The following is a 56581-nucleotide window of genomic DNA, read 5'->3' on the forward strand; positions in this document are numbered from 1 at the left end:
TGAAGCGCCCCGATCGGCTTCGGTATCGATCCACGTCACCCCGTCGACGTCGGTCTGTACCCAGTGGTGCTCGATCCGACCGTTGACGTCCAGAGACAGGTTCTCGGCGCTCGTACGGTCGGGCAGCGCGGCGACATGCTGGCTCGAGATGGTGTGCAGCCACGTCAGGCGCTCGTCGCCGGAGATCGCGATGACGAATCGGTGGGAGCGGTCGACGACCGCAACCGACCCGGTCGCGGTGCGCTGCTCGGCGAACGGGTCGCCGTAGTGCCAGGCCACGCCGGCGTCGGGCGAACCTTCGGGAGGCGGCACGGCGCCGGGTACGGACAGCAGGGGACTGGGTGCAACGCGCGGGGTGTCAGCCACGGTCCCATTCTATGAGCGGGGTTCGGGCATGCCTGACGATGCATCGTCCAAATACGGGTTATGCCAGTTCTGGCTAAGGTGGGGCGCATGGCTGATCAGGTGCTGGTTACGTTGGACGGCCAGGTGCGCGACGCCGACGCGCCGTTCCTGTACGCAGACGACCTCGCCGTGGTTCGCGGTGATGGCGTGTTCGAAACGTTGCTGGTGCGCAACGGTAGACCGTGCAAGGCCGAGTTGCACCTGGCTCGGCTGGAGTCGTCGGCGCGCGCCCTAGAACTGCCGTGGACCGGGCGCGGACCGTGGACGCACGCTGCCCGGGTGGCGGTTCGGGAGTGGGGAGGCGACCGTGACGGATGGATGCGCCTGGTCCTGAGCCGCGGACGCGAGATGGGCGGACCACCGACAGCGTTCGTGACGGTGGGCCCTGTGGCTGAACGGGTACTGCGCGCCCGGAGAGACGGGATCTCGGCAATGACGTTGCCGCGGGGCATCTCGGTGGATCTGTCTGCCGCCGCGCCGTGGGAGCTGGCGGGTGCGAAGACGTTGTCGTACGCCACGAACATGGCAGCGCTGCGGTACGCGCAGGCAAGGGGCGTGGACGACGTCGTCTTCACGAGCAGCGAGGGCAGGATTCTCGAGGGTCCGCGGTCGACGGTCGTGATCGCTCGGGGTAAGAGATTGATCACTCCACCGCCCGAGCAGGGCATCCTCGCCGGCACCACGCAGAAGGCGCTTTTCGAGGTGGCACCGGACAAAGGGTACGTATGCGAGTACGCACCCCTGTACCCCGATGATCTCCTTGCAGCGGAAGGGGTTTGGATGATGTCCAGCGTCACTCTCGCCGCTCGGGTGCATACCCTCGACGGCACCGCGCTGGCGCCCTCGGCGGCGGCCGAGGATGTGGCCTCGATGGTCGAGTTGGCGGTCGAGGCGGTCGGGGCGGGCTGACTCCAGTTGGGCTTGAACCGGACGGTCTACTACATTTCGTAGTAGCAAGGAACTGCGGGTACCTCCGTCCCGCAGTAGCTTTGTGAACAGGGATCGAGCGGCCACCCACGTCTCGATCCCGAAGCCTGTCGTACGGGTCGAGTTTTCGGAGTAGCCATGGACGTCCTGGATGTCTCCCGGTGGCAGTTCGGCATCACCACCGTCTATCACTTCATCTTCGTTCCACTCACGATCGGACTGGCCCCGTTGGTCGCGATCATGCAGACCATGTGGGTGGTGACGAAGAAGGACCACTGGTACCGCCTCACCAAGTTCTTCGGCAAGTTCTTCCTCATCAACTTCGCGATCGGCGTCGCGACAGGCATCGTGCAGGAGTTCCAGTTCGGCATGAACTGGAGCGAGTACTCCCGATTCGTCGGTGACGTCTTCGGAGCACCCCTCGCGCTCGAAGGTCTCATCGCATTCTTCCTGGAATCGACGTTCCTCGGCCTGTGGATCTTCGGCTGGACGCGTCTGCCCAAGGGTGTTCACCTCGCGACGATCTGGCTGGCCGCGATCGGTGTGAACGCGTCTGCATACTTCATCATCGTCGCGAACTCGTTCATGCAGCATCCAGTCGGTGCGCGCTTCAATCCGGAGACCGGGCGCGCAGAGCTCGAGAGCATCTGGGCGCTGCTGAGCAACAACACCGCAGTCGCGGCGTACCTCCACGCGGTCGCCGGCGGCTTCCTGACCGCGGCGACGTTCGTGGTCGGCATCGCCGGGTGGTGGATGGTGCGCAACATGCGCAGGTCCAAGACTGCACCACCTGCGGAATCCGAAGTCCTGGTGCGGGATGCGCGTGAGATGTTCCGTCCGGCAGCACGACTCGGCATGCTCGTGATGATCATCGCCGGTGTCTCGATCATCTACACCGGTGACATGCAGGGCAAGCTCATGTTCGAGCAGCAGCCGATGAAGATGGCGTCGGCGGAGTCGTTGTGCAACACCGAGACCGATCCGGACTTCTCGATCCTGACTGTCGGTACGCACAACAACTGCGACAGCGTCACGCACGTTCTCCAAGTGCCCGGTGTACTGCCATGGCTGGCAGAGGGCAAGTTCAGCGGCGTCACGCTGCAAGGCGTCGAGGACCTCCAGGTGCAGTACGAACAGCAGTTCGGTCCCGGAAACTACCGTCCGAACCTGTTCGTCACCTACTGGTCGTTCCGCGCGATGATCGGCCTCGGTGTCGGCGCGCTCACACTCGCGCTGGCCGGTCTGTGGGTCACCCGCAGGGGCCGCGTCCCGGACCAGAATTGGTTCAAGTGGTTGTGCCTCATCGCGATTCCGACACCGTTCCTCGCCAACAGTGCCGGCTGGATCTTCACGGAGATGGGTCGCCAGCCGTGGGTGGTGCATCCGAACCCAACCGGAGTCGACCTGATCCGGCTCACCGTGGACCAAGGCGTCTCCGACCATCCGGCCGGACTCGTCCTGACGTCACTGATCGTGTTCACTCTGCTGTACGGCGCGCTCGGGGTCGTGTGGTTCTACCTGATCCGGCGGTACGCGATCGAAGGCCCGTCGCCGCACGACGAGCATCCGCCGGGCGAGGGACCGAAGGGCGGCGGACCGGGGGAACCGGAGTCCGAAGAAGAGCAACTGTCGTTCGCGTACTAGGAGAGCGTCATGGGACTGCAAGAATTCTGGTTCATTCTCATCGCGGTGCTCTTCACGGGCTACTTCGTGTTGGAGGGCTTCGACTTCGGCGTCGGCATGCTGATGTCGGTCCTGGGCAAGACGGACAACCGTCGCCGCGTGCTCATCAACACGATCGGGCCGGTATGGGACGGCAACGAGGTGTGGCTGATCGTCGGTGGCGGCGCGCTGTTCGCGGCCTTCCCGGACTGGTACGCAACGCTGTTCTCCGGTTTCTATCTACCGTTGCTGATCATCCTGGTCGCACTCATCTTGCGGATCTGTGCGATCGAGTGGAGAGGCAAGATCGACGACGACAGATGGCGTCGGCGAGCGGATCTCGGGATCATGATCGGCTCTTGGGTGCCGGCGGTGCTGTGGGGCGTCGCGTTCGCGAACATCGTGCGCGGCGTTGCGATCGACGCCGACAAGAAGGTCACGTCGAGTTTCTTCGACCTGCTCAACCCGTACGCGTTGCTCGGTGGGATCACCACCGCGCTGGTGTTCGCGTTGCACGGCGCGGTGTTCATCGCTCTCAAGACAGCCGACGACGTCCGAATCGACGCCGCGGACCTGGCGAAGAAGCTCGCGATCCCTACCGTGCCGATCGCAGGTGGGTTCGTGCTTTGGACCCAGTTGGCCTACGGCAAGGGTTGGACTTGGATCCTCGTGGCCATCGCCGCCGTCGCCGTCATCGCCATCGCGCTCTTGACCCGGTCCGAGCGCGAAGGGTGGGCCTTCGCATTCACGACGCTCGCGGTGATCGCGACGAGCGTGCTGCTGTTCGCATCGCTGTACCCGAACGTGATGCCGTCGACGACCGACCCGGCGTTCAGTCTCACCATCGAGAACGCGTCGTCGAGCCATTACACCCTTATGGTGATGAGTTGGGCCGCAGTGGTTCTCACCCCGATCGTGCTCATCTACCAGGGTTGGACGTACTGGGTGTTCCGCAAGCGGATCTCCACCAAGCACATCCCGCCGTCGATCGGACTGCCACCCAAGGCCGGATCCACGAAGGCCGGATGAGAACCGTGGTCCGATGAGTACCTGGACCGATCGCCCCGCCCCGTCGCGACGACGGGCGGGGAACGAGGAGGCGGGACGACGGAGGGGTCCCGTCGATCCCCGCCTGTGGAAGTACTCCGCGTCGGCGCGCGGCTACCTGGTTCTCACCGTGGTGCTGTCCGTCGTGAACGTCGCGATGGTGATCGTCTCGGCGGTGCTGATCGGCACGATCCTCGCCGGGGTCATCACATCGGACCGGCGAACCGTCGCGGACTGGCGCACCGATCTGATTTTGCTGGCCGCCGCCGTAGCTGTGAGGGTGCTGGTGGCATGGCTGCACGCGCGCTACACCCACCGGGCCGCCAACCGGGTGGTCTCGGAACTCGAGGTCGAGGTGCTACGGGCGGCGGTGCGGATGCCGCCGCGGGACCTCGACCCGCGCCGCGACGAGATCGCGACGGTCCTGACGCGGGGAGTGCGGGCACTCGCGCCGTATTTGACCGGCTACGTTCCCGCGCTGATCCTGGCGGCGACGCTGACGCCGGCGACGTTCGTGGTGATCCTCTTCCAGGATGTGACCTCGGCGATGATCGTCGTCGTCACACTGCCGCTGATCCCGGTGTTCATGATCCTCATCGGGCTTCTCACCAGGGGGAAGTCCGAGCAAACGCTGGCCGCGCTGACTCGGCTGTCGGCCCAGTTGTTGGATCTGATCGCAGGGCTGCCAACGTTGCGGGCGCTCGGACGGGAGCACGGGCCGGCGGCCCGCATTCGGGAGCTCGGCGACGCGCATCGCAAGACCACGATGTCGTCGCTGCGGGTAGCGTTCCTGTCGTCGATGGTGCTCGAGCTGCTCGCGACGCTGTCGGTGGCGCTGATTGCGGTCAGCATCGGCCTGCGCCTGGTCTTCGGCGACATGGACCTGGAACCGGGCATCGTCGCGCTGATTCTCGCTCCCGAGGTGTATTTGCCGCTCCGCGTGGTCGGTGCGCAGTTCCATGCTGCCGAGGACGGTCTCGCGGCCGCCACCAGGGCATTCGGTGTGCTCGACCGATCGCCGCGGCACGTGGAGTCCGGCACCGTCATGGTCGACGCGAGCGGTGCCGTCGTCGAACTCGCTGGGCTGACCGTACGGTCGCGATCGGGCACCGCCCCCAACCGGTTGAATGCACGATGCGCTCCTGGCGAGGTGACGGTGCTCACCGGCGCCAACGGGTCCGGCAAGTCGACCGCATTGCAGACGGTTCTCGGGCTCACCTCCCCCGACGACGGTTCGGTCCGGGTTGGCGGTGTCGACGTAGCCGAACTCGACCCAGCGCAGTGGTGGGCGCAGATCGCCTGGCTGCCACAGCATCCGGTGATCGTTCCGGGGACGCTCGCGGAGAACCTCGCACTGGTCGGTGACGTCGACCTCAAGTCGGATGTTCTCCAACAGGCGTGTCGCGCAACGGGGTTCGATTCGGTGCTGCTCGAACTGCCGCGCCGATGGGACACGGTGGTCGGGGCCGGTGGGCTGGGACTGTCCCTCGGTCAGCGTCAGAGGTTGGCCCTGACGCGACTGCTGGTGTCGCCGCGGTCGGTGCTACTGCTGGACGAGCCCACCGCACACCTCGACGACGACACCGAACGGACGGTGCTGACGTCGTTGCGTGAACTCGCCCGAGCCGGACGCACAGTCGTCGTGGTCGGCCACCGGCCCAGCGTGTTGGCCATCGGGGACCGGGTGATCGAAGTCGAAGCCAGGAAGGAGAGCGGCGCGACTCATGAATCGTGATCTGCTGCGGGCGATCCGCCTGCTCGACCTGTCACCGCGTAGGATTCTGGCTGCCGTCGCCGCGGGTGTCGCGACCCTGGGCAGCGCCCTCGCCCTCGCCGCTCTGTCGGCCTGGCTGATCACCCGGGCGTGGCAGATGCCGCCAGTGCTCGACCTGACGGTGGCGGTGGTCGCCGTGCGCGCCCTCGGTATCTCCCGTGGCCTCTTCCGCTACCTCGAGCGTCTTGCGACACACGACGCTGCGCTCCGTGGCACGACATCGGCGCGGACGATGATCTATCGACGTCTCGCCGACGGTGACCCCGCCGCCGCGGCGGGTCTTCGACGCGGAGACCTGTTGGCCCGCACCGGTGCCGACGTCGATGCGCTCGGGGACGTGGTGGTGCGAGCACTGATCCCGATCGCGGTTGCCTGCGTCTTGGCGCTGAGCGCGGTCATGCTGCTCGGGCTCATCTCGCCGGACGCCGCGCTCGTCCTGGCGGCATCGCTCCTGGTGTCCGGCGTACTCGCACCGTGGTTGTCAGCGCGTGCGGCCCGTCTGGCCGAGTCGGAGAGCGCGGCTGCGTCGGCAGTGTTCAGCGAGACCGCGGTAACCGCGCTCGATCACGCCGCCGAGCTACGGGTGGCCGGTCGCCTCGGCGATGTCCTCGGACGCGCCGAGACCACGAACCGGGCGGCCGTCCGCGCCACTGATCGCGCGACGATGCAGGCGGCGTTCGCTGCTGCCGCGACGCCGCTCGCGATCGGGGCGAGTGTCCTGGGTGCGCTGCTCATCGGCATCACGCTCTACGGACCCGACGGCGGCACACCCGGCGGGATGACGCCGATGGCGCTCGCGATCCTGGTGCTCGTGCCGCTTGCCGCTTTCGAGGCGACCGGCGCGTTGCCGGCGGCTGCCGTCGCGCTGACCCGGGCCCGGATCGCGTCGGGGCGGATTCTCGCTCTCGTCGACCGCGCCGGTGAGCCGCGGCCGGAAGGGACGGAGGTGCCGTCCGGGCCGGGCCACCTTCGTGCCCGCGAGCTGCGCTGTGGGTGGCCGGGGAGCGAACGCGCGACCGCACCAGTCAGCCTGGACATCGCTCCGGGAAGCCGTATCGCGGTCGTCGGTGCCAGCGGAGCCGGTAAGACCACGCTCCTCATGACGCTGGCCGGACTGCTGCCGCCCTGCGGTGGGACCGTGTCGAGTGACGGAACACCGCTCGAGCGCTACCGGCTGGACGACCTGCATCGCATGATCGGCTTCTTCGCGGAAGACGCCCACATCTTCGACACGTCTGTCCTCGAGAATCTCCGGGTGGCCCGGGGTGACCTGACCGACGCCGCCGCCCTCGGGGCGTTGCATGCCGTCGGCCTGGGGGAGTGGGTCGACCAGCTCCCACGCGGCGTGCACACGCCGCTCGGTGGTGGTGCCCGAGCGATCTCGGGGGGCCAGCGCCGACGACTGCTGCTCGCGCGGGCACTGGTGTCGCCGGCCCGGGTGCTGCTGCTCGACGAGCCCACCGAACATCTCGACGCCGCGGACGGCGCGGCGATCCTTCATTCCCTCCTCGACCGGGAGTCCTCCCTGGTCGAGGAGGATCGCACGGTGGTCCTCGTCACGCATCAGCTGCCCCCCGAAACGCGGGTGGACCGAGTCGTGACAGTTGGCAGCGACCGGGGTGACGTGGGGGACCGTGCCGACGATCCGGTCGGGTTCGATCCTGCTCACCATGCTTGACCACCGCCTCGGCTCCGCCGACATGATCGGTTCGCCTGTCCCCGATCCCCTTTGACCGAAAAAGTCATTGCCGACAGTTCGGGTGAGGGCGTACTTTCTTCCGTACACGAGGAAGGAGGTGGTCTGAAGTTGAATGACAAACGGACACGTGAGGTGGCTGCCAGCTAGCCGCGGAGCTCTCGGAATTCACTGACCGCCTTGCGGCTGGCGAATCCCAGGCAGTTACCCGACCCCCGAACCCTCCGGCCATGTCCAGGCCGGAATCCCATGTACGACGCGCCTAGCGTCGCCAATGGACGGGTTCGGGGGTCGCTGCATCTCGGGGGTCTCAGCTTCTCGGGGGCCGCGCGCGGCAGGGGCCGATATGCTTCTTCTCAGACCGGCCCGCGGGTGGCTGGGCTACGTGAGGGGTGGCCGATGTCCGATCTGCATGTCGTCGCAACCGTTCAAGCCAAGCCGGGCTCCGAGGAAATGGTGCGAGACGGGTTCCCGCCACTGGAGGTGGCGACGCGCAAGGAAGAGGGCTGTGTGTCGTACCAGATTTTCGAATCCACAACCGCCGTCAGAACCTTCGTCGTGCTCGAGGTATTCGAGAGTCAAGAGGCATTTGACGCTCACCTGCAGACGCCGCACTTTCAAGCGTGGATGAACACCTTCGGCGAGCACCTGACGGGCGCCCCAGTGGTGCACATTCTGAAGGCGCTTCCTTGATCCACGTAGGTCGGCTCGGTGACTACATCAACCGGGACCGCATCGGCTACACGGTCGCGACCGCGGTCTCTCAGCCGATGTAGCGCTGCAGACGCGCGGAGAAACGAGGTTCGAGCGCTCCGTCGGCGATGACACGCTCCTCGACGTAGGCCAGGTCACCGTCCTCGACGATGCCGTACAGGCGCTTGGCACCACCGATCAGCTCACCGGATTGGCTACGGATCACCACGTCAGTCGCCAGCTCCCACGACGACTGCGTCAGGGCCTCACCGTAGAACAGTTCGACGACCCCGGACGCGTGCGCGAGCAAGAGCTCGAGCGCTTCCTCGTTTTCGCTACCAGGCGCACCGTCACCGGAGACCCTCCAGAAGCCGGTCTCGCGCTGATCCGGGCCCGCGTAGCCGCCCGTGTCGTCGAGACGCCACGAACGCGACTCCCACGACAGGTAGTTGCCACCGTCGTGTGAGACGACGATCTGCTGACCGAAGCGGTAGTCGCCAGTCTCGGGATCGCGACCCTCCCCCTCGCCACGCCACACGCCGACCATCGGCAGCAATGCGAGCATTCCGGGATGCAGGTCCGGCCCCAAGCGCAGGTTGGCAGTGTCTGGCAACGGGAGATCGGGCAGGTTCGCGATGTTGCGCCCCGCAGTCTCCTTCGCACGCTCCGCCGCACCTGCGACCGCGCGGTCACCGCTACCTCGGACGACGTCCGAATCGGCGCCGTCACGGTGCGGAGGCGTCGACTCGGGGTCCGTTTCCCGGCCCTGACTCACGGCTTGTCAGTGACCAGCCGGTACACGACGTAAAGCGAGAACCAGGTGATCAGGAGCGCGGCAAGAACAAGCAGAACCTCGAAGAAAATGACCACGGCGCCCATCTTAGACCGGGTCCCAAGGGCCAAACCGAAGAGGGGCGCCGTTCCTGTTGGAACGACGCCCCTCTTCGGTTGCGGCAAGGATCGATCTACTTGGCGACCGTCACATCGACGTTGTGGACGCCTGCGCCGGACGGGCTTAGCCGTACGTCGCCGTTGCCGGAGCTGGACAGCGCACGCACCTTCCAGTCCCCAGGGGCAGCGAAGAATCGGAAGTCGCCGGTCGCGGAGGCGACGACCTCGGCGGTGAACTCGTCGGTGCCGTCGAGTAGACGGACGAACGCGCCACCGACCGGCTGGCCATCAGCGGACAGCACACGGCCGGTGATGACCGTCTCCGTCTCGACGTTCACGCCAGCGGGCAGGGTCTGGGTCTGAACAGGTGCTCCGCACATATCTCTTATGCTCCCAACTCGATTGGTGCGCCGACCAGCGAGCCGTACTCGACCCAGCTGCCGTCGTAGTTCTTCACGTTCTTCTTGCCGAGGATCTCCTGCAGCACGAACCAGGTGTGGCTCGAGCGCTCACCGATGCGGCAATAAGCGATGGTCTCCTTGGAATCGTCGAATCCCTTGTCCGCATACAACTTTGCGAGGTCCTCGTCGGACTTGAACGTGCCGTCCTCGTTGGCGGTGGTGCTCCACGGGATGTTGATGGCACCCGGGACGTGGCCGCGCTGTTGAGCCTGCTCCTGCGGCAGATGTGCCGGAGCGAGAATCTTGCCCGAGTACTCGTCCGGGGAGCGGACGTCGACCAGGTTCGCCGCGCCGATCGCCGCGATCACGTCGTCACGGAACGCGCGGATCGAGGTGTCGGGCGCGGAGGCCTTGTACTCGGTGGCCGGACGGGTGACCGTCTCCTTCGACAGCGCACGGCCGTCGAGTTCCCACTTCTTGCGGCCGCCGTCGATCAGCTTGACGTCGTTGTGGCCGTACAGCTTGAAGTACCAGTAGGCGTACGCCGCGAACCAGTTGTTGTTGCCGCCGTAGAGCACCACGGTGTCGTCGTTGGCGACACCCTTCGCGGACAGGAGGGCGGAGAACTGCTCCTGGTTCAGGAAGTCGCGGCGCACGCCGTCCTGCAGGTCCTTCCGCCAGTCGAGTTTGATCGCGCCCTCGATGTGGCCGCCGTCGTACGCGGCGGTGTCCTCGTCGACCTCGATGAAGACGGTCTTGGGGGCGCTGAGGTTCTGCTCGGCCCAGTCTGCGGAGACCAGGACGTCGGAGCGAGCCATGGATTGTCCTTTCGGTTCGTTACGGCGTGTGGTGAATTCGTGAACAGGCTGCGCGAGCACGGCTCGTGCGGTCTTGAGGGGGGTGGTCCCGGGAATCAGGCCGTTTGCGGCGGATTCGGCAGGTCACCGATCACGGACGGGAACGTCGGTCAGCGATGGAGACGCTGGTTACGGGACGAGGAGTCGACCGTCGTGATCAACAGCAGGGACAGCAACAACCACCGAGGCGGCACAGATCGACTGCGCGGCGACGGGTGAGCATCAGCTCGTGGTTGGCGAACACGTGGTGCAGCGTACCCAATTCTCGAGGACTTGGGTCGTCGGGGGCTGAGAAGACGCGTCGGGTCACACCTTCGTCTGCAGATTGTCGAGGTTGATGATCAGGTCGTCGCCCGATCCTTCGATCACGATCTGGGAGCCTTGCGCGTAGACGTCGGTGGGAATCACGCCGAATGGCAGGGACTGCGGGTCGATCGTCTTGGTGAAGCGGTCGAGCACGCCCTGCCGAAGCGGAGTAGGCACCGAAAAGTCTTCCTGACCCTCCGGCCCGAAATAGAAGTCGGTGGCGACGATCATCAACTGCTCGCCGCGCAGTACCAGGTCGGCCTGCACGCTGACCGACTCTTGCAGCGGGCCCACCGGCACGGTTCCCGTGAACACGATGCCGCCGGTGGTCGGGGAGCCGGAGCCGCCCGAGCCCCCGGTGCCGTCGGACCTGTCTGCCGGTGGCGCAGACACCTGCAGGTCGGGAATGCCGAGGAACTTTCCCAGATCGGTGGGGTCGATCATCATCCGACCTTCCAGGTGGTCGACCGGTACCTCGCGAACCGACCCTTCGACGATCGCGGAAGCCGGGACCGACACCCCGTTCAGCGTCGCCTCGATCGTCACGTCCCCGATCATCTCGTTCGGCACCTGGCGTGCCCGCACCTCGACGTCGTCGTATTTGCCCTTCCACGCCTGGGTGAGGAACGGGAAGCCGTGGATGGTGACCTCTGGGTCGGCGGTGAGGGAGCCGCCCTCGCGCAGGGCACGCGAGACCTGGTACTCGGAGTAGGCGGCCGCGCCGAAGTCGACGACCACAACGAGTCCGATAAGGCACGCCAGTCCGATTATCAGTTTCCGCACTGCACCATTCTTACCGGCGATGCCAGGTACCGGTGGGACGGTAAGCTGCGAAGTCGCGCTAATCTGTGCGCGAACAAGAACGTCGGTCCACTCGGTGTCGGCCCTTCGCCGGCACCCGCGCCGCGAGAGAGGGAGGTTGAGTGGAGCTACTTCTTCTGACCTCCGACCCCAATCCGGAGACGGTGCTGCCCTCGTTGGCTCTGCTGTCGCATTCCGTGCGCCCCGCTCCGACAGAAGTGTCGTCCCTGCTCGAGGCGGGTTCTGCGGACGTGGCGATCGTCGATGCGCGGACCGACCTCGCCGCTGCTCGCGGGTTGTGTCGGCTGCTCGGTAGTACGGGATCGGCAGTCCCCGTGGTCGCGGTGCTCACCGAGGGCGGCCTCGTCGCGGTCAATTCGGACTGGGGTCTCGACGACATCCTTCTCCCGACGACGGGACCGGCCGAGCTCGATGCGCGGCTGCGCCTGCTCGTCGGCCGTAACGGCGGTCCGGAAAGTCCCGAATCGGCGGGAAGGATCACCCTCGGCGAACTGGTGATCGACGAGGGTACGTACACCGCACGGCTGCGGGGTCGTCCCCTGGACCTGACCTACAAGGAGTTCGAGCTCCTCAAGTACCTGGCCCAGCACGCGGGACGGGTGTTCACCCGGGCCCAGCTGCTGCAGGAGGTGTGGGGTTACGACTTCTTCGGCGGCACCCGTACCGTCGACGTTCACGTCCGACGCCTGCGCGCCAAACTCGGTTCCGAGTACGAGTCCCTCATCGGTACCGTCCGCAACGTCGGATACAAGGCGGTGCGGCCGGCGCGTACCCCGAACCGTCCCGGCTCCCAGGGCGAATCCCCCGACTCGGATTCGGACTCGGATTCGGAGGCCCAGGACCTGACCCCTACCAACGAATCGGCGTACTAGATGAAGCGTCACCAACTCGACTGGATCGATTCACCAGTGGTCGAGGTGGTGCGCCGTCTCATCGACCGAGCCACGGTGGAGGACGGGACCGCACCGGTGTCCGAGCAGGCGGTGCACGCCCTCGAAGGATCGGGCGACGCCCGGCACCTGGTGAGCACTGTCGACGGTGCGGTTGTCGGCTACGCCCAGCTCGAGCCCGGCCACGGTGACCATCCGCCGATGGCCGAGGTTGTCGTGGATCCCTCGGACCGCGGTGCCGGTATCGGCGGACGGCTGGTCGCGGAGGTGCTGCGGGCGGGCGGGCCGGGCACCCGGGTGTGGGCGCACGGCAATCTGCCGGCCGCGATCGCCGTCGCGCGGCGACTCGGCCTCGTCGGTGCCCGCGAACTGCTGCAGCTGCGGCGTTCACTGACGACGCCCCAATTGCCCGACGTCGTCGTTCCCGAGGGAGTCACGCTACGGACCTACCGTGGCCACGAGGACGACGCCGAATTGCTGCGGGTCAACGCGGAGGCGTTCGCCTGGCATCCGGAGCAGGGGACGTGGACACAACGCGAGATCGATGAGCGTCGCGCGGAGGCGTGGTTCGACCCGGAGGGGCTGTTCCTCGCCTTCCCGAGCGGCGGAGACTCCGCAGTCGACGCGACCCGCCTGCTCGGCTTCCACTGGACCAAGGTTCACCCGCCGGAGAACGGCAGCCCGGCGCTCGGCGAGGTCTACGTCGTCGGTATCGATCCGGCGGCGCAGGGGCGCGGCCTGGGCCGTGTGCTGACTCTGGCGGGCTTGCACCACCTGCGGGACCGAGGTCTCGGCACGGTGCTCCTGTACGTCGAGGGCGACAACACCGCGGCGCTGCACACGTACGAACGGCTCGGGTTCGAGCAGTTCCACATCGACGTCGCGTACGCGTCGCGGCACGACTGACGCGGACACGTCGCGGCCTGACTGATCGATGCGACCGCCAGTGTGACCCACGCCTCGCGAGATTCCCCTAGGGTGTTCATCTCCCGTTCACCGAAGGAGGGCCATCTGGCTACCGCGGTTCCTTAGTTTCTGGGCTGGGTAGCGCAGGGCTGCCCGGTGCGGACCTGTACAGGCCCGTGCCACCATGCCGCCCGATTACGGGCCAGACGCTAGAACAGCGGAGGACAAGGGTGAACCTCAAGCGAAACGGCGCATTGCTCGGAGTGGTGGCCGTCGGCGCCATGACCCTGGCGGCCTGCGGCAGCGACAACAACGCTGGATCGTCGACCGTCGACACGTCGGCATCGGAGGCGTCGTGCGAGGGCAAGGAAAGGCTTTCCGGCGCAGGCTCGTCCGCGCAAAAGAACGCGATGGACCAGTTCACCTCCAGCTACATCGCGGCCTGCCAGCAGAAGGGTGTGTCCGTCAACGTCGCGTACAACCCCAGCGGCTCCGGTGACGGCCGCACGCAGTTCATTGCGGACCAGGTCGACTTCGCGGGCTCTGACTCGGCCATCAACGGGGAGCAGGCCGATCTGGCCAGGGAGCGCTGCGCGGGCAATGACCCGTGGAACCTGCCCCTGGTGTTCGGTCCGGTCGCGCTCGCGTACAACCTCGACGGCGTCGACGACCTGGTGCTCAGCGGCGAGACCATTGCGAAGATCTTCAACGGGGGAATCACGCGATGGAATGATCCGGCCATCGCCGAACTCAACCCCGATGCCGCGCTGCCGGACGAGGAGATCAGCCCGATCTCCCGTTCCGACTCCTCGGGCACCACCGACAACTTCCAGAAGTACCTGATGGCCGCATCCAACGGTGCCTGGACCGCCGGCGCGGGCTCGGACTTCATGGGTGGCGTCGGTGAGGGCGCCAAGGGCTCGGCCGGTGTCGCGCAGGCCGTCTCCTCCGATCCCGGTTCGATCACCTACGTCGAGATATCGTTCGCCGATCAGCAGAACCTGCCGGCCGCGCAGATCGACACCGGATCCGGCCCGGTGGCGCTGACGCTGGAGACGGCGTCGAAGGCCATCGAGGACGCGGCGTTCGCGGGCTCGGGCACGGGTGACATGACGCTCGACCTGACGTCGATCTACGGCACCAACGAGGCCGGCGCCTACCCGCTGGTCCTCGCGACCTACGAGATCGTGTGCTCCGGCGGCTACGACGCAGAGACCGCCGCCGCGGTGAAGTCGTTCCTGACCAGTGCCGCGAACGAGGGCCAGCAGACCCTGGGTGAGCAGGGGTACGTGCCGCTGCCGGAATCGTTCCGCGAAAAGCTCGACGAATCGATCGCGGCCATCGGCTGATCGCGAATTATCAACCCTCGGACCGCCCGTCTATATTCGGACAGAGAAACATGAGCGCAGATGACTGACGCGAGCACACAGTCGACACCACGCGCCACAGGCCCCGCGGGCAGCGGGGCCGAGGTGGGCGGTCCGAGCGGCACTCCGGAGGCCCCGATCACTTCTTCACAGGCAACGAAGACCAAGACGGTCACCCGTCCAGCCGATCGGATCTTCGGGTCACTAGCGTCGGGGTCTGCGGTCTTCGTCACGCTGCTCGTCGCGGCCGTCGGCATCTTCTTGGTCTGGCGCGCGGTTCCCGCGCTCCAGCGCAACGAGGCCAGCTTCCTCACCAGTCGGGTATGGGAAACCACGAACATCGACGACATGGCGTTCGGCGTCATGGACCTGTTCATCACGACGGTGAAGGTTTCGGTGTTTGCGCTCATCCTCGCGATGCCGGTCGCGCTGGGTATCGCGATCTTCCTCACGGAGTACGCGCCGGCGCGCCTCGCGCGACCTCTCGCATACGCGATCGATCTGCTCGCCGCGGTGCCGTCCATCGTCTACGGCCTGTGGGGTCTACTGGTGTTTGCTCCGGCCGCCGCGCCGGTCGCGATGTGGCTCAACGAACATCTCGGCTGGATCCCCTTCTTCGCGGACGGTTCCGGTTCGATCGACGCCGGTGGAACTGTCTTCACGGCCGGCATCGTGTTGGCGGTGATGATCCTGCCGGTCATCACAGCGGTCACTCGAGAGGTGTTCGCACAAACTCCGAAGTCGCACATCGAGGCGGCGCTCGCGCTCGGAGCCACCCGCTGGGAAGTGGTGCGCACCACGATCATTCCGTTCGGTAAGTCCGGCTACATCAGCGGCTCGATGCTGGGCCTAGGGCGCGCGTTGGGTGAGACGATGGCGCTGTACATGATCCTGCGGACCACCTCGATACCGGCGACATGGCTCTCGCTCAATGATTCCGGTTCGACGATCGCCTCCAAGATCGCGCTCGGATACGCCGAGTTCAACAACAACATCCAGGCGGGCGCCTACATCGCCGCCGGTCTGGTCCTCTTCGTGCTCACCTTCGTGGTCAATGCGGCTGCTCGCGCCGCGATCGCCGGAAAGCGAGACTGACCGATGACCAGCGTTCTCGACAGGCCGATCAAGGCGCCCGCGTTCCAGGGCGTCGGATTCCGGCGACGTCTCACCGATCTCACCGCGACGATCCTGGTAACCCTGTCTGTCATCGTTGCACTCGTGCCGCTCGTGTGGGTGCTGTGGACAGTCGTCGTCGAGGGCTTGCCGGCCATCACGTCGCAGACGTGGTTCACGAATTCGTTCAGCGGACTGTCCGCCTCCGCGATGGGTGGCGGCGTCTACCACGCCCTCGTCGGCACCCTCATGCAGGGACTCGTGTGCGCAATCCTGGCGGTTCCGCTCGGCCTGTTCGTAGCCGTCTACCTCGTCGAGTATGCGGGCAACTCGCGGCTCGGCAAGCTCACGACGTTCATGGTCGACATCCTCTCGGGTGTCCCGTCGATCGTCGCGGCCCTGTTCATCTACGCGCTGTGGATCGCGACTTTCGGCTTCCCCAAGTCGGCGTTCGCGGTGTCCCTCGCCCTGGTGTTGCTGATGGTTCCGGTGGTGGTCCGCAGCACCGAGGAGATGCTGCGGGTCGTGCCGACCGACCTGCGGGAGGCGTCTTACGCGCTGGGCGTGCCGAAGTGGAAGACCATTGCGCGCATTGTCGTTCCCACCGCGCTGCCGGGCATCATCACCGGCGTCATGCTGGCCCTCGCCCGTGTTCTCGGTGAGACCGCTCCGCTCTTGATCCTGGTCGGCTACGCGCCATTCATCAACTTCGACCTGTTCGGCGGGGAGATGGGCACCCTGCCCGGTGTGATGGTCGCGGAGATGAACAATCCGACCGATGCCGGGTCCAACCGGATCTGGGGCGCGGCGCTGACCCTGATCCTGCTGATCGCGATCCTCAACGTCGTCGCGAAGGTAATCGGTCACTTCACGTCGGTGCGTAAACAGTGAGTACCGCAACCGCGTCGATCAGCCCGATCGGCTCACGCCGCGGGCCTTGTCAGTTGATACTCGAGCTAACGCTCACACCACTAGGGAGCCGTTGAATGGCCAAGCGTCTGGATCTCAAGGACGTCAACATCTATTACGGCAAGTTCCACGCCGTCGCCGATGTCGGGCTGTCGGTCCCCCCGCGCAGTGTCACCGCGTTCATCGGCCCGTCGGGCTGCGGCAAGTCGACGGTGCTGCGGTCGCTCAACCGCATGCACGAGGTGACGCCAGGTGCCCGAGTAGAGGGCTCGGTCCTGCTCGACGGAGAGGACATCTACGCCTCCAGCGTCGACCCGGTCGGTGTGCGCAAGACGATCGGCATGGTGTTTCAGCGTCCCAACCCGTTTCCGACGATGTCCATCCGTGACAACGTGGTGGCGGGGCTCAAGCTGCAGGGCGTGCGCGACAAGCGGAAGCTCGACGAGATCGCCGAGCAGTCGCTGCGCGGCGCGAACCTGTGGAACGAGGTAAAGGATCGTCTGGACAAGCCGGGCGGTGGCCTGTCGGGCGGTCAGCAGCAGCGTTTGTGCATTGCCCGTGCGACCGCGGTCTCTCCCGACGTGCTGCTGATGGACGAGCCGTGTTCGGCGCTGGACCCGATCTCGACGATCGCGATCGAGGACCTCATCACCGAACTCAAACAGGACTTCACGATCGTCATCGTCACGCACAACATGCAGCAGGCTGCCCGTGTGAGTGACCAGACGGCGTTCTTCAACCTCGAGGCCACCGGCAAGCCGGGCCGACTGGTCGAGATCGACGACACCGAGAAGATCTTCTCGAACCCCGCACAGAAGGCGACCGAGGACTACATCTCGGGCCGATTCGGCTGAGCGGCCGCCCGATCGCCGGGCGGTGCCACGGCGGTGGGATCACCGGGGCCACGTAATCGGATGTCGGCCACCAAGCCGTGATGATCCGATCCGACGATCTCGATGCGGTCGAGGCTGGTTGCGACGGCGCCCTTGGTGATGATCCGGTCGATGCCGGTGACGGCGGGAAACCACCTGTTGGCCGGCATGGTCGGCACCAGTCCGGCGCCCACCTGGTCGGCAGCGTCGGCGTAGCCGTTGGCGAGCAGGTCCCGATACTGGCGCTGCGGGTAGCTCGCGTTGAAGTCTCCGCTTACGACGACGTTGTCACGCAAGGTGTTCGCCGCCATCTCGTCGCGCACACCGCGTAGTTCCTCGGCCCACATCTTCGCGGGGAACAGGAAGGCGGGCGCGGGATGGACAGCGACGAGGGCAAGCGGTTCCTCGAGGCCAACGTCGACGTCCGCAGTGAGATTGGCCGAAAGGTATCCCGCGAGATGGCGGGTGTTCGACAGCGGGAAGCGACTGTAGATTGCGCCACCCAACCCGTCGGGGCTGTCGGAGACGACGAACTGATGTGGCAGCAACTCACCGAGTCCGGCTGCGCGCAACGCCTCGGCCGACTCGTCGGTGATCTCTTGCACCGTGAGAATGTCAACCTCACGGTCACGAACCGTTTCAACCAGGTTGACGGGATCTGCTTGTCCCACTTTGATATTGGCTTGCATGAGACGAACCGTGGGACCCGTGGCGTCGGCGGGATCGATGCCGCTGGCGCCGGGGATGTAGAGGGGGGCGAGCACTGCCGCGCCGACCGCGCAGACGGTGAGACATGCCGCCTGGACGGCCCACTCCCTGGCCACTGCGGCGACAACGGCGCCGCCGAGAGCGATGACGAGCAGTGTCGGGGTCATCGCAGCCAGCAGGACAGGGATACGTCGGTCCACTGCGATCATCGACGCGACCAGCCCGGCGGCGCCCAGCGCGCCGCAGGCTGCCGCGAAGACCCGGGCCATGTTGCGGGCGGTGCGGTGGTCGATCATCTTTCGATCATGCCCGCTTCCACGGTGCTCGGCCGCTACGACCGGTTGCTTCTCGAGTGATAACCATAGGTGAGCTGGGCATAGTGGGAGGCTCGAGGTCCTCTTGGGCACCGGTGATTTGCAGGCAATTGTCCGAATCGCCCAAAAATTGCTCGATGTTTAACTACGCTCCTGCGGCAAGTCGGAAGGGCACCAGGCGGCGCCAAGGGGGACGGCGTGTGGTTCGAGTAGGGGTGCCCGGTTCCGGAAGTGCAGTGCCCACCGGGAAGGACATCACGTGAAACTGAAGACCTTTGCTCCGTCCATCGCAGCCCTCGCAGCCGTCGGCCTCGTGGCCTCGGCTTGCGCCAGCGACGACTCCGAGGCAACGCCCATGAACGCCGCGACCGGCGAGCCCATCAAGGTCGGCCAGATCCTCTCGATCGAGGCCGGGGGCCTGTCGGTCGCGAGCCAGGCTGCCGGGATGACGGCGTCGATCGAGGCGTTCAATTCCCGCGGCGGCGTATCCGGACGCCCGCTCGAGTTGATCCAGTGTGACTCGATGGGTGATCCGAACAAGGAAGTCGACTGTGCGAACAAGATGGTCAGCGAGGGCGTGACTGCGACGCTCGCAGACTTCACACCGGCCTCGCCGGATTCGGTGTCCGAGATCCTCGCGACGGCCGGAATCCCGCGAATCGGCATGAACCCCATGGCCATCGCGGACTTCACCGCGGCCAATGTGTTCACACCGTTCGCGGGATCGCTGCTGACCCTCTACGCGAACATCGATGCGCTGGTGTCCGACGGCAAGACCAAGCTGACATTGATGCGTCCCGACTCGCCGGTCGCGGCGATGCTGAGCCAGATGCTGGCCCCGGCGGTCCAGGCCAAGGGCGCTGAGATCGTCAACGAGGTGGCGGTCGGTGCGGGAGCGACCGACTACACACAGTTCATTGCCGCGGCCGAACGCAACGACGCGCAGGGCGTGATCATGGCGCTCCCAGCCACCGAGGCCAACCAGATCGCCGATGCGTTCGAGCAGCTGAGCTCCGATCTCGGATTCGCATTGGCGGCAACCGGCTTCACCGAGGAAGACCTCCAGAACCTTGGATCCTTCGCGACGTCGGCGATCTACACGAGTCCGGTTCCCGCACCCTCGTCGAGCACCGACGACTTCCCTGGTCTGGAGCCGTTTCTCGACGACATGCGCGCCGCAGGTAGCGAGGATCTCGAACGGCAGAACCTGAACGGCACGGAGATATTCTCGTGGCTTTCGGTCCGCGCATTCGGTGAGGTCGCCTCGACACTGGACACCATCGACTCGGCCACGGTCATGCAAGGGTTCGAGAACGCACAGGACATTGACATGCTCGGTCTTGTGCCGACCTGGACGCCGAATGATGTGGAGCCGCTCGGCATCTTCGAGAGGGTGTCCAACACGATGATGTACAAGATGGCCTTCGACGGTGACGTCGTGGTCACCGACCCGAACATGTTCGACCTGCGTATCCAGTAGCCCTGATGGTGCGGGTCCGGCCCAGCGAACCGGACCCGCACCGGTCTCCCCGGAGGTTCGCATGACGGAACTGCTGCAGTTCGCCATCCTCGGGCTCGGCGCCGGCTCGGCCTATGCCCTGCTCGCGCACGGGGTGGTGCTGGTCTACCGCGGATCGGGCGTGGTCAACTTCGCGCAGGGCGCGATGGCGATGGTCGCGGCCTACGTGTGCCTGGAAACCTTTCAGCGTGAGCAGGGTTGGTCGTTCCTGACGTCGTTCGTGGTGGCCGTGCTGGTGGTCGCGGGAATCGGATTCCTGTTCCACCAGTTGGTGTTGCGCTGGCTGGCGACCGCGGCGCCGATCGTCCGGCTTGCCGCGACACTCGGGCTCCTGGTGATTCTCCAGGCCGGAGTCCAGCAGTTCTACGGATCGAAATCGACCCGGGTACGGTCCTTCCTGCCGAACGACGTCTATCACTGGGGCGACATCGTGGTGCAGCAGGACCGCCTGATCCTGCTCGGCATTGCGGTGGCAACGACGGTGGCGTTGTGGGCGGCGACCCGCTTCACCCGAGTGGGACTCGCGATCACAGCGGCTTCCGAGAACGAGCGTGCAACAGCCGCTCTCGGGTGGTCACCGCAGCGCCTGGCCGCATTGACCTGGACCGTCGGCGGTGGCCTCGCGGGCGCCGCCGGAATCCTCGTCGCACCGCTCACAGGACTCACGCCCACTGCGTTCGTCGTCATCGTCACGGTCTCGAGCCTCGCGGCCGCGCTGCTCGGCGGATTCCGGTCTTTTCCGCTCACGCTCCTCGGCGGGCTTCTCCTCGGCGTGGGAGAGAGCGTTGTCGTTCTCTACCAGGACGACATCCGCGATCTGCTCGGTATGCAAACGCTCACCGGCATCAATCGTGCGGTCCCGTTCCTGGTGATCCTCGTCGTTCTTGTCGTGCGCGGGAAAGGCCTGCCACTGCGTAGCCACGTGACCGACCGGCTCCCGAGACTGGGGACGGGGCGGATCGTTTGGCCGGCAGCGATTGTCGCAGTCGTGGTGATCGGTGTCGTGGTGGGGTCCGGCGGCGATTGGTTGCGGTCGCTGACGGCGACGTTTGCCGCGGCAGTGTTCTTGCTGTCGATCGTGGTGCTGTCCGGGTTCGCGGGACAGTTGTCGTTGGCGCAGTACACCGTCGGCGGACTCGGTGCTCTGGTCGCAGCGCGACTGATCGGCCAGGCGGGATGGCCGCTCATTCCGGCAGCGTTGGTCGCCATCGTCGGGGTGATCCTGGTAGGTGTGCTGTTCGCGCTCCCGGCGTTGCGGACCCGAGGCGTCAATCTTGCCGTCGTCACACTCGGTCTCGGCTTCACGATCCAGGAGATGGTGTTCAACAACCCCACCTTCACCGGTGACAAGGTACAGGGTGCCGTGCGGATCGATTCGGTGAGCCTGCTCGGATTCGACGTTTCGGCCGCCCACCACCCCGAGCGGTGGGCCCTGCTGTGTCTGTTCGTCCTCGTGGCGTGTGCCCTCATGGTCGCAAACCTGCGGCGCTCGCGAACCGGACGACGGCTGATCGCGGTGCGCACCAACGAGCGCGCCGCCGCGTCGCTGGGGATCAGCGTGTTCGCGGTCAAGATCTACGCCTTCGCGCTAGCCGCCGGTCTGGCTGCCGCTGCAGGAATCCTGTTGGGACTGCGCAACATTGCCGTCACGTATTTCGAGTTCAATGTCTTCGCGTCGATCAACGCCGTCGTGCAGGCCGTTTCCGGAGGCCTGGGGTACGTGCTCGGCGCCGTGATCGGCGGGCTGCTCGCTCCAGGTGCACTGCTGAGCCGCCTGTTCGAGGGCGGCGCGACGTCCGGAGCGGTCTCGACGCTGATCGGCGGTGTCGTGCTGATCGTGATCCTGCTGACCAATCAGAACGGCATCGCCGACATGCTGTCCCGCGTGGGTGGGGCGGTCGAGCGTCGGTTCCGGCGGCACCGCCCACGGCATAGCTACGTGCACGACCTGCAGGAGGTAAGGGACTTCGACCTCGATCCGGTACCGCCGCGCGGCCTCGCGCTGCGTGATCTCACGGTGCGTTTCGGGGGTGTGACGGCCGTCGACGGGGTGAGCCTCGAGGTAGCCCCGGGGCAAGTGGTGGGGCTCATCGGCCCGAACGGTGCCGGCAAAACCACGGTGATCGACGCCGTCACCGGCTTCGTTGCTCCCGAAAGGGGGCAGGTGTTGCTCGGCGAAGTCGACGTGATCGAGTGGAGCGCCGCACGGCGTTCGAGGGCGGGGATGCGGCGGTCGTTCCAGTCGCTCGAACTCTTCGAGGACATCAAAGTTGCCGAGAACATCCACGCCGGCGCGGACGACGCTCCGTGGTGGACGTGGCTGACGGATCTGATCCGTCCTGGCCGACACCGGTTCTCGGCAACGGCGTCCGCCGCGGTCGTCGACTTCGAGCTCGAAGACGATCTCGACGCGATGCCGGGCGAACTCGCCTATGGGAGAAGAAGACTCGTCGGCATCGCTCGAGCGGTCGCGGCGGGGCCCTCGGTCGTCCTGCTCGATGAGCCTGCCGCCGGGCTGGACGAGGTGGAGAGTCGCGAGCTGGCGGACGGAATCCGTATGCTCGCGGACCGCCGTAGGGCGGCAGTGCTGTTGGTCGAGCACGACATGGATCTGGTGATGTCGACATGCGATCGGATCGTTGTCCTCGAAGGCGGGCGGGTGATCGCGGACGGTATTCCGGAGGAGGTTGCCGCTGACGAGAGGGTGCGGGTGGCGTATCTCGGAACACACGACGACAGCGAGATGACAGGAGTCACACCGTGACGACGACCGAGCAGCGGACGAACATCCTCGAATTCAAAGGTGTGAGTGCGGGATACGGTGGTGTCACGGTGTGCCGGGACGTGAACCTGACGGTTCGGCCCGGCGAGGTGGTAGCCCTTATCGGCGCCAACGGAGCCGGTAAGACCACGACGATGCGCACGGCAGTGGGGGAGTTGACCCCGATCTCCGGTCAGGCGCGGGCGCTCGGGCAGACGCGGAGGGCTTCGCTACCGCAGCTGGCGAAACGAGGTCTGAGCTATGTGACCGAGGAAAGATCGATGATCATGACGCTCACGGCGGCCGAGAACCTGCGTCTAGCAGGGGTTTCCGCTGACGCGGCATGCGTGATCTTCCCGGATCTGCGCCCGCTGTTACGTCGACAGGCGGGGCTGCTCTCCGGCGGCGAGCAACAGATGCTCACGCTCGCCCGTGCGCTGGCGCGCAAGCCGCGACTGCTGCTGGCGGACGAGCTGTCACTAGGACTGGCACCGCAGATCGTCAGCCGGCTGCTCGCGGTGGTCCGCTCCGCCGCTACCTCGGATGGTGTCGGAGTGCTGTTGGTGGAACAGCATGTTCGACAGGTGCTCGAGGTGGCCGACCGCGTCTACGTGATGCGGCGCGGTCGTGTCATCCGGGAAGGTACGGCGACCGAGATCGCCGCAGACCTCGAATCCGTGCAGCGGGCGTACCTGATGGGAGATAGCGATTGAGAGCCCGCCGGGGCGCCGTCGTGGTTTCGTGGTCTACGGCTGGGTGTAGGGCGTGAGGTCGTCGGACTCGTTCTGCGGCTCCTCGGGCATCTTGCCGGTCACGAGGAAGATGACCCGGCGAGCGACTTCGACGGTGTGGTCGGCGAAACGCTCGTAGAACCGGCCCAACAAGGTCACGTCGACGGCGGCGGCGACGCCGTGCTTCCATTCCCGGTCCATGAGGACTCGGAACAGGTGGCGGTGCAGATCATCCATCGCGTCGTCTTCTTCACGAAGCTTGGCGGCGCGCTCGGGATCACGGGTCTCGAGGACTTCCTTTGCGCTGGCACCGAGGGCAACGGCGATGCGACCCATTTCGGCGAAGTAGCCGTTGACCTCCTCGGGGAGGACATAGTTGGGGTGGCGACGGCGCGTGATCTTGGCGACGTGCAGTGCGAGCGCACCCATGCGGTCGATGTCGGAGACGATCTGGAGACCGCTGACTACCGACCGCAGGTCGCCGGCAACCGGAGCCTGCAGCGCGAGCAAGGCAAAGGCTCGCTCCTCAGCGACGACGTTGAGCTCGGTGATCTTCTCGTGCTCACCGATGACCTGTTCGGCGAGCCCGAGGTCGGCCTGCAGGAGCGACTCAGTGGCCTTCTCCATGGCCGCCCCGGCCAAGCCGGCCATCTCGCCGAGGAGATCCGCCAGCTCGGTCATCTGTTCGTTGTAGGCGACGCGCATGGGATCACACTTTACGGTGCGGTGGAAACCATGTCGCCACATTCGGGTGAACGTCGAATGAATGCCCAGCGGGCTCAGGGCTGCCCGCAAGGGTTGTCGGTCGCGTTGGTAACCGACAGATCGGCAGGCAATTCGATCTGCTCGACGGCGGCAACGCGAGCCGGCCCCGCATCGACGGTCGTACCGGCTACCGCTGGAGCTGTCACTGTGCGGCGGAAGTCGGTGCCGAGGACCACCTCGACGATGTTGCTCAGGCGGGACGCCTGCTCGAGTATCGCGCCAGGAATCGATGATGCCACGGTCGCCGCTTCTGCCTCGTGTCCCGGCGGAAACCGGACCAACGTTTCGGTACTGTTCTCGTCGTAGTTCCCAACGCTGTAGATCTGATAGCCGTATGCAGCGAGCCCGTCGGCGGTTGTGCTGGCCAGACCGGACTCACCCGTGCCGTTCGAAACTTGGAGGCTCAACTCTTCCGGGCTGACCGCGACCAGGCTCTGCTCGGGGATCGGGGCGGGCTCGACCGGCGGGTTCTCCTCGTCGCCGCGCTTCTCACCAGGCAGTGGCTCGTCATCGATGATGGCCTGGAAGATGTCCTCGATGGCGTCGAGGCGGGGTATCTCATTGCCCCGATCGTTGGTGCCGTCTGTGGGGACGGTGATGAATGTGACCGCGCCGGCGTCGACGTTGCGAAGCGATTGGCCGAGGGTGAGCAGCGACTTGGTGTCGATGTTCTCGACGAAGGTTGACTCCGAGAACGCGTTGATGAAGCCGTTGAGCTTGCCCGGATCGAAGAGCACCTTGCTTGACATCGCCTCGCGCAACAGCGCCGAGAGGAAATACTGCTGTCGCTTGATCCGTCCGTAGTCGCTGCTGCCTTCGTACACGATGTGACGGGCACGTACGTAGTCGAGCGCCTGCTTGCCGTCGAGGGTCTGGGTGCCTGCATTCGGGAGGATCACGCCGAGTTCGCCGTCGATCATCGGCTGCGGTGCGCACACCTCGACACCGCCGACCTCGTTGACCATGCTCTCGAACCCGGCGAAGTCCATGCCGACGAAGTGACTGATCTTCACCCCTGACATCTTCTGGATGACCTTGACCAGGCACTTCGGTCCGCCCAATGCATAGGTGGCATTGAGCTTCTCGCCGTTCGCGGCCGGGTACGTCTCGTCGGTGTAGGTGCCTGTGTCGTTGTCCCAGCCGTCGCACTGCGGCCGCGAGACGTCGAGGTCGCGAGGGAAGGAGACCGCCACGACGCGGCTTCGGTCGGCAGGGACGGTTATGAGCATGACGGTGTCGGATCGGGCGCCCTCGGCGTCCTCTACCGTGCCGGCCCCGACCTCGCCGGAAGCGCCGGCGCGGGTATCGGTGCCGACGATCAGGTAGGTCTCATCGCCCGTCTGCCCACCCGGATCGATGATGTCGGTGGAATCGGTGTCGAGCGCGGATACTTGCGAGAACCGGCCCTCAGTCGAGCGTAGGTACCCCCACACGCCGCCGGTCGTAAGTAGCGCCATCACCGCCACGAAGGCGATCGCGGACCGTCCGGCGTGCAACAGCTTGCGCCGTTTCCGGGCTCTGCTCGCTGCGAGTCGAGTTCGGTTGGGTGCGCCGATCGTCTGCGGCGCTGCGGGGCCGGCATCCTCTTCCACCCAGGATGGGGCGGCTGGCTCCGGTTCGGGCTCGGCGAACCACTCTCGCTCTGCGTTCCGGTCGTATTCTGTGCGCGGGTCGAACGCGGGGGGAACGTCGGTAACCGCTGGAATGATCTCGGTGGATGGGCCGGGGCCGGGGTCGGGTTCGGGTGCGTGCGCAGCGGGATGGGCGGGCTCCTGGACGGGTGCTGGGCCGCCGCGGTGCGCGCCGTTGAAGGAGGGTGGTACCGGTCGGCCCATCTTCTCCATCAGTTCGGCAACGGAGAGCCGCTCTGTTGGTTCAGTTGGGTCACTGTCGAGAGCCCGACGGTTGCGTCGACCGGCCTGTTGGTCGCGGTAGTTGTGGTCGGCGAGGGGACGTTCCCAGGGGGCGCGGCCTTCTGGCGCGGTGTGACCGGGATAGCGCTCGTCACCCACCTATTCGCCCTGACCTCTCCGATTCCAAATTGATATCGCTGCTCGACGCTGCCGCAATGATACTGGTGTAACAAATCGCGAGCATCCACGCTCGACACGGCCAAACCGGCGGTGCGATCGGTTGGTCGTGCGTTTGTCGGGGGTGTCGCTGGTGGGGACGTCAGCGTTCGCTGTCCCAGCGACGTGGATCACATTCGAGGGCGGCGCGGTCCCAGGGTGCGTTGTCGGCTGCGGCCTCGTAGGTGGTCTGCAAGAACCGTTGCAGAGTTGCATCCGGGTCGGCGGAGGTGCGGACCGACTCGTATGGCAATAGGAACTGCCCGAAGTCGGCGCTGTAGAAAGCCTGCTCGGGAAGGACCGGATGGTCGGCGAAGCCCTCCGGCTCTGGGTAGGCGTAGGCGTAGAACGCGCCCTCCCCGCCGCCCCCCGGCCAAAATCCGCAGCTCGACAACTCGTGTGAGTAGCCCTCGACCATCACCCAGGTGCCGACGTTGGGGGCGCCGCCGGGATGCTGAGGGGCAGGCCGCCCCGAGAACCTCGTGCAGGCGAGGTCGAACCCGCCCCAGAAGAAGTGCACCGGGCTGACCTTGCCGGCGAAGTTCGAGCGGAACTCGTGAATGACCCGGTCGGCCTGGATGAGTTGTTTCCAGAACAGGTTCGCGGCGGCGGGATCGTATGACGCATGGACAGTGTCCTCGGCGAACGGGATCGCCGGATCGACCTCATTTGGTGTCGCCTGGATACGGGTCTCGATGCCCAGTTCTTGAAGTGCCTGCATGACTCGGTGGAAGAAGTCGGAGACCGGCATCGGTTCGAGTGGGAACTCGCGGTGTGCGCCGTTGCTGTCGCGGATCGTGAGTTGATGTCCGGACAGGTCGAACTCGATGTCGAAGACGCGGTTGCCGTGTGGGATCGCCGACGTCGTCAGTCCCCGCGGGCTCACGTACAACGGCACCTGCCACCAGTGGTTTACCAGTGGGGTGTGAGCGAGGCGGACCTTCCCCACGATCTGCGTCCACATGTGCAGGGTGTCGCGGGTGGGTTCCCAATCCGCGACTCGCAGTGTGGGCCAGGCGCCGGAATCGGCGGATGCAGTGGTCACGGTGTCTCCCTCCGGAAAACCCCTTCGAGGAACTGCGGCGCCCCAATTCTAGGTTGCGCAGGTGTCATCCGCCGGAGTGCATGATGTCGGCACCGGCCGGTACGAGGGTGTCCTCGGGGTCGTCGAGCCAACCGTCGGGAAGGGCGACTGCGGCGGGCGAGCCTTGTCGGCCGCGCGGGCCCTCCGCGTCCGCCGGGAACGGGACCGTCGGGTCGAGTCGGCCGAGTAGATCCTCGAGTTCGACCAGCGACGACACTCGGGCCAGACTGTTGCGCAGGTCCGAACCGGCTGGGAACCCGCGCAGGTACCACGCCATGTGCTTGCGCATCTCGCGCATACCGCGGTCCTCGCCGTGGTGGTCGGCCAGCAGCCGGCCGTGTCGGCGCATGATCGCGGTGACCTCACCGAGATTCGGTGGAGTAGGCATCTGCCTGTCGTTGAGCACGGCGCTGAGCTCGGCGAACAACCACGGCCGACCCAGGCAGCCGCGTCCGACGACGACGCCGTCGCAGCCAGTCTCGCTCATCATCTTGACGGCGTCCTCGGCGGAGAAGATGTCGCCGTTGCCAAGGACCGGTATGTCGGTGACGTGTTCCTTCAGGCGGGCGATCTCGCCCCAGTCCGCCGTGCCCGAGTAGCGCTGCGCGGCGGTGCGGCCGTGCAGCGCCACAGCAGCGGCACCCTCAGCGGCGGCGATGCGTCCGGCATCGAGGTGGGTATGGTGCTCGGCGTCGATGCCGATGCGCATCTTCACCGTGACCGGGATGTCGGTGCCTTCGGTCGCGCGGACCGCCGCCGCGACGATCTCACCGAAGAGGCGGCGCTTGTACGGTAGGGCCGACCCCCCGCCCTTGCGTGTGACCTTGGGGACCGGGCAGCCGAAGTTCATGTCGATGTGGTCGGCAAGGTCCTCGTCGACGATCATCTTCGCCGCGGCGTACGTGATCTCGGGATCGACGGTGTACAGCTGCAGCGAGCGCGGCGTCTCCGTCGGCCCGAAGGTCGTCATGTGCATGGTCACCGGGTGCCGCTCGACGAGCGCGCGGGCCGTCACCATCTCGCACACGTACAAGCCTGCGGTGCTGCCGGCGCGTTCGAGCTCCAGTTCGCGGCAGAGCGTGCGGAACGCGACGTTCGTGATGCCCGCCATAGGGGCCAGCACGGCTGGACTGCTCAGGTCGAGCGAGCCGATGCGAAGGGGTGACATGAAGACCTCGGGATGCTTCTTCGGTAGAGATGACGGTGCCCGGTACCGGGATCCGGTACCGGGCACAGGATAGCTGGCTGGCCAGTGGTTGTGGCCTGTCAGGACGCCTTCTCACCGCGTGCAGCCTCGCGGGCCAGGGCCCGGTCGCGCATCTCTTCGAACCTGGTGGCCTGCTTCCCGAGATCGTCGAGGAAGGCGGTGAGTTCCTCACGCGTGTCTTCTCCGCGCGCGGTGAAGTCGGTGCGGTCGAACACCTTCCACTTGCGTAGTACGGGCATCACTACCTCCTCGAGATGTTGGCGCAGGTCGTAGATGCCGTGCTTGGCCATCAGGACACCGTTGCGCCGGAAATTCGGCATGCCGGCGCCGGGCATCTGGAAGGACTTGATCACATCGGTGACCGCGCGCAGCGTCTGGTCAGGGGCCAGGTCCATCGCCGCACCGCAGATATTCCGGTAGAAGATCATGTGCAGGTTCTCGTCCGCCGCGATGCGCTGCAGCATTCGGTCCGCGATCGGATCATGACAGGCGCGCCCGGTGTTGCGGTGCGAGACGCGGGTCGCGAGTTCCTGGAACGTGACGTACGCGACGGAGGTGAGCAGGCCGGAGTGCGGTCCACCGGGGGCCTCGTATCCGCTGGTCATGTGACTCATGCGTGCGTTCTCGAGTTCGACGGGGTCAACGCCGCGGGTTACGACGAGGTAGTCGCGCATGACGATGCCGTGGCGGTTTTCCTCGGCGGTCCACCGGCCCACCCACGTTCCCCATGCACCGTCACGCGAGAAGTTCTCGGCGATCTCGCGGTGGTACGACGGCAGGTTGTCCTCGGTGAGGAGATTGGTGATCATCGCGGCCTTGGCGACCTCGTCGAGTCGGGACTGCTCCGGGTCCCAGTCCTGACCGCCCAGTGCGGCGAAGTTGCGGCCCTCGTCCCAAGGAACGTAATCGTGTGGATGCCAGTCCTTGGCCATGGAGAGATGTCGGTTGACGTTGTCTTCGGCCACCGGCTGCAACTCCTGCAGCAGCTCGAGCTGTGTGAGATCCCTCGACATCAGGTGTTGCCTCCATGTAATTCTTTGAAACTGCGAGAAATTGGCGTGCCTTCGGGACGTGTTGCGAACCTTCGGTGCCATGGATTCCTGGGACGAGGGATCCGAAGAAGTGGATCCGACCCCGCTTCGCCGGCCCCGTTTTCTGCGGGTGGTGTCTGCAATATGTACGTGTCGTGCGCCGGACGTTACACGTCAGTGACCTCTGCTGAGGGCGTTTTGCCCGGTTTTTCGAGCTGTGAATCCACTGTGAATGATTGGTCGACCGCTACTTGCTCTAGGCCTTGCGTCCCAGTCGGCAGGGGCACACAATCGCGCCATGGCCGCGAACATCAGCCGGCTGGAACCGATCGTCGACAGGCTGTGCGAAGCTCAGCGTGTCGACACGGTCGAACATGGCGGACATCCCAGTTTCTGGGTGCGTGGCAAGAACTTCGTGTTGGCAGCGGACACATCCACAGGGGGACGACCGTGAGCGCCTCTTCAGCTCCGGTGCCTGGGAGCTCGCCCACGGCCGAGAGCGCGCGCAGACCGGCCTGGGTGAAGAAGACCGTCTGGGCGCTCGCGATTCTTGCAGCACTCGTCGTCGCCTATTTCGTGCTCGCCGCCTTCCTGCCTCGATGGTGGAGCCACCAGGTGGCGGCACTGTCCTCCGGCAGTTTCTCGACAAGCGTTCTGTTGGGATTGCTGTTCGGGGTGGTGTGCACCGCGCTTGCCCTGTTGCTGTTCTACTTTGCGTGGCGGGCGCGTCGCCGCAAGCACGCCAGGTTCTGGGTGACCGGAGGTTTGATCCTCGGTGTCGTCGTTGCGCTTCCGAATCTGCTGACGCTCACTGTGGTCCTCGGAGGCAGCAGTGCAGCCCACGCGGGGGAGCGCACCCTGGACGTCGATGCACCCGGTTTCCGTGGGGCGTCGCTGTGGGGGGCGATCATCGGTGTCTTTGTGTTCGGTGCCGCGGTCTTCCTCCTGAGGCGATACCGCCAGCGTGGCGAGGAGGTGGCCAAGCTCCGCGGCGACCTGCACCAGCGGGAGCCGCAGTCGCCGGGAGAGTCACCGGGGCCGGAAATCTGACCGGTCCGGAAGTGCCGCGGCTGAGCCGGCACGTCCGACGGGTCGCTTCGCGGCGCAAAGTGCCCCGACCTGCGCTGACGGTCTTCCAAGGGGGCGACTCGGGACGTGATTCGGCCATTGCGCGAACCAATGTGCACTCCGCCTCTTTGTCCGCTAGCATTCGTCCGCACGCCCCTATAGCTCAGTTGGTAGAGCAGCTGACTTTTAATCAGTGGGTCCCAGGTTCGAGCCCTGGTGGGGGCACCTGGCGCGTCTTCTGTGCAAATCCCCTTTGGGTGTGTGCGGACGGTGAAGGCTTCCACAACGACTGCCATGATCGGGTCGAGTTCCAGCGGTATCCGCTGAAGAACAGGTACTCCTATAGGTAATTGTGACGTTCCCCTCGCCGAACCGGCGCGTCAGGCTGGACCAGTCCGATCAAGCCGACCTTGGGGAGGGAGACTCAGGATGTTGCGCAGGTCCGGAACTGTCCTAGCCCTGGTCAGTCTGAGGTGGCGCCTCGCCCGGATCGGTCGCGCCCGCCAACGATCCACTACTTGGGCCCCGGTTCCGCGTCGCTTCGCGGGGCGGTTGTGCGAGTACGACAGCCTCGGTCTCTGACGACTCGGTGTCCCGTTCGTTCGTGCCGGGCCCGAGCATGTGCTCACCGCTCAGACAGCCCCTGCAGTGAGCATCGCCGTCGACGATGCTCTTCTTGGCCCTCGCGTAGAAGGCTCGGGTGCGCGCCCCCCTGCAGCACGCCCGAGCCATTGAAAACTATACCACTTGGTGTGTTTCTGTAGCGCCAGTAAGAAGTGGCTAGATCAACTTCGCTGCGTTTCAAGCGACCCGACAAGGGGACTAGTCTGGTTGTCGGGCGGGAAGCCGACCGGAGCGTCGGCGAGTCCTACGGTTTTCGGAGGCGAAGAGCGCAATGGCACGTCAACAGGAGCGTGCGCGACGGACCCGCGCTGCAATCGTGGAAGCAGCTGCAGTCGAGTTCGGTGTGCGCGGATATGCGGCGGCGTCGGTGAATGCGATCCTCGAGGGGTCCCACGCGACCAAGGGTGCGATGTACTTCCACTTCGAGTCCAAGGAGGAACTTGGGCGTGCGGTACTCGCCGCCGCCCTCGAGAAATACCATCAGATGACGGCCCGGTGGATGGCCCGAGCCGACCTCGATCCCTTCCAGATTCTGCACGGGCTCATCGACAATGTCGCAAGGATGTTCCTGTCCGACCCGATCGTGCGTGCTGAGTTCCGGTTGATCATCGAGCCTGAGTTCTACGCCGATGTGCAGAGCGGTGGTGCTCGGGTGTGGGGCGGCTCGGCACGTGAACTCCTTCAGCGGGCCGAACGAGAAGGCCTCGTCCGGGAGGGTGTCGACGTCGAGAAGTTCACCCGGGTTCTTGCTGCCAGCCTCGCCGGCCAGCGATATCTGTCCGACCTCACCGCTCAACAGGTCGACCTGCGTGCGAGGTTCGAAGATTCGCTCGAAGTCGTTCTCGCGGGTATGGCCGTGGATTCGTGGTTGGAGAAGTGGCGCCGTGAGGGGTGGCCCGTGGAGCTGGATGCGGCTGTGCCTGGCTGAATTGGTGTATATGCACGCTGATCAGGCGATTTGTGGTTTGTGAAATTGGTGCCCTAAGCTATCCAAGCTCCCAACGGAACGCCGTTGAGGGTACTGGCCGGAGTGATCCGGCGGGCCCCCTTCGTCTAGCGGCCTAGGACGCCGCCCTTTCAAGGCGGTAGCGCGGGTTCGAATCCCGTAGGGGGTACGCTTCACTCGTTGACGCGCCATTGACAGTTGAATAGCAGTATCAAGCAAGGCCCTGTGGCGCAGTTGGTTAGCGCGCCGCCCTGTCACGGCGGAGGTCGCGGGTTCGAGTCCCGTCAGGGTCGCTTTTCTGTATCGGAAACGGTGCAGCACGAATAGGCATTCGGTTCGGGTGCCGTCCGGCCAGGTAGCTCAGTTGGTACGAGCGTCCGCCTGAAAAGCGGAAGGTCGCCGGTTCGATCCCGGCCCTGGCCACCACTGGAAGTCGATTCGACTTCTGCGAGAGCAATACATCTTCACATGCAGTAACAGCAAGGCCCTGTGGCGCAGTTGGTTAGCGCGCCGCCCTGTCACGGCGGAGGTCGCGGGTTCGAGTCCCGTCAGGGTCGCTCAATCGAGTCTGAAACGTCTCGGTTCGGCGGGCATTCGGTTGTGGTGCCGTCCGGCCAGGTAGCTCAGTTGGTACGAGCGTCCGCCTGAAAAGCGGAAGGTCGCCGGTTCGATCCCGGCCCTGGCCACCACGACTCAGTGATCTCCATTCGCAGCTCGGCCGACCAAATAACTGGCAACTACCGTGGGCCTGTCCCCGCGGGGTCTCACACCGCGCAAGCGGCTGCTCGAAGGGTGCGCGAACCGATCTCGGCTCTGGTGGTGTCGCCGTCGTAGATCACGCAGTGAGCGTGCGGCGGCTCTCGAATCGCCTGCGCGCACCCGTGACCGGGTCGTCGAACTCGATGCTGCGCGCGATCAGGCGCAGTGGGTCCGAGTAGTCGTCGGGGGCCACGTCGTAGAACACCGGATAGAAGTTGTCACCGAGGATCGGGATCCCGAGCGAGCTCATGTGCAGGCGCAGCTGATGCGTCTTGCCGGTACGTGGTCGGAGTCGGTAGCGCGCGATATCGCCTTGCGCCTCGATCAGGTCTATCCGACTCTCGGCGTTCGGGGTTCCGGGTACCTCACGTGCCTGTAAGACGCCGCGCTCCTTGATGATTCGGCTCCGAACGGTGCGGGGGAGACGCAGCGTGGGATCGAACGCCGCGAGAGCCTCGTACTCCTTAGTCACCAGGCGCTTGTCGAAGAGGGCCTGGTAAGCCCGGCGTGCCTGGGTGCGAACCGTGAAGACAAGGACGCCCGCGGTGATCCGGTCCAGCCGGTGCGCGGGGGTCAGCTCCGGCAAATCCAAGTCGCGCCTCAGCCGCACCAGCGCCGACTCTGCGACGTAGGCGCCACGCGGCGTGCTTGCGAGGAAGTGTGGCTTGTCCACGACGAGGAGATCAGCGTCGCGGTGCAGGATCTCGATCTCGAATGGCACTCGGCGCTCCACCGGTGGGTCTCTGTAGAGGTAGAGGAACCCGTTCGGGCGGTACGGTGTGACCGCGGTGATCGGCGTGCCGCGCTCGTCGACGATCTCGCCGGCCTCGGCCTTCTGCAGGACTCGCGTCGCGTCGGCCGCGAACCGTTCGAGCAGAAAGGCGAGCATTGTCTCCCATTTGCCCGGGTTCGGCAGACGTAGCCGTGTCGGGTTGAGGCCGTCACGGATCGGCAGTGGAGGAGCGGACACATCCCGACGGTACCTGTCCGGCCGGACGTCGCAGCGGGTTCCGGGCCTGCACTCCCGCGGAACCGGACCGTTCCGTAGGCTGTGACCATGACTACATGGACGGCGGGGGACATAGTCGATCAGCAGGGCCGGACCTTTGTCGTGACCGGCGCGAACAGCGGCCTCGGGGCCGAAGCTACCAAGGCTCTCGTGAAGGCGGGAGCGAAGGTGATCATGGCGTGCCGGGACGTCGACAAAGGACGTGCAGTCGCGGCGCCACTCGGCGAGCGTGCCGAGGTGCGTCGGCTCGACCTTGCAGATCTGGCATCGATCCGCGAGTTCGCCGGTTCGATCGATTCGTTCGATGTGTTGGTGAACAACGCAGGGGTGATGGCAGTGCCTCTGTACCGCACCGCTGACGGGTTCGAGATGCAGATCGGAACAAATCATCTGGGTCATTTCGCGCTGACGGGTCTGCTGCTCGACAAGATCAGCGACCGCGTCGTGACGATGTCGAGCGCGATGCACAACATCGGCTCCATCGACCTCGACGATCTGAACTGGGAGCGTCGCCCATACAAGCGCTGGCCCGCCTACGGGCAGTCGAAACTGGCCAATCTGTTGTTCACCTACGAGTTGCAGCGCCGGCTCGCGGCCGCGGGTTCGAAGGTGAAGGCGCTCGCGTCGCACCCGGGGTACGCGGCGACCAATCTGCAGACGCACACGGAGTCGGTTACGGGGCGGATCATGGCCCTGGCCACTCCGGTCATCGCGCAATCGGCAGAGATGGGCACATTGCCAATGCTGTACGCGGCCACCGTGCCTGACGCGGTCGGCGGCAGTTACCTCGGCCCCTCGTCGCTGTTCGAAACCCGTGGCTACCCGAAGGTCGTGAAGTCGAGCCGGAAGTCGCACGACGAAGCCGTTGCGCAACAGTTGTGGTCGCTCTCGGAGCAGCTCACCAACGTCAACTACAGCTTCGGGACCTGATCGCGATGGCGATCGAGCGACTCAATCACGCCGTCCTGTTCGTGTCCGACCTGCAGCGCAGCCTGGCCTTCTACCGGGATGTGCTCGGGTTCAAGGTGTTACCGGGCGGGCTAGCCGGTGCAGCCTTCCTGCAGGCGCCGGACTCGGCGAACGACCACGATCTGGGGCTGTTCCAAAGCCCGAACCCAACCAGCCAGGTGGTTTCGGGTGACGTCGGGCTCTACCACCTGGCGTGGGAGATCGATACTCTCGCGGGTCTGGCCGAGATGCGTGACCGCCTGATCGCTGCCAATGCACTGAGCGGAGCGAGCAACCACTGCTCCACCAAGGCGCTGTACGGGCGCGACCCGGACGGGATCGAGTTCGAGGTGTGCTGGCTCGTACCCGACGAACTCGCGATCGACGAGCTGGTTCCCGCGCAACCGCCCACGCGTCCGCTGGACATCGACGCGGAGATTGCGCGATATGGGGCCGACACCCGCGGGGGACCGCGCACCGACCGTCATCTGTGGGAGCGGGTGCGCGCGGCACGCGCGGGCGGATGATCCGCAGCCGGCTCGATAGCGATGCACGTCCGGTGATCGGGACTCGAAGTTTCGAGGTACCGATCACCGGAGAACGGTCAGGCGAGACCGTGTTCGTGCAGCCAGGTGCCCGCGACTTCGTCTGGGGTCCGGCCGTCGGCGTCGACCGATGCGTTGAGTTCGCGCATCGTCGAGTCGTCGAGTAGCGCGCTCACCGGTGCCATGACCGGCGCGATCTGCGGGTACTCGTCGAGAATGCTCTCACGGATCGTCAGCGAACCGTTGTAGACGGGGAAGAAGTGGCGGTCGTCGGTCAGTATGGTCAGTCCGAGTGCCGGGATACGACCGTCGGTCGCGAAGACCTCACCGAATGTGCACGGGTTGTTCGTGGCGACGGCGTTATAGATGGCCCCGTCTGCAAGTTCGGCGATGTCGTTGCGGGGCAACGAGAATTCGTACGCCTGCTGCAGTCCAGGCCATCCGTCGTCACGTCCGAGAAACTCTGCCGCACCGCAGAATCGCGCGGCGTTCGGATCGGACCTGACCAGGTTCGCATAGTCGGAGAGCGTCTCGAGCCCCATCCGCGCCGCGGTTTCGGTCTTGACGGCGACGGCATAGGTGCTGTTCGCCGGCATCGGGGGTAGCCAGACGATCTGGTTGCGCTCGAGGTCCTCATCACGAACCTTGGTGTACTGCTCCTCAGGATCCGTGATCACTTCCTGTTCTCCGAGATGGGTGAGCCATCCGGTGCCGGTGTACTCCCAGGACATGTCGACGTTGCCACTGACTTCGGCGGCGCGGACCGTGTTCGAGCCTGTCATTCCGCAGACCCGATTGACGCTGGCGCCCTGCGATTCGAGGCGCTGGGCGGTGATCTCGCACAGAATGAGCTGCTCGGTGAAGGCCTTCGACGCGATGGTCACCCTGGCGCCGTCGAGTACGCCCTCACTGCCGCCGGCGCCGTAGACTTCCCCGGGACTGTTGGCGGTCAGGGCGCAGCCGCCCAGTGTCAGGGTCAGGGCAACAGCCCCCGCGGACAATGCCTTCGTGAACATGGGTTGTCAGGTCCTTCCTCCTGGGTCAGATTCCCTTGGGGCGCAACACTTGCTCAGCGATCGAGGCCGCCCAGTCGACGGTCAAGGCGAGCGCGATTGTCAGCAGGCTCCCGACGACCAGCACGGGTAGCCGGTTGAGATGGATTCCGGCCGCAATGATCGAGCCGAGGCCGCCCGCATTGGTGTAGGTGGCCAGGGTGGCGACGCCGACGTTGAGGATGAGCGCCACCCGTATACCCGCGAGCATCACCGGCGTCGCGAGGGGGAGTTCGATCGCGCGGAGGACCTCCCACGAGTTCATCCCCATTCCGCGCCCCGCGTCCACGATCGCCGGGTCGACCTGGCGGATTCCGACCATCGTGTTGCGGAGCACCGGCAGCAACGCGTAGACGACGAGCGCGACGACGGCCATCTTGAAACCGACGCCGAATACGATGGCCAGGAGCACCAGCAATCCGATCGACGGCACAGCCTGTCCGGCGCTGGCGACGGCCAGGATCGGGGCGCTCAGGTAGCGGGTGCCGCGCCGCGTGAGCAAGACTCCTAGAGGCACACCGATGGCGATCGTCAGGAAGGTCGAGACGACAACCAGTTGTATGTGCTGACGCAGATTGAGCAGGATCAGCGACAGATCGAGGCTGCGGGCCTCGCTCGAGTCGAGATCGGCCACCTGGGTGTAGATCAGTGTCCCAGCGACCAGCATGACGATGAGGATCGGCATGATCCACCGTGACGCGGACCTGCGCGTCCGGGACGAATACTCGAGGGCGTTCACGCTCATTGCCGACCGCCTGGAGTATTGGATGCCGTCATCAGGAGGTCTTGCAGTGCAATGAACTTCGTCGATCCCGCGAGTTCGGTGGGAGAGCCCTCCGCCGCGAGATCGGGGACGACGCACACGCCGTCTGCGCGAGCGGCCAGGACTAGTTCGAGCGCTTGGTGAACTGTGCTCGTCAGGGTCACCTGGACGGCGTCGTGTAGAGGAATCGAGTGGTCGTCGTCGCCGACGGGTCCGGCGAGTACGTCACCAATGGTCAACAGTGACAGACGACGCACCGATGCGCCGGCGCCGACGAAGTCGCGAACGAAATCGTCGGCGGGGTTCGTGAGGACGTTGAGCGGTGTGTCGAACTGTGCGAGGCGTGATCCGACGTCGAAGATCGCGATGCGGTCCCCCAGGCGCAGGGCCTCGTCGATGTCGTGGGTGACGAAGACGATGGTCTTGCGGATCTTCTCCTGCAGCTTCAAGAACTCGACCTGTAGCTTCTCCCGAGCAATCGGATCGACCGCGCCGAACGGCTCGTCCATCAGCATGATCGGCGGGTCGGCCGCCAAAGCGCGGGCCACGCCCACGCGCTGCTGCTGTCCGCCCGACAGCTGCCGCGGGTAGCGGCCCGCGTAGACCTTGGGGTCGAGTCCTACGAGTTCGAGTAGATCCGCTGCGCGGCTGTGTCGTTCGCCTTTCGGGGTACCCAGGAGCTTGGGGACCAGCCCTATGTTGTCGGCGATGGTCAGGTGTGGGAGCAGTCCGATCTGTTGGATCACGTAGCCGATTCCCCGCCGGAGCTCGTTGACGTCGGCGTGGGTCACGTTCTGGCCGTTGATCCAGATCTCACCGGAGGTCGGCTCGACGAGGCGGTTGATCATCCGCAGGGTGGTCGTCTTCCCGCAGCCGGATGGGCCTACGAAAACAACGAACTCACCGTTCTTGATCTCCAGCGTCAGCGGTGAGACCGCGGGGCGATCCTGCCCGTGGTACTGCTTGGTCACCTGATCGAGACGGATCATGGTGTCAGTTCCGGTGGAGACGTGCTCAGACATTGATACCTCGGGGCGTCGTCAGCTTGGAGATGGCGAGAAAGATGAGATCGAGGACCAGCGCCACGAGTGCGATAGCCAGCACTCCGGAGAGCGCCTCGTTGAGGGCGTTCGCGCCACCCATACGGGTCAGCCCCCGGAAGATGAGCTCTCCCAGCCCGGGACCTCGCACGGCCGCCCCGATGGCAGCGGTGGCCACCAGCATGATGGTGGCGGTACGAATGCCATTCAGGATCACCGGCCAGGCCAGGGGAATGATCACCGTGAACATCCGCCGTCTCCCGTCCATGCCGAGCCCACGGGCGGAGTCGACGACGGCGGGGTCCACGCTCTCGATGCCGGTGACCGTGTTGCGCAGGATGGGGAACATCCCGAACATCGCCAGCGCTGCGATCGTGGGCGCGATGCCCAACCCGAGCACCGGGATCATGAGCGCGAACAGAGCAAAGGAGGGGATTGTGAGCATCGTGGCGGTGGCGGAGAGCATGACGTTCCGGACTGCGGGCCAGCGCTCGCCGGCGAATGCGAGGGGGATCGCGATCGCCGCCGAAATAGCGACGCTGACCAGCACCAACTCGATGTGCTGTTGAGTGAGGAACGCCAAACGTAGAGCGTTGTCGGAGATGTACTCGAACAGACTCATCACTGCTCGCCAGCGGGGGAACCGACGTCGACGCCGGTTGTGGGAGTCCTGCCGGAAGGCGGCCGCCGAACTGGAGCAGAAGAGATTCGCATGATCGTGTCTCCTCGTGGTCCGATGATGGAACGCAAAGTTGGCTCAGGCTCGCTGGTGTGGCAGGAGTATTCGGGTGAACTTCGCGGCGGCCGTGTTCACGTGCCGTGCGAACCGTGGAATGTTGTCCTATCGCGGCCGGACGCCCGTGCGATCTCCGAAACAGTCATGCCGTGCGGTTCGGTGATCGACTCGTCGGCCGCCAGCACCTGGAAGGCAGCGATGATCTTCGCTGCTCCTGCTTGGCGCCGGTCCGGTAATCATGTGATGAGGCTAACTTTCGTGTGTAACCAAAGACGATGATGTGATGCATAGAGTGCAACAGTTGGGATACGGGTGATTTACAACGGCTAGACCTTCTGTCGGATCTGTCCGCCACTGAGCCCATGCGCGTCGCAGAAGCCGGAGCGCCGGTAGCTGCGCCAGGTGCGGGCCGCGGCTACAGCCAGGAGGAGTTGCTGCTCCGCTACGGCGACGGAAACGCCGTCGTGCCCGTTCTGAACGCCGAAGTTGCCGGCAGGCCCTCAGCGTCCGTCAAGGCGTTGTACGCGGGCGCCGGCTCACTCGAGCAGCGCTGCGTCCGATTCCACCCCTGCACCTCTTGGTGATGGCAATGTGGCTGAGCGACAAGGGAATGCCCAACCATCGACAGCGGCTCCTGTCCGCGTTCGGGCGGTAGGTGGGTTGCCGGACGTCCGCCGGTAGACGAGAGTTCTCGAGCCGCAAGCATTATTTGCCGGCCAACCGAAGACTCGGTTCATGTGCCGACTGAACTCGGGGGCGAGCCTCCGTAGATCTCGTCCCGCATGACACTCGGTCGGTGCCGTCAGCCCACGACGGGCGGCTGCGGCCTCAGAGCGTTCGCCAGGAACTCGTCGAGGGTAGCGACCATCCGCTTGAACGTCGGATGGTCGTCGAACATGAACTCGGTGTGGCCGTAGCCCTCGAGGAACACGAGCTGCTTCGGCTCATTCGCATGGTCGAACAGCGACTGTGCTTCCTCGGGGCGGTGCAGCTCGTTCTGATCGCCGTGGATGATGAGGATAGGGCGGGGTGCGATCCAACCGACGACCCGTTCGGGGCTGAACCGCAGCAGCATGTCCGCTGATTCGAGGCTCACACCGGAACCGAATCCGGGCGCCTTGTACAACTCGTCGCCGACGTAGGTGTCGGTCTGACCGTCGAGATCAAGGCGGACGATGTCCCACGGCGAGGTGATCTCGGAACGCCCGTTCTCGGCGCGGCGCCCACGATCGGCGGCGATCCGCTCGATCAGCCTATTCCAGGATTCCTCGTCGTGCATGTTGTGCGTGGAGCGGGTGCCGTCGGCGATCCCGTTGAGGCAGGCCACAGCCCGCACGCGAGGATCCTCGGCCGCCTCGGTGACGACGACGCCGCCGCCGAGTCCCCAGCCGACCAGCGCGATTCGGTCTGCGTCGAGTTCCTTCACAGCGGCGACGCGGTCGACCGCAGCCCGTACGTCCTCGGCCCAGTCCTGAGGTGCCAGACGTCCACGCTCTCCCTCGGACTGGCCGAAGCCGCGGTAGTCGAAGGCCAGCACGGCGTAGCCGAGGGGAGTGAGGGCGCGGGCGAAGCGTTCGGGATGGATGACCTTGAGCCCTTGGAATCCGGACGCAACGACCACCACCGGGTACGGGGCGCCCGGACCGCCATCGTCTGGTAGGTGCAGGTCGGCGTCGAGACGGCTTCCGCCGCTGAAGAAGGGTAGGGGCCTGGTTCTCATCTGAGTCTTCCGAGAGGATATGAGGCTTTTATCGGTGCGAACCCAGTGTGCCACTGCGGCCACGACTGGGTTCACTACATCATCGTGGTGGTGCGTTGCTCTCGAGGCAATCATTGTTGCGATATACGCAACACAGATGTGCGTGCTGCGCGTTGCCACATCAGCAACGAGCATTGTGCATAGACCCCCGGCGATGCAATACATGGGTGCCATACGACAACGCCATACGACAGCGAGGAGGGCGATGGCGTGAGGATTGCATTGGCGCAGGTGGACTCCCAGCCGGGGGACATCGAGATGAATCTGGACGTCGCGCGCCGCACTGTCGAGGAGGCAGCGGCCGCCGGCGCCGATCTGGCCGTCTTCCCAGAGTTGTCGCTGCACGGCGATTCGCTGGGACAGCCCGGGGTGCCCGCGGTTTCCGCCTCCGATACGCGGATGACTGCGCTTTCGTCGGGTGCCGTGGATGTCGTCGCCGGATTCTACGAGGACGGCGGTGTCCGCACATACAACTCGGCCGGTTATTTTTCCAGTGGCCGAACGCATTTCGTCCACCGAAAGTTGTATCTGCCGAACTATGAGGTGTGGGAGGACCACAAGCACAACAGTCCCGGCCAGGGCATGCGAGCCTTCGACACACGCTTCGGCCGGATAGCGACGCTCATCTGCAACGACGCGTGGCAGCCCGCCCTGCCGTGGCTGGCGGCGCAGGATGGCGCCGATGTGCTGCTCGTGCCCACCAACAGTGCTGCCCATTCCGGCCCCGATTCGCTCGACATCATCGAATACTGGTGTCAGCTGTTGGCCCTTATTGCTCGGATGCAACAGTGCTGGGTCGTGTTCGTCAATCGGGTGGGCGACGACCGCGGTGCCAGGTTCTGGGGCGGATCTCGCGTGATCGCCCCCGATGGAGAAACTGTTGCCGAGGCTCCGCTGTGGGAACCGAACCTGCTCGTGAGCGACATCGAAGTGCCGGCCGCGTGTCGCCGGCGACGAGAGGTACCGTTGATCGCCGAGGCACGCCTGGGCCTGATCGAACGCGAGGTGCAACGGCTGGTCCGTGAGGCTGGTGACGCTTTGAGTGGCGTCGCGCCTCGTTTCCCGATCGAGCTTTCCCGAACCGACGCCTAGCGCATCAATGTTTGATCTTCACGTTCACACCGCCCCGGATGTCTGGGAGCGAAGTGGTGACGACACCCAAACTCTCCGTTGGTACGCCGATGCCGGGTTCTCCGGCTGTGTCCTCAAGGGGCACTACGACGGCACGGCGGGCCGTGCGCAGGCCGCCAGCGACGGACTCGGTCTGAAGGTCTACGGCGGTCAGGCGCTGAACCACCACGTCGGCGGAATCAACCCGGCGGCGGTCGCAGCCGCATTGATGATGGGGGCGCGGGTGATCTGGATGCCCACCGCGGACGCGCACACGCAGCACGCCGCCGGGCTTCCGCGGCTGTGTTGCGCACGCACCAGCCTCGATGCCGCGACCTACGCGATTCCACCGGTGGACGATTCCGTGGAGGATCGGGTGCTCCAGGTACTCGATCTGATCGCTGAGGCAGACGCCGTGTTGGCGACCGGACATCTCAGCACCGAGGAGGTTGCCTGGCTGATCCCGGCAGCCCGGGGAGCGGGGGTGCGGCGGCTGCTGTTGACGCACCCGTCGTACACGGTCCCGGCGATGAGTGCTCACGAGGCTGCGGCGTTCACTGAACAGGGAGCTTTCGCTGAGATCACCGCCTTCCAGTTGCTCCATCAGCGGGGCATGGACGCTGCCCAACTGGCGGCCCTGGTCCGCACGATCGGGTACGAGCGGACCGTCCTGTCCTCAGACGCCGGGCAACCGGACACGCCCCCGCCACCGGAGGCACTGCTCATGCTGATCGACGCTCTCAGCGCGGAGGGGCTCGATCGCGGCGCTTTGAGTGACTGCGCGTCGGACATCCCGGAGACGCTGGTCACTCCCTGACATGCGACCTCCGGCCTCAAAAGGTGTTTCCTATTCGGCAACAAATGTTGTTCGTTATGCCACGGCGTCGCATAGTGGCGATCATGGCAAGTGAAGTGTCGACGAGCGTCCAGCGAGCGCTCGACATCCTGATCGCTCTGGGGGCCGCCGGGAGCCGGGGTGACAGCCTGAAGGTCGGGGAGGTCGCACGGGCGGTGGGGCGAGAGAAGAGCCAGGTGTCGCGATCTCTGAAGACCCTCGCTGAGGCCGGCTTCGTCGATCGGGACCCGGAGACGCTCGCGTATCGGCTCGGGTGGCGGCTGTTCACCCTCGCCGAGTCGGCCGGCAACCACCGACTCGTCAACATCGCCGCCCCGATCCTGCGCCAGTTGGTGTCGAGGATCGGCGAACGGGCGCACCTTTCGGTGCTTCAGGGCGACCACGTGCTGACGGTGTTGTCGGAGCAGGGGTCGTCGATGATCCAGGTGATCGGTTGGGTAGGGCGATCGTCTCCGGTGCACTCGACCTCCGCGGGGCAGGCTCTGCTGACGGGCCACTCGGACACGGCGGTCCGTCAACTGCTGCGAGACGCTCGGTTCGAGCCGGGGGGACCGGCGTCCCCCAAGAACATCGACGAGATGCTCGCGCGCCTCGCCCGCGCCCGACGGCAGGGTTATGCGTGGTCGGACGAGGAGTTCGAGGCCGGTCTGGTGGCGGCCGCGGCGCCGGTCGTCGACTCGCAAGGGCGGGTCATAGCGGCGGTCAATGTGTCCGCTCCCAAGTTTCGGCTCGGGCGGCGTCGGGACACAGTGGGGCGCGAGGTGCGCGCCGCCGCCGACACCATCTCCCAGCTGCTGCAAGAAGCCGGGGAAGGCACGGTTGCCTGACCCTCGGGATCTGCGTACCGACCCGCATCTGTCGGAGCGGATGCGTTGCGCCAGCTCGCGGTTGACGGGCAGTGCGCCGGTTGTGGCAGCGCTCACACCTTCGCGAACGGGGAATTGAATTTCTGCGATGCATGTTCCATGAGTCAATCAGACTCAATCTTGGAGGAGGCTGCGGAATGCAGGCATTCTTCGGGCCCGAACGGTCCGGCCGGATCGACATCACCCGTCTCATGAGCAACGACACTCAGCAGTTGATGGCGGAGGCCGCGCGATTTGCTGCCGGGCGGGGTGATACGAGTCTCGACGCGCTGCACATCCTGCACGTCGCCGCGGGTAGGGACCCGGTGCGTGACATGGTCAAGCGCGTGGGTGGAGATCTTGAGGCGATCTCGAAGGGCGCGGAGGCGCGCCTGCCGCGAGGCCGCGAGGCGGTTTCGACCGCACCGACCGTCACGGCCGCAGGTCGTCGGACTCTGCTCGAGGCCCACCAGATCGCTCGGTCACTCGGCTCGACCTATATCGACCCGGAGCACATCTTCCTCTCGTTGGTCTCGGGTGGTGACTCGACCGCGGGACGTGTCCTGGCGTCGGCGGGAGTCACACCGGAATCGATGCAATCCGCGATTGCTGCGGGTCCAGATGCGTCGCAGCAAGATTCGAGTACCCCCACGCTCGACAAGTACGGCACCGACCTGACCGAACGCGCCCGCTCGGGTGGCGTCGACCCCGTCATCGGCCGCAATGGCGAGATCGAGCAGGCCATCGAGATCCTGGCCCGACGGACCAAGAACAACCCGGTCCTGGTTGGAGAGGCCGGTGTGGGCAAGACCGCCATCGTCGAGGGACTGGCACAACGGATCGTGAGCGGCGACGTTCCAGAGGTATTGGCGGACAAGAAGATCGTCCAGCTGGATCTGGGGGGCATGCTGTCCGGAACCCGCTACCGCGGTGACTTCGAGGAACGCCTGACGAAGGCGGTCGACGAGATCGTCTCGCAGGACGGTCGGCTGATCGTCTTCATCGACGAGCTCCACACGATCGTCGGCGCGGGCGCCGGCGGCGAGGGAGCGATGGATGCCGGCAACATCCTCAAGCCGAGGCTGGCCCGCGGCGAGGTGCACGTCGTTGGCGCGACCACGCTCGACGAGTATCGCAAGCACGTCGAGAAGGATCCGGCGCTCGAACGGCGGTTCCAGCCGGTGACGGTGAACGAACCGACTCCCGATGACGCCAAGGCGATCCTGAGCGGGCTGCGTGAACAATATGAGGACCACCACCGCGTCCAGTACACCGACGATGCGATCGCGGCCGCCGTCGATCTGTCGTCACGCTACGTCGCCGACCGGTACTTGCCGGACAAGGCGATTGACCTACTCGACCAGGCAGGAGCGCGAAAGCGACTGCAACTCGGCGTATCCAACCAGGATGTGAAGGCTCTGGAACAGCGGATTGCGCGACTCGGGAAAGACAAGGAGGACGCAGTCGAGGCCGAGCAGTACGAGCGTGCGTCACAACTGCGCGACGAGATCACGCGGGCGGAGAAGCGTCTCGCCGAGTCGCGTGCAGGTGAAATCCACGTCGAGACACCGGCGGTAACCGCGGAGGACATCGCGGAGATCGTCGCTCGGGCCACCGGGATCCCGGCCAGCCAGATGACGCGGCAGGAGAAGGAACGCCTGCGGCGGCTCGAGGACGAGCTGCACCAGCGGGTGGTCGGGCAGGAAGACGCGGTCGAGGCGATCGCGCGGGCGGTGCGGCGCAGTCGGACCGGCATGGGCGATCCGCGCCGACCTGTGGGCAGCTTCCTGTTCCTGGGGCCGACCGGTGTCGGGAAGACCGAGCTCGCGAAGGCGTTGGCGCAGTCGCTGTTCGGGGACGAGAGCAAGATGCTGCGGCTCGACATGAGTGAGTTCGGTGAGCGGCATACGGCAAGCCGACTGGTCGGGGCGCCTCCGGGCTACGTCGGCTACGGAGAGGCCGGCCAGCTCACCGAACAGGTACGGCGGCATCCGTACTCGGTGATCCTGCTCGACGAGATCGAGAAGGCACACCCCGACGTGTTCAACGTGCTGCTGCAGGTGCTCGACGACGGACGGCTGACCGACGGTCAGGGACGGACCGTGGACTTCAAGAACACCGTCCTGATCATGACCAGCAACCTCGGCTCGGACATCATCTCGAGCAAGGGCGGAGCACTGGGCTTCACCACCGGTGACGCCGCTGCGGCCGAGAAGCCGCTGCGTGACAGGGTGATGGGTCGCCTGCGGGAGTCGTTCCGGCCGGAGTTCCTCAACCGGATCGACGAGATCGTCATCTTCCGCAAGCTCGAGGTCGAACAGCTGCACCGGATCACGAACTTGCTGCTAGGAGAGAGCCGGGACCGCTTGCGGGCCAAGGACATCGATATCGAGTTCACTCCCGATGCGGTCGACTGGATCGCCGAGAACGGGCACCAGCCCGAGTTCGGGGCGCGTCCGCTGCGCAGGACGATCGCGCGTGAGGTCGACGACCGGATCGCCGATCTGCTGATCGACGACGTCCTCGACGCCGGCGGTCGGATCACCGTCAAGGTCACCGACGACGAGTTGGATCTCGTCGTCAGCTGATCAGGCGAGACCGTGAGGGCGGGGCAGGTGGGTCGCACCCACCTGCCCCGCCCTTCGTCGTGTCTGCGGTTCGACTGGCCCATCGTCTCGTCCGGCTCTGCCGGCGACCGGGCATCGAACCGGAGACGTATAGGGTCAATTCCGCCGCGGGAGGAAGCTCGATGTCGAATTTGGCCAGTGCTCGGCTCGGACTGGAGAAGCGTGAGCTCCGGTCGGGCGATGAGGCGATCCTGCTCGAAGCCACGCTCATCAATCTCAATTGGAACGAAGCTCGGTTTTCCGAGCGGGACGTTCTCTCGAAGCCAGAGTTCGCGCACTACGCCACAGTGGTGCCGGAACGGGGCGACTTTGGAATAGTTGCTCTCGATCGCACCTGTTGGGTTGGCGTGGTGTGGATAGTCTTCTTGCCGTCGGAACACCCCGGCTACGGATTCGTGAAACCCCAGGTCGGCGAGTTGAGTGTGTGTGTACAGGAGACCGCACGTGGCGCGGGGTTGGGCAGAGAACTCATGAACGACGCGATCTCGATCGCCCGTAGTCGAGGACAGGGGGGCGTCAGTTTGAGCGTGGAGGATGGCAACCCTGCAAGGAATCTGTACGAATCTTTGGGCTTCGTTGATGCAGGCGGGGACACCCTGCCCGGAACGATGGTGCTAGAGCTGTGATGGCCGTCGGCCTCGTGTCTACGATTGCCGCTGTTCCTTCAGGCGGTACCGCATCGATCGGCCGCAACTGACGAAATCGGGACGCTCCGGCGGCGGATCACGGTGCCCGTTGCCCATCTCACGGCGCTACAGTGGATTCAACCGTGTGACCTCGATTTCCGGCCGGAGGTTGCTGTGGACATCGGATTTCTCGGCATGGGCACGATGGGGCGCCCCATGGCACGCAACATCGCTCGCGCAGGGTACGACGTGACGGTGTGGAACCGTAGCCCCGGTAAGGCGGCGAGCGTCGTCGCTTACGGCGCGTCCGAGGCGTCCGATCTGTCCGCCGTACTGGAGAAACCCGTCGTGGTCAGTTCACTCGCTGACGATCGTGCGTTTGCGGATTCGGTGTTGTCGATGTCGTCGCTGCGGGCCGCAAAACGCGGTTCGGTGCATGTCAATCTGGCCACCGTCAGTCCTGGCATGTGCGCGGAGGCCGAGGCCGCCCTGAATGAGAGGGGCATCTCCTACGTGGCGGCTCCGGTCTTCGGGCGGCCCGAGGTGGCGGAGGCGGGGGAACTGACCGTGGTCGCAGCCGGAGATGCGGGCGCGATCGACGAGGTCGCCCCGCTACTCGACGCGATTGGGCGCCGCACCTGGCGGATCGGGGACGACGCGAAGCAGGCGAATATCGTGAAGATCCTCGGAAACTACCTGATCGCGAATGCGATTCAGGCGATGGCAGAAGCAACGACGGTGGTCGAGAAAGTCGGCGGTTCGCCCGAGTTACTGATGGAAGTCATGAACGACAGCCTGTTCCCGGGCAGGGTCTACGGCGGCTACGGCAAGATGATCGCTCAGCGCAGATATGAGCCGGCCGGGTTTCGGCTCGCATTGGGACTCAAAGATGTTCGGCTCGCGCTGTCGCAGGCCCGGGACGCCCAGCTGGGCCTGCCCTTCGGCAGCGTCCTCGAGGATCTGTTCCTCGACGCCCTCGCTCACGGGCAGGCCGATCAGGACTGGTGCTCGATCACCGAGGCCACTCGGCGCCGCGCCGGACTGGCGGGACAATAGGCGACCACCTCGATCACGTCGAGATTCAACCATGCTCGGCGCGGATCAAGTGCGCGGCTTCGACCATGTTGCGCAGCGATGACTCGACCTCGGCTCGGCCACGAGTCTTCAGGCCACAGTCCGGGTTGACCCACAGCCGCTCGGGCCGCACGGCCCCCAAGGCAGCCCGTAGAGAACCGGCGATCTCCTTCACCGACGGCACACGCGGCGAGTGGATGTCGTAGACGCCGGGGCCGACCCCCAGGTCGAATCCGACGGCGTTGAGATCGTCGAGGACCTCCATGTGCGAGCGTGCCGCCTCGATCGAGGTGACGTCCGCGTCCAGGCCGGCGATCGCTCCGATGACGTCGCCGAACTCCGAGTAGCACAGATGGGTGTGGATCGCTGTCGTATCGGCAACGCCAGAGGTCGCGAGTCGGAATGCGCCCACGGCCCACGCCAGGTAGGCGGGTTGGTCGGCGGCGCGTAACGGCAGCAACTCGCGTAGCGCGGGCTCGTCGACCTGGATCACCCTCACTCCGGATCTCTCCAGGTCGGCGGTCTCGTCGCGGATCGCGAGCGCAACTTGGTCGGCCGATTCCGCGAGCGGCTGGTCGTCGCGAACGAACGACCAGGCGAGGATGGTGACCGGACCGGTGAGGATGGCCTTGACCGGCTTGTTGGTGAGCGACTGCGCGTACGAGATCCACTCGATAGTCATCGGTTTCGGTCTCCGCGCGTCGCCGAAGAGGATCGGTGGGCGAACGCACCGGCTGCCGTACGACTGCACCCAGCCGTTCGCGGTCGCGAAGAACCCGTCGAGCTGCTCGGCGAAGTACTGCACCATGTCGCTGCGCTCCGGCTCGCCGTGGACCAGTACGTCCAGACCCAGATCCTCCTGCAGTGCAACGACGTCGGCGATCTCGGCGCGCATCCGGCGCACATACTCCGCCTGGTCGATCTCGCCTGTACGCAGGGCGGCGCGTGCCACTCGGATCGCGGTCGTCTGCGGATACGAACCGATCGTGGTCGTCGGCAACAGCGGCAAGGACAACTCGGTCGCCTGCGCGGTCCGACGGTCCGGTGCGGGGGTGCGTCGGCGCTCCGCATCCGTGAGTGCGGCGAGCCGGCCGCGGATCGCGTCGTCGTGCAGTCGGGGATCCGAGGCGCGGGTCTCGGCCGCGGCCCGGGACTGGACCAGTTGGTCAGCGATCGCGGCACGTCCCGTGCGCAGGGCGGTCGAGAGCGTCGCAACCTCACGAATCTTCTCGGAACCGAAGGCCAGCCAGGACCGCAGCGCGCGGTCGAGTCCGTCCTCGCCCTCGAGGCTGTAGGGCACATGCAGCAGCGAGCACGACGTGGAAACCGCCACCGAACCTGCACGGTCCCGGAGGGTTTCGAGAGCATCCAGGGAGCCGTCGAGGTCGCTCCGCCAGACATTGCGGCCGTCGATGACACCGGCGGCGACGTGCTTGCCTTCGATTCCCGGCGCCGCGACGACGTGCTCCAGTGAGCCTGCGACGAGGTCGACGGCGATGCCCTCCACACGGGTCTCGGCGAGTGCCGGCAGCGCGTCCCCGAGATCGCCGAAGTACGACGCGACCAGGATCGCGGGGCGATGGTTCAGCGTGGCGAGTCGGTCGTACACCGAGCGGGTCGCTTCCAGTTCTGGTGCGGTGCGATCGGCGACGAGCGCCGGTTCGTCGATCTGGACCCACTTCACGCCGGCGTCGGCGAGGCGGTTCAGAAGTTCCGCATATAGCGGCACGATGTCGTCGAGGCGATCCAGGGGTGCGTGGTCGTCGGACTTCGACAGCAGCAGAAAGGTGACCGGTCCGATCACTACGGGACGCGCCGGGACGCCGATCTCCAGGGCTTCCTCGACCTCGCCGAGCACCTTCACCGGGTTCAACGCGAACTGGGTGGATCGGGTGATCTCGGGGACCAGGTAGTGGTAGTTGGTGTCGAACCACTTCGTCATCTCGAGCGGCGCGACCGTCGCGGTGCCGCGAGCGGCAGCGAAGTAGCGATCCAACTCGCTCTCGATCCCGGAGACCCGCTCGGGCAATGCGCCGAGCATGACGGCGGTGTCGAGCATCTGGTCGTAGTACGAGAAGGTGTTGACGGGGACGGAGTCGATCCCTGCGTCGACTAGTTCGGTCCAGGTCCGCCGCCGTAGATCACCGCCGACCGACTCGAGCGCCGAAGCGTCGAGGTTTCCGGCCCAGTAGGACTCGACGGCCTTCTTCAGTTCCCGGCGGGGTCCGATCCGCGGGGAGCCCAGTACGGTTGCGGTGAAAGCGAGGGTCACGTTGCTCTCCGGTTGCTCGCGGCGTGCCCGAAACAGTCCGCAGGTCTTCGGACTCGGTCTCGCGACCGCCGATGCTTCGACGCCGGACCACGGTCTTCGGGACTCATCACGGCCGCGTCAGGCGAACCATCTGCACGGTCCAGCATAAGCGCTGGTCGACCCTGGCAGGTCTGTCACGAAGCGGCGGCGACCCTGACAAGTGCTGTGATCGTGGTCTCGTTCGCCGGGGGTGATGGTGCGTGGTCGAACGAGACCCGCTAACGTGGGCCGCGTGTCAGCGACCTATTTCTGGTTTACCAGGCCGGCCCCGGGTGGGTCGGTCGGCGTAACCGCGCGCTGACAATCTTCCACCCGAGAGCCGGATGACAGGCCGGCTCGCTGGGATTCTTCAAGTCTTCGAGGGTCGGCCTGAGAACAGGAAACCGAACCCAGATGACAGTCATCACCAACGACCAGCGCCTCGATGATCAGCGCACCGCCAGCATCAGTCCGCTGGTGGCGCCGTCCGTCGTGCGTGCCGAGCACACCCCTGACGAGGTGGCAACGGCCACCGTTCGCTCCGGGCGCGCCGACACGATCAACATCCTGAATGGGGGCGACGACCGCCTCATCGTGGTGGTCGGCCCGTGCTCTGTGCACGACCCCGAGGCGGCGATGGACTACGCGCGCCGACTCGCGGCGAAGGCCGAGGAGTTGCGAGACGACCTGCAGATCGTCATGCGCGTCTACTTCGAGAAGCCGCGCACCACGCTCGGGTGGAAGGGGCTGCTCAACGATCCGCACCTCGACGGCACCTACGACATCAACACCGGCCTGCGGATCGGTCGCAAGCTGCTGCTCGACATCTCCCGCCTCGGCCTGCCCGTCGGCTGCGAGTTCCTCGACCCGATCATGCCGCAGTACATCGCCGATCTGGTCACCTACGGTGCGATCGGCGCCCGCACCGCGGCCAGCCAGGTGCACCGCCAGCTGTGCAGTGCGCTGTCGATGCCCGTCGGCATCAAGAACTCCACCGAGGGCGACGTCCAGGTGGCCGTCGACGGCGTTCGCGCCGCGGCGGCGAGCCACGTTTTCCCCGGCACCGACCTCGAGGGCCAGGCAGCACTGATCCAAACCGTCGGCAACCCCGACTGCCACGTCATCCTGCGCGGCGGCACCGATGGGCCGAACTACGACGCCGCCACCGTCGCTGACACGATGGCGCGGTTGCGCAAGTCCGATCTGCCGCAGCGGGTCGTCATCGATGCCAGCCACGGCAACAGCCGCAAGGACCACAACAAGCAGGTCGACGTCGCCGCCGACGTCGCCGAGCGCGTCGCGGCCGGTGACAGGAACATCGTCGGCATCATGCTCGAGAGCTTCATCGAGGCCGGACGCCAGGACCTGACCCTGGGGCGCAGCGACGAACTCACCTACGGTCAGTCGATCACCGACGCATGCATCGACTGGGACACCACCGCGGCGACGCTCGACCGCCTCGCCGAAGCCGTCGCCTCCCGCCGCCAGGGCGTGTGACTCGAGGACCGGCGAACACGCGATTGCGTTCTACTTGGTGCTGCTCCACGGCCTAGGCCGTGGAGCAGCACCGCTTCGGCGTAGGGTTGGAGCGTTCGGACCCTTCGGCTCCGTGGAACGCGCACTTCCGTGGGCCGCGCGCGTTCTTCGAATGAGCCGTTCTCACGGTTTTGAAAGGACCACACGGTGGCAGAGACGATGCGCGCGGCGCGATTCCATGCAGATACGAAAACCAATGTGGTGGAGGATGTCCCGATCCCCGAACCCGGCCCAGGCGAGGTGCTCGTCAAGATCGCCTACTGCGGGATCTGCCACTCCGACCTGAGCCTGCTCGACGGCATATTCCCCGCCCTCGTCCCAGTCGTGACGCAGGGGCACGAGTCGTCCGGCACGATCGCGAAGCTCGGGCCCGGGGTCGAGGGTTGGGAGATCGGGGACAGGGTGATCCTCGCGGCAGGCCGACCGGACATGAAGTGTCGCAGCTGTCGTCGCGGTGACATCGTGAACTGCCTGAACATCCAGTTGATGGCCTTCGCCTATGACGGTGCGTGGGCCGAGTACTCGGTAGCCCAGGCGGTCGGCCTGACGAAGATTCCCGACAACGTGTCCATGGAGCAGGCGGCGTTGCTCGCCGACGCCGTGTCCACTCCGTTCGGTGCGGTCGTGCGTACCGGCGAGGTCGCCGTCGGTGAAGCCGTCGGCGTCTGGGGTGTCGGTGGAATCGGCACCCACATTGTCCAATTGGCGCGCGTCGTCGGCGCGTCCCCGATCCTGGCGTTCGACATCAACCCCGCCGTGCGGGAGCGGGCACTCGAACTCGGCGCGGACTACGCATTCGACTCACGGGACGAGAACCTGGTCCAGAAGGTGGCCGAGGCCCTCGGTGGCCGACTCCTCGACGTCGCGTTCGACTCGGTCGGGCTGAAGGTCACGTCCGAGCAGGCGCTCCGCTGCCTCGACTTCGGTGGGCGCCTGATCGTGGTCGGGATGAGCGGCGAGGAAGTATCAGCCGGTCCGAGCGCGGCGCTGGCGTTCACGAGGAAACAGGTGATTGGGCACCTCGGCTACAAGAACGCCGACATCGAAACCCTCGCCGAACTCGTGTCCCGTGGTCGACTCGACCTGTCCCGGTCGGTCAGCGAGATCGTCCCGCTCGAGGATGTCGCGAAGGGCATCGAGAAGCTGCGCAACCAGGAAGGCAATCCGATCCGGATCCTCGTGCAGCCGTGAGTCGATCCGCATGGACCGGGTCCTGTCAGTGCCCGACAGTAGGGTCGGCCCATGGGATACGAAGTGCAGATCACGGTGGACTCGAAGGATCCGCACCAGCAGGCCAAGTGGTGGGCGCAGACACTGGGGTGGCGCGTCGAGCCCAGTGACGAGGAGTTCATCCGTGGGCTCGTCGAGGCCGGACATGCCCAGGAGTCGGACACCAAGGTGTTCGAGGGAACGCTCGTCTGGAAGCTGGGTGCCGCGATCGGCGACCCGGAACATCCTCAGCAGCCACGGATCCTGTTCCAGTTCGTGCCGGAAGGGAAGTCGGTGAAGAACCGGCTGCACCTCGACCTACGGGTCGGGGACAGGCGCGAGGAAGTGGCCGGCGAACTCGTCGCGGCGGGAGCATCGATCCTGCACCGGGGACAGGAAGGGCCGGGTCGGTGGATCACGATGGCCGACCCGGAGGGCAATGAGTTCTGCGTGAGCTGAGTTCTGCGTGAGCTGAGTTCTGCGTGAGCTGAGTTTCGCGTGAGCTGAGGGCGAATGCTCTCCGCCGCCGCATCGGCGGTCGCGTCTAGCGGTAGGCGCCAGGCGTCGCACCAGTCCATCGTTTGAACGCGCGACGAAAGGCGCTGGGCTCGGAGAAGCCCAGCCGGGCGGACAGCTCGTCGACGGGCTCGCCGCGGCGCAGCGCCGCGATGGCGGCGTCGCGCAGCACTTCCTCGCGTAGATGGTTGAGCGACGTTCCCTCCTGTCGGAGCAGCCGGCGCAGGTGCGGGACGCTGATCGACAGCATCTCCGCGATCTCCTCCGCGGTGCAGGTTCGTCCCTGAACTCCCATCTCGAGTACTCGACGAACCTGCGCCGACGCCGTGCTCTCGTAGTCGCGTTCGGAAAACAAGAGGTTCGGGGACTCGCGCAAGTACTCGGCGAGGCTCCGCTCGTCCTGGACAATCGGAGCTCGCAGGATGGCGTTGTCGAACTCGAGGGACGCCACCGACGCGTCGAAGGTCACCGGCACACCGAAGATGGCGTCGTAGTGCTTCGCGAACTGCGGTTCGGGCTCTGGGTAGGGGATCAGCACCGAGCGCAGCTTCAGCCGTCGACCCACGAGCCAGGCGGCGAATCGGTGCAGCAGGATCAGCTCGAAGTCGGTGACGAGCCGGAAGGCTTCGTCGACGAACTCCGGTGCATAGACGTCGCCGCGGACGTCCACCCGAACCTCGAGTCGCGTCGAATCGTCGCCGTGAACGAGCGTGAGTGGTGGGACCGGCAGGGCGCGGGTGACGTCCGTCATCCGCTCGAGCGCGCTGCCGAGGTCGGGGCGGTGGATGAGTGCCAGGCAGATCAGCCGAAACGTCCCGCGCGGCACCGGCGCGGCGCCGAGCCCGAACAGTTCGTCGTCCGTCATCTGCCACGCGGCTTGAGTGACGGCGGTGACCTGCTCCGGGGTCAGTCTGGCTCGAGGGTCGTCGAGCGCGGCCACGTCGATGCCGGACTTGACGAGCGTCGACGCCAGGTCGGCACCGGATGCCTCGGCCAGGCGCAGTGAGCGCCGGAGAAAGTCCGACGGGATCGTTGCCAGGCTCACCCAGACACCCCCAGTCGGCCCAGTCGCTCTGCCGCCTCCACCAGAACCTCGTCCCGCTTGCAGAAGGCGAAGCGCACCATGTGATTCCACTGTTCGGGATGATCGGTGAACACGCTGATCGGGACCGCGGCCACACCTGCACGTTCGGGAAGCGTCCGGCAGAACTCGATATCGTTGTGGGGGCCGGTCCCGGGAATCTCGGCGCAGAGGAAGTAGGTGCCACCACCCGAGTAGACGCCGAATCCGGCGCCACTGAGGGCATCGGCCAGTAGATCGCGTTTGCGCTGCAAGCTGTTCCGCATGTCGACGACCCACGCCTGCTCGTGCTCGAGCGCGTGCGCGACCGCCGGCTGGAACGGGCCGCCGGCCACGAAGGACATGAATTGCTTCGCGGTACGCACGGCATCGACGAGTTCGGCAGGCCCGCACGCCCATCCGGTCTTCCAGCCGGTCACGCTGAACGTCTTCGCTGCGCTGGACACAGTGACGGTGCGTTCGTACATGCCTGGCAGTGAGGCCATCGGAGTGTGGGTGCGGCCGTCGAACACGAGGTGCTCGTACACCTCGTCGCTGAGGACCAGTAGGTCACGCTCGCAAGCCAATTCCGCCACTGCGGACAACTCGGCGCTGGTGAGAACCGTGCCCGTCGGATTGTGCGGTGAGTTCACCACCAACATCCGGGTCTTCGGGGTGATCGCGGCGTGCAGTGCATCGAGATCGAGCACGAATCGGTCACCGTCCTGTGCCATCGGCACCGATCGCCATGTCGCGCCGGCCAGTGCGACAGCCGCCGCGTAGGAGTCGTAGTACGGCTCGACGAGCACGACCTCGGCGCCGGGTTCGACAAGCCCGAGGATTGCGGCGCTGATGGCTTCCGTCGCCCCGACCGTGACGAGCACTTCACGCTCGGGATCGTGGACGATCCCGTACCTCGCGAGCCGGTCGGCGGCGATGGCGTGCCGCAGCACCGGCATGCCCGGCCCCGGCGGGTACTGGTTGAGGCCATCGGCAATGGCCTGCCGTGCGGCCTCGAGCATCGACGCGGGACCGTCTGTATCGGGAAAGCCCTGGCCCAGGTTGATCGCATCGTGCTCGGTGGCTAGGGCCGTCATCTCGGCAAAGATCGTGGACCCGAAGGGTTGCAGTCGCGAGACGGTACGGGAATGTGGCGCTGAGGGCATTTGTCCAGCGTAGCGAGGGCCCTGATGTCCCACGATTTCGGCGGTGTCACGTTCTCCGGTGCTGTCTCGTCTACGGAGTAGACGGCACGCAACCGGCGGGCCGACCCGACGCGGACAATGGAGGAAGTCATGGCTCGAATTCAAGCGGTGAGCCCGCAGGAGGCCGGACCGATGGTCAAGGCGGCGTACTGGTACGCCGGACGGCGTTTCGGCGAGGTCCCCGAACCGTTTGCCGTGCTGGCCAATCATCGCAAGCTCTTCACCGTTTCGGCGCGTCACGAGATGGGCGTGCAGAAGGCGTCGACGGTGCTGCCCCCGAACGTCCGTGAGATCGCGGTCTATCGGGTGGCGTGGACCGTCGCCTGCTCGTGGTGCGTCGACTTCGGCGCCATGCTGCAGCGCCTCGACGGTCTCGATGTGGAGCGACTCGAGCAGATCGGCGAGTACGACACGTCCCCCCTCTACAGTGACGACGAGCGGGCCGCGATCGCGTACGCGGACGCGATGACCGAGACACCGACGAGCGCGACCGACGAGCAGGTGGCCGACCTCGAGCGGCGCTTCGGACGCGACGGCGTCGTCGAGCTGACGTATCAGATCGCGCTCGAGAACATGCGTGCGCGTATGAACTCGGCATTGGGTATCCACGACCAGGGCTTCAACTCGGGTGATTCGTGCCGGGTGCCGTGG

Annotated in this window: 50 protein-coding genes, 6 tRNA genes and 1 pseudogene (2 of these 57 cut by a window edge); 37 read left to right on the plus strand and 20 right to left on the minus strand. The window is 65.7% G+C overall.

Going from position 1 to position 56581, the window contains the following annotated elements; genetic code table 11:
- Nucleotides 1-366: the 5' portion of a CAF17-like 4Fe-4S cluster assembly/insertion protein YgfZ gene (gene ygfZ, locus EGT50_RS15235; protein ID WP_127955506.1), read on the minus strand. Its footprint begins 765 nt before the window's first position; the window shows 366 of its 1131 coding nt (coding positions 1-366); the start codon lies at nucleotides 364-366; the stop codon falls past the left edge of the window.
- Between the two features lie 87 nt (nucleotides 367-453).
- Here ygfZ and EGT50_RS15240 point away from each other — a divergent pair, with 87 nt between their 5' ends.
- The 6 genes from EGT50_RS15240 to EGT50_RS15265 all read left to right on the plus strand — a co-directional run bounded on the left by EGT50_RS15240 (nucleotide 454) and on the right by EGT50_RS15265 (nucleotide 8204).
- Complete coding sequence (locus EGT50_RS15240) at nucleotides 454-1314, plus strand: aminodeoxychorismate lyase (protein WP_127955507.1); 861 nt, start codon at nucleotides 454-456, stop codon at nucleotides 1312-1314.
- A gap of 156 nt (nucleotides 1315-1470) precedes the next feature.
- The gene (locus EGT50_RS15245; RefSeq protein WP_127955508.1) at nucleotides 1471-2976 is read left to right on the plus strand and encodes a cytochrome ubiquinol oxidase subunit I; all 1506 of its coding nucleotides are present in this window, start codon (nucleotides 1471-1473) and stop codon (nucleotides 2974-2976) included.
- Nucleotides 2977-2985: 9 nt separating this feature from the next.
- A complete protein-coding gene (gene cydB, locus EGT50_RS15250; protein WP_127955509.1) occupies nucleotides 2986-4023 on the plus strand; it encodes a cytochrome d ubiquinol oxidase subunit II in 1038 nt (345 codons plus the stop codon).
- 13 nt (nucleotides 4024-4036) lie between these two features.
- Complete coding sequence (gene cydD / locus EGT50_RS15255; protein ID WP_127955510.1) at nucleotides 4037-5776, plus strand: thiol reductant ABC exporter subunit CydD; 1740 nt, start codon at nucleotides 4037-4039, stop codon at nucleotides 5774-5776.
- Nucleotides 5766-7493 (plus strand): thiol reductant ABC exporter subunit CydC, encoded by a 1728-nt coding sequence (cydC, locus tag EGT50_RS15260; RefSeq protein ID WP_127955511.1) that lies wholly within the window; start codon nucleotides 5766-5768, stop codon nucleotides 7491-7493. The genes cydD and cydC overlap by 11 nt, the downstream gene beginning before the upstream one ends.
- Nucleotides 7494-7910: 417 nt before the next feature.
- Nucleotides 7911-8204 carry a putative quinol monooxygenase gene (locus EGT50_RS15265; protein ID WP_127955512.1) on the plus strand — a complete coding sequence of 98 codons (294 nt, stop codon included), beginning with the start codon at nucleotides 7911-7913 and terminating at the stop codon, nucleotides 8202-8204.
- A 70-nt stretch (nucleotides 8205-8274) separates the two neighbouring features.
- Here EGT50_RS15265 and EGT50_RS15270 read toward each other — a convergent pair whose 3' ends face one another.
- The 4 genes from EGT50_RS15270 to EGT50_RS15285 form a co-directional block, all read right to left on the minus strand.
- On the minus strand, nucleotides 8275-8979 hold the full coding sequence (locus tag EGT50_RS15270) for an FABP family protein (protein ID WP_127955513.1): 705 nt from the start codon (nucleotides 8977-8979) through the stop codon (nucleotides 8275-8277).
- A gap of 190 nt (nucleotides 8980-9169) precedes the next feature.
- Nucleotides 9170-9475, minus strand: coding sequence for a DUF1416 domain-containing protein (locus EGT50_RS15275; RefSeq protein ID WP_127945760.1), 306 nt, complete (start codon nucleotides 9473-9475; stop codon nucleotides 9170-9172).
- 5 nt (nucleotides 9476-9480) lie between these two features.
- The gene (locus EGT50_RS15280) at nucleotides 9481-10314 is read right to left on the minus strand and encodes a sulfurtransferase (RefSeq protein ID WP_127955514.1); all 834 of its coding nucleotides are present in this window, start codon (nucleotides 10312-10314) and stop codon (nucleotides 9481-9483) included.
- A 345-nt stretch (nucleotides 10315-10659) separates the two neighbouring features.
- Nucleotides 10660-11442 carry an LmeA family phospholipid-binding protein gene (locus EGT50_RS15285; RefSeq protein WP_127955515.1) on the minus strand — a complete coding sequence of 261 codons (783 nt, stop codon included), beginning with the start codon at nucleotides 11440-11442 and terminating at the stop codon, nucleotides 10660-10662.
- 140 nt (nucleotides 11443-11582) lie between these two features.
- On the opposite strand from EGT50_RS15285, the gene EGT50_RS15290 reads away from it, so the two are divergent.
- From EGT50_RS15290 to pstB, 6 genes are all read left to right on the plus strand, one after another.
- Entirely contained in the window at nucleotides 11583-12353 is a 771-nt protein-coding gene (locus EGT50_RS15290; RefSeq protein WP_127955516.1) for a winged helix-turn-helix transcriptional regulator, read from the plus strand.
- On the plus strand, nucleotides 12354-13277 hold the full coding sequence (mshD, locus tag EGT50_RS15295) for a mycothiol synthase (RefSeq protein WP_127955517.1): 924 nt from the start codon (nucleotides 12354-12356) through the stop codon (nucleotides 13275-13277).
- A gap of 230 nt (nucleotides 13278-13507) precedes the next feature.
- Nucleotides 13508-14626, plus strand: coding sequence for a phosphate ABC transporter substrate-binding protein PstS (pstS, locus tag EGT50_RS15300; protein ID WP_127955518.1), 1119 nt, complete (start codon nucleotides 13508-13510; stop codon nucleotides 14624-14626).
- Nucleotides 14627-14686: 60 nt separating this feature from the next.
- Nucleotides 14687-15739 carry a phosphate ABC transporter permease subunit PstC gene (gene pstC / locus EGT50_RS15305; RefSeq protein WP_127955519.1) on the plus strand — a complete coding sequence of 351 codons (1053 nt, stop codon included), beginning with the start codon at nucleotides 14687-14689 and terminating at the stop codon, nucleotides 15737-15739.
- A gap of 3 nt (nucleotides 15740-15742) precedes the next feature.
- On the plus strand, nucleotides 15743-16648 hold the full coding sequence (gene pstA, locus EGT50_RS15310; protein ID WP_127955520.1) for a phosphate ABC transporter permease PstA: 906 nt from the start codon (nucleotides 15743-15745) through the stop codon (nucleotides 16646-16648).
- Between the two features lie 95 nt (nucleotides 16649-16743).
- Nucleotides 16744-17520, plus strand: coding sequence for a phosphate ABC transporter ATP-binding protein PstB (pstB, locus tag EGT50_RS15315; protein WP_127955521.1), 777 nt, complete (start codon nucleotides 16744-16746; stop codon nucleotides 17518-17520).
- On the opposite strand, the gene EGT50_RS15320 is transcribed toward pstB, so the two are convergent.
- Nucleotides 17496-18542: an endonuclease/exonuclease/phosphatase family protein gene (locus EGT50_RS15320; protein WP_127955522.1), complete on the minus strand. Its 1047-nt coding sequence runs from the start codon at nucleotides 18540-18542 to the stop codon at nucleotides 17496-17498. The genes pstB and EGT50_RS15320 overlap by 25 nt on opposite strands.
- Before the next feature lie 277 nt (nucleotides 18543-18819).
- Between EGT50_RS15320 and EGT50_RS15325 the strand changes: the two genes are divergently transcribed.
- The 3 genes from EGT50_RS15325 (at nucleotide 18820) to EGT50_RS15335 (ending at nucleotide 23553) form a co-directional block, all read left to right on the plus strand.
- Nucleotides 18820-20040 carry an ABC transporter substrate-binding protein gene (locus tag EGT50_RS15325; RefSeq protein ID WP_127955523.1) on the plus strand — a complete coding sequence of 407 codons (1221 nt, stop codon included), beginning with the start codon at nucleotides 18820-18822 and terminating at the stop codon, nucleotides 20038-20040.
- A 61-nt stretch (nucleotides 20041-20101) separates the two neighbouring features.
- Nucleotides 20102-22843 carry an ABC transporter permease subunit gene (locus EGT50_RS15330; protein ID WP_127955524.1) on the plus strand — a complete coding sequence of 914 codons (2742 nt, stop codon included), beginning with the start codon at nucleotides 20102-20104 and terminating at the stop codon, nucleotides 22841-22843.
- Nucleotides 22840-23553: an ABC transporter ATP-binding protein gene (locus EGT50_RS15335; RefSeq protein ID WP_127955525.1), complete on the plus strand. Its 714-nt coding sequence runs from the start codon at nucleotides 22840-22842 to the stop codon at nucleotides 23551-23553. Before EGT50_RS15330 ends, EGT50_RS15335 begins: the two co-directional genes overlap by 4 nt.
- A 33-nt stretch (nucleotides 23554-23586) precedes the next feature.
- Here EGT50_RS15335 and phoU read toward each other — a convergent pair whose 3' ends face one another.
- The 5 genes from phoU to EGT50_RS15360 form a co-directional block, all read right to left on the minus strand.
- Entirely contained in the window at nucleotides 23587-24276 is a 690-nt protein-coding gene (phoU, locus tag EGT50_RS15340; RefSeq protein ID WP_127955526.1) for a phosphate signaling complex protein PhoU, read from the minus strand.
- A 74-nt stretch (nucleotides 24277-24350) separates the two neighbouring features.
- The gene (locus tag EGT50_RS15345) at nucleotides 24351-26348 is read right to left on the minus strand and encodes an LCP family protein (protein ID WP_127955527.1); all 1998 of its coding nucleotides are present in this window, start codon (nucleotides 26346-26348) and stop codon (nucleotides 24351-24353) included.
- 160 nt (nucleotides 26349-26508) lie between these two features.
- Entirely contained in the window at nucleotides 26509-27369 is an 861-nt protein-coding gene (locus tag EGT50_RS15350) for a DUF5996 family protein (protein WP_235870776.1), read from the minus strand.
- Nucleotides 27370-27514: 145 nt separating this feature from the next.
- On the minus strand, nucleotides 27515-28657 hold the full coding sequence (gene dusB, locus EGT50_RS15355) for a tRNA dihydrouridine synthase DusB (RefSeq protein ID WP_127955529.1): 1143 nt from the start codon (nucleotides 28655-28657) through the stop codon (nucleotides 27515-27517).
- Between the two features lie 98 nt (nucleotides 28658-28755).
- The gene (locus tag EGT50_RS15360; protein ID WP_127955530.1) at nucleotides 28756-29709 is read right to left on the minus strand and encodes an acyl-ACP desaturase; all 954 of its coding nucleotides are present in this window, start codon (nucleotides 29707-29709) and stop codon (nucleotides 28756-28758) included.
- A gap of 316 nt (nucleotides 29710-30025) precedes the next feature.
- Here EGT50_RS15360 and EGT50_RS17085 point away from each other — a divergent pair, with 316 nt between their 5' ends.
- From EGT50_RS17085 to EGT50_RS15400, 9 genes are all read left to right on the plus strand, one after another.
- Nucleotides 30026-30181, plus strand: coding sequence for a hypothetical protein (locus tag EGT50_RS17085; protein WP_164873427.1), 156 nt, complete (start codon nucleotides 30026-30028; stop codon nucleotides 30179-30181).
- Nucleotides 30178-30777 (plus strand): G protein-coupled receptor family protein, encoded by a 600-nt coding sequence (locus EGT50_RS15365; RefSeq protein ID WP_127955531.1) that lies wholly within the window; start codon nucleotides 30178-30180, stop codon nucleotides 30775-30777. The genes EGT50_RS17085 and EGT50_RS15365 overlap by 4 nt, the downstream gene beginning before the upstream one ends.
- A 170-nt stretch (nucleotides 30778-30947) precedes the next feature.
- Nucleotides 30948-31020: transfer RNA gene (locus tag EGT50_RS15370), tRNA-Lys, on the plus strand.
- Between the two features lie 670 nt (nucleotides 31021-31690).
- Complete coding sequence (locus EGT50_RS15375) at nucleotides 31691-32347, plus strand: TetR family transcriptional regulator (RefSeq protein ID WP_127955532.1); 657 nt, start codon at nucleotides 31691-31693, stop codon at nucleotides 32345-32347.
- A gap of 114 nt (nucleotides 32348-32461) precedes the next feature.
- Nucleotides 32462-32534: transfer RNA gene (locus EGT50_RS15380), tRNA-Glu, on the plus strand.
- A gap of 50 nt (nucleotides 32535-32584) precedes the next feature.
- A tRNA-Asp gene (locus EGT50_RS15385) sits at nucleotides 32585-32658 on the plus strand.
- Nucleotides 32659-32714: 56 nt separating this feature from the next.
- A tRNA-Phe gene (locus EGT50_RS15390) sits at nucleotides 32715-32791 on the plus strand.
- Between the two features lie 57 nt (nucleotides 32792-32848).
- Nucleotides 32849-32922: transfer RNA gene (locus EGT50_RS15395), tRNA-Asp, on the plus strand.
- A gap of 55 nt (nucleotides 32923-32977) precedes the next feature.
- A tRNA-Phe gene (locus tag EGT50_RS15400) sits at nucleotides 32978-33054 on the plus strand.
- A gap of 146 nt (nucleotides 33055-33200) precedes the next feature.
- Here EGT50_RS15400 and EGT50_RS15405 read toward each other — a convergent pair.
- A complete protein-coding gene (locus EGT50_RS15405) occupies nucleotides 33201-34094 on the minus strand; it encodes a pseudouridine synthase (protein WP_127955533.1) in 894 nt (297 codons plus the stop codon).
- 87 nt (nucleotides 34095-34181) lie between these two features.
- On the opposite strand from EGT50_RS15405, the gene EGT50_RS15410 reads away from it, so the two are divergent.
- Nucleotides 34182-35063 (plus strand): oxidoreductase, encoded by an 882-nt coding sequence (locus EGT50_RS15410; protein ID WP_127955534.1) that lies wholly within the window; start codon nucleotides 34182-34184, stop codon nucleotides 35061-35063.
- 5 nt (nucleotides 35064-35068) lie between these two features.
- Nucleotides 35069-35608, plus strand: a complete 540-nt coding sequence (locus EGT50_RS15415) for a VOC family protein (protein WP_127955535.1) — start codon at nucleotides 35069-35071, stop codon at nucleotides 35606-35608.
- A gap of 77 nt (nucleotides 35609-35685) precedes the next feature.
- Here the strand turns inward: EGT50_RS15415 and EGT50_RS15420 are convergent, their stop codons facing one another.
- From EGT50_RS15420 to EGT50_RS15435, 4 genes and pseudogenes are all read right to left on the minus strand, one after another.
- Complete coding sequence (locus EGT50_RS15420) at nucleotides 35686-36642, minus strand: glycine betaine ABC transporter substrate-binding protein (protein ID WP_127955536.1); 957 nt, start codon at nucleotides 36640-36642, stop codon at nucleotides 35686-35688.
- A gap of 25 nt (nucleotides 36643-36667) precedes the next feature.
- Entirely contained in the window at nucleotides 36668-37423 is a 756-nt protein-coding gene (locus EGT50_RS15425; protein WP_127955537.1) for an ABC transporter permease, read from the minus strand.
- A 215-nt stretch (nucleotides 37424-37638) separates the two neighbouring features.
- A pseudogene (locus EGT50_RS15430) lies at nucleotides 37639-38463 on the minus strand (ABC transporter ATP-binding protein); the annotation flags it as partial.
- Nucleotides 38456-39103 carry an ABC transporter permease gene (locus EGT50_RS15435; protein WP_127955539.1) on the minus strand — a complete coding sequence of 216 codons (648 nt, stop codon included), beginning with the start codon at nucleotides 39101-39103 and terminating at the stop codon, nucleotides 38456-38458. The gene EGT50_RS15435 and the pseudogene EGT50_RS15430, both read right to left, overlap by 8 nt.
- Before the next feature lie 476 nt (nucleotides 39104-39579).
- On the opposite strand from EGT50_RS15435, the gene EGT50_RS17415 reads away from it, so the two are divergent.
- Complete coding sequence (locus EGT50_RS17415) at nucleotides 39580-39801, plus strand: hypothetical protein (protein ID WP_164873428.1); 222 nt, start codon at nucleotides 39580-39582, stop codon at nucleotides 39799-39801.
- A 218-nt stretch (nucleotides 39802-40019) separates the two neighbouring features.
- Here the strand turns inward: EGT50_RS17415 and EGT50_RS15445 are convergent, their stop codons facing one another.
- Complete coding sequence (locus EGT50_RS15445; RefSeq protein ID WP_127955540.1) at nucleotides 40020-40937, minus strand: alpha/beta hydrolase; 918 nt, start codon at nucleotides 40935-40937, stop codon at nucleotides 40020-40022.
- Between the two features lie 249 nt (nucleotides 40938-41186).
- On the opposite strand from EGT50_RS15445, the gene EGT50_RS15450 reads away from it, so the two are divergent.
- The 6 genes from EGT50_RS15450 to EGT50_RS15475 all read left to right on the plus strand — a co-directional run bounded on the left by EGT50_RS15450 (nucleotide 41187) and on the right by EGT50_RS15475 (nucleotide 48096).
- Nucleotides 41187-42068 (plus strand): nitrilase-related carbon-nitrogen hydrolase, encoded by an 882-nt coding sequence (locus tag EGT50_RS15450; protein ID WP_127955541.1) that lies wholly within the window; start codon nucleotides 41187-41189, stop codon nucleotides 42066-42068.
- A gap of 7 nt (nucleotides 42069-42075) precedes the next feature.
- The gene (locus EGT50_RS15455) at nucleotides 42076-42903 is read left to right on the plus strand and encodes a DUF6282 family protein (protein WP_127955542.1); all 828 of its coding nucleotides are present in this window, start codon (nucleotides 42076-42078) and stop codon (nucleotides 42901-42903) included.
- A gap of 83 nt (nucleotides 42904-42986) precedes the next feature.
- The gene (locus EGT50_RS15460) at nucleotides 42987-43769 is read left to right on the plus strand and encodes an IclR family transcriptional regulator (RefSeq protein WP_127955543.1); all 783 of its coding nucleotides are present in this window, start codon (nucleotides 42987-42989) and stop codon (nucleotides 43767-43769) included.
- 176 nt (nucleotides 43770-43945) lie between these two features.
- On the plus strand, nucleotides 43946-46375 hold the full coding sequence (locus EGT50_RS15465) for an ATP-dependent Clp protease ATP-binding subunit (protein ID WP_127955544.1): 2430 nt from the start codon (nucleotides 43946-43948) through the stop codon (nucleotides 46373-46375).
- 161 nt (nucleotides 46376-46536) lie between these two features.
- Nucleotides 46537-47040: a GNAT family N-acetyltransferase gene (locus EGT50_RS15470; RefSeq protein ID WP_127955545.1), complete on the plus strand. Its 504-nt coding sequence runs from the start codon at nucleotides 46537-46539 to the stop codon at nucleotides 47038-47040.
- A 174-nt stretch (nucleotides 47041-47214) separates the two neighbouring features.
- Complete coding sequence (locus tag EGT50_RS15475; protein WP_127955546.1) at nucleotides 47215-48096, plus strand: NAD(P)-dependent oxidoreductase; 882 nt, start codon at nucleotides 47215-47217, stop codon at nucleotides 48094-48096.
- 25 nt (nucleotides 48097-48121) lie between these two features.
- On the opposite strand, the gene metE is transcribed toward EGT50_RS15475, so the two are convergent.
- Entirely contained in the window at nucleotides 48122-50386 is a 2265-nt protein-coding gene (gene metE / locus EGT50_RS15480) for a 5-methyltetrahydropteroyltriglutamate--homocysteine S-methyltransferase (RefSeq protein WP_127955547.1), read from the minus strand.
- A gap of 432 nt (nucleotides 50387-50818) precedes the next feature.
- Here metE and EGT50_RS15485 point away from each other — a divergent pair, with 432 nt between their 5' ends.
- From EGT50_RS15485 to EGT50_RS15495, 3 genes are all read left to right on the plus strand, one after another.
- On the plus strand, nucleotides 50819-51901 hold the full coding sequence (locus EGT50_RS15485; RefSeq protein ID WP_127955548.1) for a 3-deoxy-7-phosphoheptulonate synthase: 1083 nt from the start codon (nucleotides 50819-50821) through the stop codon (nucleotides 51899-51901).
- Nucleotides 51902-52087: 186 nt separating this feature from the next.
- Nucleotides 52088-53131 carry a zinc-binding dehydrogenase gene (locus EGT50_RS15490; RefSeq protein WP_127955549.1) on the plus strand — a complete coding sequence of 348 codons (1044 nt, stop codon included), beginning with the start codon at nucleotides 52088-52090 and terminating at the stop codon, nucleotides 53129-53131.
- Between the two features lie 51 nt (nucleotides 53132-53182).
- Nucleotides 53183-53608, plus strand: a complete 426-nt coding sequence (locus tag EGT50_RS15495) for a VOC family protein (protein ID WP_127955550.1) — start codon at nucleotides 53183-53185, stop codon at nucleotides 53606-53608.
- Between the two features lie 85 nt (nucleotides 53609-53693).
- Here EGT50_RS15495 and EGT50_RS15500 read toward each other — a convergent pair whose 3' ends face one another.
- Both EGT50_RS15500 and EGT50_RS15505 read right to left on the minus strand, forming a co-directional pair.
- Nucleotides 53694-54710, minus strand: coding sequence for an AraC family transcriptional regulator (locus EGT50_RS15500; protein WP_127955551.1), 1017 nt, complete (start codon nucleotides 54708-54710; stop codon nucleotides 53694-53696).
- Complete coding sequence (locus tag EGT50_RS15505; RefSeq protein WP_127955552.1) at nucleotides 54707-55891, minus strand: pyridoxal phosphate-dependent aminotransferase; 1185 nt, start codon at nucleotides 55889-55891, stop codon at nucleotides 54707-54709. Before EGT50_RS15505 ends, EGT50_RS15500 begins: the two co-directional genes overlap by 4 nt.
- Nucleotides 55892-56020: 129 nt before the next feature.
- Between EGT50_RS15505 and EGT50_RS15510 the strand changes: the two genes are divergently transcribed.
- On the plus strand, nucleotides 56021-56581 hold the 5' portion of the coding sequence (locus tag EGT50_RS15510) for a carboxymuconolactone decarboxylase family protein (RefSeq protein WP_127955553.1). It continues 39 nt past the right edge of the window; only the first 561 of its 600 coding nucleotides appear in the window; its start codon is at nucleotides 56021-56023; the stop codon falls past the right edge of the window.

This window comes from Rhodococcus xishaensis, from assembly GCF_004011825.1.
Classification (GTDB): domain Bacteria; phylum Actinomycetota; class Actinomycetes; order Mycobacteriales; family Mycobacteriaceae; genus Prescottella; species Prescottella xishaensis.

What these genes read in the sequence shown, in the direction of transcription:
- EGT50_RS15240 (WP_127955507.1), top strand. Translation starts at nt 454, where the DNA reads ATGGCTGATCAGGTGCTGGTTACGTTGGACGGCCAGGTGCGCGACGCC.
- EGT50_RS15245 (WP_127955508.1), top strand. Translation starts at nt 1,471, where the DNA reads ATGGACGTCCTGGATGTCTCCCGGTGGCAGTTCGGCATCACCACCGTC.
- cydB (WP_127955509.1), top strand. Translation starts at nt 2,986, where the DNA reads ATGGGACTGCAAGAATTCTGGTTCATTCTCATCGCGGTGCTCTTCACG.
- cydD (WP_127955510.1), top strand. Translation starts at nt 4,037, where the DNA reads ATGAGTACCTGGACCGATCGCCCCGCCCCGTCGCGACGACGGGCGGGG.
- cydC (WP_127955511.1), top strand. Translation starts at nt 5,766, where the DNA reads ATGAATCGTGATCTGCTGCGGGCGATCCGCCTGCTCGACCTGTCACCG.
- EGT50_RS15265 (WP_127955512.1), top strand. Translation starts at nt 7,911, where the DNA reads ATGTCCGATCTGCATGTCGTCGCAACCGTTCAAGCCAAGCCGGGCTCC.
- EGT50_RS15275 (WP_127945760.1), bottom strand. Translation starts at nt 9,475, where the DNA reads ATGTGCGGAGCACCTGTTCAGACCCAGACCCTGCCCGCTGGCGTGAAC.
- EGT50_RS15280 (WP_127955514.1), bottom strand. Translation starts at nt 10,314, where the DNA reads ATGGCTCGCTCCGACGTCCTGGTCTCCGCAGACTGGGCCGAGCAGAAC.
- mshD (WP_127955517.1), top strand. Translation starts at nt 12,354, where the DNA reads ATGAAGCGTCACCAACTCGACTGGATCGATTCACCAGTGGTCGAGGTG.
- pstC (WP_127955519.1), top strand. Translation starts at nt 14,687, where the DNA reads ATGACTGACGCGAGCACACAGTCGACACCACGCGCCACAGGCCCCGCG.
- pstA (WP_127955520.1), top strand. Translation starts at nt 15,743, where the DNA reads ATGACCAGCGTTCTCGACAGGCCGATCAAGGCGCCCGCGTTCCAGGGC.
- pstB (WP_127955521.1), top strand. Translation starts at nt 16,744, where the DNA reads ATGGCCAAGCGTCTGGATCTCAAGGACGTCAACATCTATTACGGCAAG.
- EGT50_RS15320 (WP_127955522.1), bottom strand. Translation starts at nt 18,542, where the DNA reads ATGATCGACCACCGCACCGCCCGCAACATGGCCCGGGTCTTCGCGGCA.
- EGT50_RS15330 (WP_127955524.1), top strand. Translation starts at nt 20,102, where the DNA reads ATGACGGAACTGCTGCAGTTCGCCATCCTCGGGCTCGGCGCCGGCTCG.
- phoU (WP_127955526.1), bottom strand. Translation starts at nt 24,276, where the DNA reads ATGCGCGTCGCCTACAACGAACAGATGACCGAGCTGGCGGATCTCCTC.
- EGT50_RS15350 (WP_235870776.1), bottom strand. Translation starts at nt 27,369, where the DNA reads ATGTGGACGCAGATCGTGGGGAAGGTCCGCCTCGCTCACACCCCACTG.
- dusB (WP_127955529.1), bottom strand. Translation starts at nt 28,657, where the DNA reads ATGTCACCCCTTCGCATCGGCTCGCTCGACCTGAGCAGTCCAGCCGTG.
- EGT50_RS15360 (WP_127955530.1), bottom strand. Translation starts at nt 29,709, where the DNA reads ATGTCGAGGGATCTCACACAGCTCGAGCTGCTGCAGGAGTTGCAGCCG.
- EGT50_RS17085 (WP_164873427.1), top strand. Translation starts at nt 30,026, where the DNA reads ATGGCCGCGAACATCAGCCGGCTGGAACCGATCGTCGACAGGCTGTGC.
- EGT50_RS15375 (WP_127955532.1), top strand. Translation starts at nt 31,691, where the DNA reads ATGGCACGTCAACAGGAGCGTGCGCGACGGACCCGCGCTGCAATCGTG.
- EGT50_RS15410 (WP_127955534.1), top strand. Translation starts at nt 34,182, where the DNA reads ATGACTACATGGACGGCGGGGGACATAGTCGATCAGCAGGGCCGGACC.
- EGT50_RS15415 (WP_127955535.1), top strand. Translation starts at nt 35,069, where the DNA reads ATGGCGATCGAGCGACTCAATCACGCCGTCCTGTTCGTGTCCGACCTG.
- EGT50_RS15420 (WP_127955536.1), bottom strand. Translation starts at nt 36,642, where the DNA reads ATGTTCACGAAGGCATTGTCCGCGGGGGCTGTTGCCCTGACCCTGACA.
- EGT50_RS15425 (WP_127955537.1), bottom strand. Translation starts at nt 37,423, where the DNA reads ATGAGCGTGAACGCCCTCGAGTATTCGTCCCGGACGCGCAGGTCCGCG.
- EGT50_RS15435 (WP_127955539.1), bottom strand. Translation starts at nt 39,103, where the DNA reads ATGAGTCTGTTCGAGTACATCTCCGACAACGCTCTACGTTTGGCGTTC.
- EGT50_RS17415 (WP_164873428.1), top strand. Translation starts at nt 39,580, where the DNA reads ATGCGCGTCGCAGAAGCCGGAGCGCCGGTAGCTGCGCCAGGTGCGGGC.
- EGT50_RS15445 (WP_127955540.1), bottom strand. Translation starts at nt 40,937, where the DNA reads ATGAGAACCAGGCCCCTACCCTTCTTCAGCGGCGGAAGCCGTCTCGAC.
- EGT50_RS15455 (WP_127955542.1), top strand. Translation starts at nt 42,076, where the DNA reads ATGTTTGATCTTCACGTTCACACCGCCCCGGATGTCTGGGAGCGAAGT.
- EGT50_RS15460 (WP_127955543.1), top strand. Translation starts at nt 42,987, where the DNA reads ATGGCAAGTGAAGTGTCGACGAGCGTCCAGCGAGCGCTCGACATCCTG.
- EGT50_RS15465 (WP_127955544.1), top strand. Translation starts at nt 43,946, where the DNA reads ATGCAGGCATTCTTCGGGCCCGAACGGTCCGGCCGGATCGACATCACC.
- EGT50_RS15470 (WP_127955545.1), top strand. Translation starts at nt 46,537, where the DNA reads ATGTCGAATTTGGCCAGTGCTCGGCTCGGACTGGAGAAGCGTGAGCTC.
- EGT50_RS15485 (WP_127955548.1), top strand. Translation starts at nt 50,819, where the DNA reads ATGACAGTCATCACCAACGACCAGCGCCTCGATGATCAGCGCACCGCC.
- EGT50_RS15495 (WP_127955550.1), top strand. Translation starts at nt 53,183, where the DNA reads ATGGGATACGAAGTGCAGATCACGGTGGACTCGAAGGATCCGCACCAG.
- EGT50_RS15505 (WP_127955552.1), bottom strand. Translation starts at nt 55,891, where the DNA reads ATGCCCTCAGCGCCACATTCCCGTACCGTCTCGCGACTGCAACCCTTC.